This window comes from Streptomyces sp. NPDC005706 (assembly GCF_040631045.1).
Classification (GTDB): Bacteria; Actinomycetota; Actinomycetes; order Streptomycetales; family Streptomycetaceae; genus Streptomyces.
The window spans coordinates 1-44,038 of record NZ_JBEXYS010000045.1; the positions used below are offsets into that span (position 1 = coordinate 1).

41 protein-coding genes and 6 pseudogenes are annotated in these 44,038 nt (G+C 69.4%); 27 read left to right on the forward strand and 20 right to left on the reverse strand.

Annotated elements, in window-relative coordinates; all coding sequences use genetic code 11:
- The first annotated feature begins 115 nt into the window (after window positions 1–115).
- Window positions 116–973, forward strand: a complete 858-nt coding sequence (locus ABZ478_RS36760) for an IS5 family transposase (protein WP_359556727.1) — start codon at window positions 116–118, stop codon at window positions 971–973.
- Between the two features lie 27 nt (window positions 974–1,000).
- Here ABZ478_RS36760 and ABZ478_RS36765 read toward each other — a convergent pair whose 3' ends face one another.
- Window positions 1,001–2,695 carry a serine/threonine-protein kinase gene (locus tag ABZ478_RS36765; protein WP_359556729.1) on the reverse strand — a complete coding sequence of 565 codons (1,695 nt, stop codon included), beginning with the start codon at window positions 2,693–2,695 and terminating at the stop codon, window positions 1,001–1,003.
- 444 nt (window positions 2,696–3,139) lie between these two features.
- Between ABZ478_RS36765 and ABZ478_RS36770 the strand changes: the two are divergent.
- Window positions 3,140–3,904 (forward strand): annotated as a pseudogene (locus ABZ478_RS36770) (SDR family NAD(P)-dependent oxidoreductase).
- A 232-nt stretch (window positions 3,905–4,136) separates the two neighbouring features.
- On the opposite strand, the gene ABZ478_RS36775 reads toward ABZ478_RS36770, so the two are convergent.
- The 4 genes and pseudogenes from ABZ478_RS36775 to ABZ478_RS36790 all read right to left on the reverse strand — a co-directional run bounded on the left by ABZ478_RS36775 (window position 4,137) and on the right by ABZ478_RS36790 (window position 5,992).
- Window positions 4,137–4,259: a hypothetical protein gene (locus tag ABZ478_RS36775; RefSeq protein ID WP_359556817.1), complete on the reverse strand. Its 123-nt coding sequence runs from the start codon at window positions 4,257–4,259 to the stop codon at window positions 4,137–4,139.
- A gap of 96 nt (window positions 4,260–4,355) precedes the next feature.
- Window positions 4,356–5,092 (reverse strand): annotated as a pseudogene (locus tag ABZ478_RS36780) (MOSC domain-containing protein); the annotation flags it as partial.
- 56 nt (window positions 5,093–5,148) lie between these two features.
- Window positions 5,149–5,397: an NIPSNAP family containing protein gene (locus ABZ478_RS36785; RefSeq protein ID WP_359556732.1), complete on the reverse strand. Its 249-nt coding sequence runs from the start codon at window positions 5,395–5,397 to the stop codon at window positions 5,149–5,151.
- A 226-nt stretch (window positions 5,398–5,623) separates the two neighbouring features.
- Window positions 5,624–5,992 carry a DoxX family protein gene (locus ABZ478_RS36790; RefSeq protein WP_359556735.1) on the reverse strand — a complete coding sequence of 123 codons (369 nt, stop codon included), beginning with the start codon at window positions 5,990–5,992 and terminating at the stop codon, window positions 5,624–5,626.
- A 77-nt stretch (window positions 5,993–6,069) separates the two neighbouring features.
- Between ABZ478_RS36790 and ABZ478_RS36795 the strand changes: the two genes are divergently transcribed.
- The 5 genes from ABZ478_RS36795 to ABZ478_RS36815 all read left to right on the forward strand — a co-directional run bounded on the left by ABZ478_RS36795 (window position 6,070) and on the right by ABZ478_RS36815 (window position 8,782).
- On the forward strand, window positions 6,070–6,507 hold the full coding sequence (locus ABZ478_RS36795) for a helix-turn-helix domain-containing protein (protein WP_359556736.1): 438 nt from the start codon (window positions 6,070–6,072) through the stop codon (window positions 6,505–6,507).
- Window positions 6,508–6,933: 426 nt separating this feature from the next.
- Entirely contained in the window at window positions 6,934–7,125 is a 192-nt protein-coding gene (locus ABZ478_RS36800) for a hypothetical protein (protein ID WP_359556739.1), read from the forward strand.
- Between the two features lie 272 nt (window positions 7,126–7,397).
- Window positions 7,398–7,760: a DUF1304 domain-containing protein gene (locus tag ABZ478_RS36805; RefSeq protein ID WP_055496002.1), complete on the forward strand. Its 363-nt coding sequence runs from the start codon at window positions 7,398–7,400 to the stop codon at window positions 7,758–7,760.
- Window positions 7,757–8,320, forward strand: coding sequence for a TetR/AcrR family transcriptional regulator (locus tag ABZ478_RS36810; protein WP_359556742.1), 564 nt, complete (start codon window positions 7,757–7,759; stop codon window positions 8,318–8,320). The genes ABZ478_RS36805 and ABZ478_RS36810 overlap by 4 nt, the downstream gene beginning before the upstream one ends.
- An 84-nt stretch (window positions 8,321–8,404) precedes the next feature.
- A complete protein-coding gene (locus ABZ478_RS36815) occupies window positions 8,405–8,782 on the forward strand; it encodes a hypothetical protein (protein WP_359556744.1) in 378 nt (125 codons plus the stop codon).
- Between the two features lie 61 nt (window positions 8,783–8,843).
- On the opposite strand, the gene ABZ478_RS36820 is transcribed toward ABZ478_RS36815, so the two are convergent.
- From ABZ478_RS36820 to ABZ478_RS36830, 3 genes are all read right to left on the reverse strand, one after another.
- The gene (locus tag ABZ478_RS36820) at window positions 8,844–9,077 is read right to left on the reverse strand and encodes a hypothetical protein (protein WP_359556746.1); all 234 of its coding nucleotides are present in this window, start codon (window positions 9,075–9,077) and stop codon (window positions 8,844–8,846) included.
- A gap of 133 nt (window positions 9,078–9,210) precedes the next feature.
- Window positions 9,211–9,600 carry a toxin Doc gene (locus tag ABZ478_RS36825; RefSeq protein WP_359556749.1) on the reverse strand — a complete coding sequence of 130 codons (390 nt, stop codon included), beginning with the start codon at window positions 9,598–9,600 and terminating at the stop codon, window positions 9,211–9,213.
- A 3-nt stretch (window positions 9,601–9,603) separates the two neighbouring features.
- Window positions 9,604–9,852, reverse strand: coding sequence for an antitoxin MazE7 (locus tag ABZ478_RS36830; RefSeq protein ID WP_311701466.1), 249 nt, complete (start codon window positions 9,850–9,852; stop codon window positions 9,604–9,606).
- Window positions 9,853–10,180: 328 nt separating this feature from the next.
- On the opposite strand from ABZ478_RS36830, the gene ABZ478_RS36835 reads away from it, so the two are divergent.
- Together ABZ478_RS36835 and ligA are read left to right on the forward strand one after the other, a co-directional pair.
- On the forward strand, window positions 10,181–11,098 hold the full coding sequence (locus ABZ478_RS36835) for an NADP-dependent oxidoreductase (protein ID WP_359556751.1): 918 nt from the start codon (window positions 10,181–10,183) through the stop codon (window positions 11,096–11,098).
- 346 nt (window positions 11,099–11,444) lie between these two features.
- Window positions 11,445–13,532, forward strand: a complete 2,088-nt coding sequence (gene ligA, locus ABZ478_RS36840; protein WP_359556753.1) for an NAD-dependent DNA ligase LigA — start codon at window positions 11,445–11,447, stop codon at window positions 13,530–13,532.
- A 375-nt stretch (window positions 13,533–13,907) separates the two neighbouring features.
- Here the strand turns inward: ligA and ABZ478_RS36845 are convergent, their stop codons facing one another.
- The 3 genes from ABZ478_RS36845 to ABZ478_RS36855 form a co-directional block, all read right to left on the reverse strand.
- A complete protein-coding gene (locus tag ABZ478_RS36845; RefSeq protein WP_359556756.1) occupies window positions 13,908–14,393 on the reverse strand; it encodes a MarR family transcriptional regulator in 486 nt (161 codons plus the stop codon).
- Window positions 14,394–14,945: 552 nt separating this feature from the next.
- Window positions 14,946–15,893, reverse strand: coding sequence for an alpha/beta hydrolase (locus ABZ478_RS36850; protein ID WP_359556758.1), 948 nt, complete (start codon window positions 15,891–15,893; stop codon window positions 14,946–14,948).
- 1,033 nt (window positions 15,894–16,926) lie between these two features.
- Window positions 16,927–17,532 (reverse strand): TetR/AcrR family transcriptional regulator, encoded by a 606-nt coding sequence (locus ABZ478_RS36855; protein ID WP_359556760.1) that lies wholly within the window; start codon window positions 17,530–17,532, stop codon window positions 16,927–16,929.
- Window positions 17,533–17,678: 146 nt separating this feature from the next.
- Between ABZ478_RS36855 and ABZ478_RS36860 the strand changes: the two genes are divergently transcribed.
- Both ABZ478_RS36860 and ABZ478_RS36865 read left to right on the forward strand, forming a co-directional pair.
- The gene (locus ABZ478_RS36860; protein ID WP_359556762.1) at window positions 17,679–18,869 is read left to right on the forward strand and encodes an ABC transporter permease; all 1,191 of its coding nucleotides are present in this window, start codon (window positions 17,679–17,681) and stop codon (window positions 18,867–18,869) included.
- A 170-nt stretch (window positions 18,870–19,039) separates the two neighbouring features.
- On the forward strand, window positions 19,040–19,441 hold the full coding sequence (locus tag ABZ478_RS36865; protein ID WP_359556765.1) for a helix-turn-helix domain-containing protein: 402 nt from the start codon (window positions 19,040–19,042) through the stop codon (window positions 19,439–19,441).
- Window positions 19,442–19,668: 227 nt separating this feature from the next.
- On the opposite strand, the gene ABZ478_RS36870 is transcribed toward ABZ478_RS36865, so the two are convergent.
- Entirely contained in the window at window positions 19,669–20,106 is a 438-nt protein-coding gene (locus ABZ478_RS36870) for a cupin domain-containing protein (protein ID WP_359556767.1), read from the reverse strand.
- Between the two features lie 466 nt (window positions 20,107–20,572).
- On the opposite strand from ABZ478_RS36870, the gene ABZ478_RS36875 reads away from it, so the two are divergent.
- Together ABZ478_RS36875 and ABZ478_RS36880 are read left to right on the forward strand one after the other, a co-directional pair.
- Window positions 20,573–21,241, forward strand: coding sequence for a nitroreductase (locus ABZ478_RS36875; RefSeq protein ID WP_359556769.1), 669 nt, complete (start codon window positions 20,573–20,575; stop codon window positions 21,239–21,241).
- 101 nt (window positions 21,242–21,342) lie between these two features.
- Window positions 21,343–22,071 carry an NAD(P)H-binding protein gene (locus ABZ478_RS36880; protein ID WP_359556771.1) on the forward strand — a complete coding sequence of 243 codons (729 nt, stop codon included), beginning with the start codon at window positions 21,343–21,345 and terminating at the stop codon, window positions 22,069–22,071.
- Window positions 22,072–22,170: 99 nt separating this feature from the next.
- Here ABZ478_RS36880 and ABZ478_RS36885 read toward each other — a convergent pair whose 3' ends face one another.
- The 3 genes and pseudogenes from ABZ478_RS36885 to ABZ478_RS36895 all read right to left on the reverse strand — a co-directional run.
- Window positions 22,171–22,455, reverse strand: a complete 285-nt coding sequence (locus ABZ478_RS36885) for an RHS domain-containing protein (RefSeq protein WP_359556773.1) — start codon at window positions 22,453–22,455, stop codon at window positions 22,171–22,173.
- A pseudogene (locus ABZ478_RS36890) lies at window positions 22,367–22,918 on the reverse strand (DUF6531 domain-containing protein); the annotation flags it as partial. The pseudogene ABZ478_RS36890 and the gene ABZ478_RS36885, both read right to left, overlap by 89 nt.
- Window positions 22,919–22,988: 70 nt before the next feature.
- Window positions 22,989–23,242: pseudogene (locus ABZ478_RS36895) on the reverse strand (site-specific integrase); the annotation flags it as partial.
- A 254-nt stretch (window positions 23,243–23,496) separates the two neighbouring features.
- Here ABZ478_RS36895 and ABZ478_RS36900 point away from each other — a divergent pair.
- Window positions 23,497–23,700: a cold-shock protein gene (locus tag ABZ478_RS36900; protein ID WP_359556776.1), complete on the forward strand. Its 204-nt coding sequence runs from the start codon at window positions 23,497–23,499 to the stop codon at window positions 23,698–23,700.
- A 48-nt stretch (window positions 23,701–23,748) separates the two neighbouring features.
- On the opposite strand, the gene ABZ478_RS36905 is transcribed toward ABZ478_RS36900, so the two are convergent.
- Both ABZ478_RS36905 and ABZ478_RS36910 read right to left on the reverse strand, forming a co-directional pair.
- Window positions 23,749–24,342, reverse strand: a complete 594-nt coding sequence (locus ABZ478_RS36905; RefSeq protein ID WP_359556778.1) for a TerD family protein — start codon at window positions 24,340–24,342, stop codon at window positions 23,749–23,751.
- Between the two features lie 267 nt (window positions 24,343–24,609).
- Complete coding sequence (locus ABZ478_RS36910; RefSeq protein ID WP_359556780.1) at window positions 24,610–26,061, reverse strand: PucR family transcriptional regulator ligand-binding domain-containing protein; 1,452 nt, start codon at window positions 26,059–26,061, stop codon at window positions 24,610–24,612.
- A gap of 103 nt (window positions 26,062–26,164) precedes the next feature.
- Between ABZ478_RS36910 and ABZ478_RS36915 the strand changes: the two genes are divergently transcribed.
- From ABZ478_RS36915 to ABZ478_RS36960, 10 genes and pseudogenes are all read left to right on the forward strand, one after another.
- Window positions 26,165–27,700, forward strand: a complete 1,536-nt coding sequence (locus ABZ478_RS36915; RefSeq protein WP_359556783.1) for a cytosine permease — start codon at window positions 26,165–26,167, stop codon at window positions 27,698–27,700.
- A gap of 80 nt (window positions 27,701–27,780) precedes the next feature.
- A complete protein-coding gene (locus ABZ478_RS36920; RefSeq protein ID WP_359556786.1) occupies window positions 27,781–28,182 on the forward strand; it encodes a nuclear transport factor 2 family protein in 402 nt (133 codons plus the stop codon).
- A gap of 16 nt (window positions 28,183–28,198) precedes the next feature.
- The gene (locus ABZ478_RS36925; protein WP_359556788.1) at window positions 28,199–29,638 is read left to right on the forward strand and encodes a gamma-aminobutyraldehyde dehydrogenase; all 1,440 of its coding nucleotides are present in this window, start codon (window positions 28,199–28,201) and stop codon (window positions 29,636–29,638) included.
- Window positions 29,639–30,800: 1,162 nt separating this feature from the next.
- Window positions 30,801–31,283, forward strand: coding sequence for an ATP-binding protein (locus ABZ478_RS36930; protein ID WP_359556791.1), 483 nt, complete (start codon window positions 30,801–30,803; stop codon window positions 31,281–31,283).
- A gap of 218 nt (window positions 31,284–31,501) precedes the next feature.
- Entirely contained in the window at window positions 31,502–32,668 is a 1,167-nt protein-coding gene (locus tag ABZ478_RS36935) for a helix-turn-helix transcriptional regulator (protein WP_359556794.1), read from the forward strand.
- Window positions 32,652–32,822, forward strand: a pseudogene (locus ABZ478_RS36940) (DUF397 domain-containing protein); the annotation flags it as partial. The gene ABZ478_RS36935 and the pseudogene ABZ478_RS36940, both read left to right, overlap by 17 nt.
- A gap of 494 nt (window positions 32,823–33,316) precedes the next feature.
- A complete protein-coding gene (locus ABZ478_RS36945; RefSeq protein ID WP_359556796.1) occupies window positions 33,317–34,660 on the forward strand; it encodes an NAD(P)-binding protein in 1,344 nt (447 codons plus the stop codon).
- Window positions 34,661–34,946: 286 nt separating this feature from the next.
- The gene (locus ABZ478_RS36950) at window positions 34,947–37,727 is read left to right on the forward strand and encodes a BTAD domain-containing putative transcriptional regulator (RefSeq protein ID WP_359556799.1); all 2,781 of its coding nucleotides are present in this window, start codon (window positions 34,947–34,949) and stop codon (window positions 37,725–37,727) included.
- A gap of 142 nt (window positions 37,728–37,869) precedes the next feature.
- Window positions 37,870–38,214: an STAS domain-containing protein gene (locus ABZ478_RS36955; RefSeq protein WP_359556801.1), complete on the forward strand. Its 345-nt coding sequence runs from the start codon at window positions 37,870–37,872 to the stop codon at window positions 38,212–38,214.
- Window positions 38,211–39,164, forward strand: a complete 954-nt coding sequence (locus ABZ478_RS36960) for a sensor histidine kinase (RefSeq protein WP_359556803.1) — start codon at window positions 38,211–38,213, stop codon at window positions 39,162–39,164. The genes ABZ478_RS36955 and ABZ478_RS36960 overlap by 4 nt, the downstream gene beginning before the upstream one ends.
- Before the next feature lie 328 nt (window positions 39,165–39,492).
- On the opposite strand, the pseudogene ABZ478_RS36965 reads toward ABZ478_RS36960, so the two are convergent.
- Together ABZ478_RS36965 and ABZ478_RS36970 are read right to left on the reverse strand one after the other, a co-directional pair.
- Window positions 39,493–40,389 (reverse strand): annotated as a pseudogene (locus ABZ478_RS36965) (NADP-dependent oxidoreductase); the annotation flags it as partial.
- Between the two features lie 232 nt (window positions 40,390–40,621).
- The gene (locus tag ABZ478_RS36970) at window positions 40,622–41,527 is read right to left on the reverse strand and encodes a LysR family transcriptional regulator (protein ID WP_359556805.1); all 906 of its coding nucleotides are present in this window, start codon (window positions 41,525–41,527) and stop codon (window positions 40,622–40,624) included.
- A 137-nt stretch (window positions 41,528–41,664) separates the two neighbouring features.
- Here ABZ478_RS36970 and ABZ478_RS36975 point away from each other — a divergent pair, with 137 nt between their 5' ends.
- The 3 genes from ABZ478_RS36975 to ABZ478_RS36985 all read left to right on the forward strand — a co-directional run bounded on the left by ABZ478_RS36975 (window position 41,665) and on the right by ABZ478_RS36985 (window position 43,741).
- Complete coding sequence (locus ABZ478_RS36975; protein WP_359556808.1) at window positions 41,665–42,498, forward strand: 3'(2'),5'-bisphosphate nucleotidase CysQ; 834 nt, start codon at window positions 41,665–41,667, stop codon at window positions 42,496–42,498.
- 41 nt (window positions 42,499–42,539) lie between these two features.
- Window positions 42,540–43,136: an NAD(P)-binding domain-containing protein gene (locus ABZ478_RS36980; protein ID WP_359556811.1), complete on the forward strand. Its 597-nt coding sequence runs from the start codon at window positions 42,540–42,542 to the stop codon at window positions 43,134–43,136.
- A 155-nt stretch (window positions 43,137–43,291) separates the two neighbouring features.
- The gene (locus ABZ478_RS36985) at window positions 43,292–43,741 is read left to right on the forward strand and encodes a Tn3 family transposase (protein ID WP_359556814.1); all 450 of its coding nucleotides are present in this window, start codon (window positions 43,292–43,294) and stop codon (window positions 43,739–43,741) included.
- Here the strand turns inward: ABZ478_RS36985 and ABZ478_RS36990 are convergent.
- Window positions 43,638–44,038, reverse strand: a 401-nt coding sequence (locus ABZ478_RS36990; protein ID WP_359556815.1) for an arginase family protein, incomplete at its 5' end; no start/stop codon positions are given. The genes ABZ478_RS36985 and ABZ478_RS36990 overlap by 104 nt on opposite strands.

The window sequence follows — 44,038 nt, forward strand, 5'->3', positions numbered from 1 at the left end:
CAGCCCACCACGGCCAGACACCCCGACGGTCCGGCTGGTCGGGCCCACCAGAGCCACCTCGACCAGCCGGAAAACGACCTAAATCACCGGTATTGCACCTAGGCAGTGTCTTCAAATGATCTTGAGTGGTGGTCATGGTCGGGTGATACGTCGTCATGAACTGTCCGATGCAGAATGGGAGTTCGTCCGGCCGTTGCTGCCCGTGACGTTGCATGGGCGCAAGCGGCTGGATGACCGTAGAGTCCTCAACGGGATCGTGTGGAAGTTCCGTACGGGCACGGCCTGGCGGGATGTGCCCGAGCGGTACGGGCCGTGGGCCACGCTGCACACCCGTTTTCGCCGGTGGGCGGCGGACGGCACGTTCGAGCATGCTCCGCGCCGCCCAGGCGAAGGCGGACGCCGCCGGCGACATCGACTGGTTGGTGTCGGTCGACTCAACCATCGTCCGCGCTCACCAGCATGCCGCCGGGGCCCAAAAAAGGGGCTCCGCAGCCCGGCCCTCGGACGCTACCGAGGCGGCCTGACCAGCAAGACTCACCTGGCCTGCGACGGTGTGGGCCGCCCGCTCGCCTTCATCGTCACGGGCGGCAACACCAACGACTGCACCCAGTTCACCGCCGTGATGGAGGCGATCCGGGTGCCCCGCACCGGCCCGGGACGACCCCGGGTGCGGCCCTCGCATGTCCTGGGTGACAAGGGCTACAGCTCCAGAGCGATCCGCACCTGGCTGCGGCGACGCGGGATCAGCCACACCATCCCCGAGCGAGCCGACCAGGTCCGCAACCGGCTGAACCGCGGCAGCCGCGGCGGACGACCCCCGGCCTTCGACCGCGACACCTACAAGCGGCGCAACGTGGTGGAACAGTGCTTCAACAAACTGAAGCAATGGCGCGGCATCGCCACCCGGTACGACAAGACCACCGAGTCCTACCAAGCAGCCGTCACCCTCGCAGCCCTGCTGATGTGGGCGTGACATTTGACGACAGAACCTAGCAGGGGACTACTGGTAGACCATGCTGATCGGAGTGGAGACGCTGGCGCCGCTGTTGGGGGTGGAGTAGGAGATGGTCCACACCGCTCCTGTCTTGTTCGGGGAGCCGTACAGGTAGCCGCCGTTGTCGCAGCCGTAGTTCTGGCGTTGCCCCGCCAGCACGGACGTCCCGCCGCCCATGAACGAGCAACGGGCGCCGTTGGCCAGGACGATGATGATCGGTTCGATGTCGGGTCCGCCGGGCATGTGATCGTTGTTGCCGGGAAAGCCCTGCGGGACCGACAGCTCGACCATGCGGTTGGGGGCTCCGTCCAGGCACAGGGCACTGGTGTCCTCGGGATTTGAGTCCGGGGAGAAGCAGGGGTCGAGGATCCGGTCGCCGGCGGTGCAGCGCCAGGCGTCCGTGCGCATGGTGGATTCGGCGGTCCCGAAGCACGAGCCGCTGGCCCGGTGGGTGATGGTGATGCCGCTCGCAGGGGTGCCGTCCAGGGACCAGGGGCTGAGGGTGACCACCTGGGTCTGCGTCGTCTGCATAGATGAGGTCGCGGCGGCAGGGGTTTGTGGCGCGGCGGAGGTGGCGGGGCGGGCGATGGGTGAGCGGGAGGCCACCGGTTCGGCGGCAGGGGTGGTGCGGGCTGCGGTCGCGTGCGGGGGGTGGTTGCCGCGCGCTTGGGCATGGCCAGGCGCCAGCGCGAACCAGGTGCCCGTTGCTGTCGCGGCGAACACTGCGGCCGCGAGAACGGTGAGCCAGACGCGCCTGCCCGAACGGTATGTCGCGGGAGTGGGCCAGGCGGGGTCTTCGGCGGTTGGGGGGTGCCACTGCTCGGCGATGAGACTCGGGATCTCAGTGGGCTGGTTGCGGAATGTGCCGAGGGCCTGGGTCGCCTGTTCGCCGAGCAGTTCGACGGTCTTCTCCGCGATGACGACGGAGGAGGGCCGGTGGGCCGGGTCCTTGGCCAGGCATGACTTCACCATGCCGGCCAACTCGTCGGGGATGCCCGCGAGGTCCGGCTCGCCGTTGAGTACGCGGAAAGCGACCGCCTCAGCGTTGCCGGTGCCGAAGGGGTGGCGCCCGGTGGCCGCGAAGGCGAGCAGCGCTCCCCATGCGAAAACGTCCCCGGGTGGCCCGGCGGTCCCGTCCCGGTAGTGCTCGGGACTGAGCCAGCCCGGGGTCCCGGTCAGCATGCCGGTACGGGTGACCGCGGTGCCGTCGGCGACGTGCGCGATGCCGAAGTCCAGTACCCGCGGCCCATCCGGGGCGATGATCACGTTCGCGGGTTTCAGGTCGCGATGGACGACCCCGGCGGCGTGTACGGCCGCCAGCGCGCCGGCGGTGCCAGTGGCGAACAAGTGCAGCTGGATCCCGGCCAGCGGCCCCTGCGTCGCAACATGCTGGGAGAGAGTCGGCCCGGGCACGTAGGCGGTGGCAAGCCACGGAGTCTCCGCCTCGGGATCGGCCTCCAGCAGCGGCACGAGGCACGGGCCCGAAACCCGCCGCAACACCTGCACCTCTCGGCGGAACCGGGCCCGGAACTGTTCATCCGTCGCCTGCCCGGCGTGCACAACCTTCACCGCTACCCGCTTGCCCCGCTCCCCCACCGCGGCGTACACCGTGCCCATCCCACCCACACCGATTACCCCGACCACCCGGTAACGCCCGATCCGCAACGGATCCGAGGCACGACGAGCAGCAATCAGCGACACGAACAACAACCCCCGCCGAGCGTGAATGTCTGCAGGATGTGAACCTTAGCGGCCATCACAGGCGTGGGAGGCCAGTTGGTGCCGGCTGCGCCAGCTCACTCAGAGATGTCAGCCTCCTCGGGAATCGGCGCTCGAGACCCGGACGACTTCCGCGCCTTCTCTCGCGCAGACCGGACTACCGGCGACCGGATCGAGATGGTCGAGCTGGCTATCCTGAGGGGGTGTTGAGCCTGTCGGGCGCCCTGGCCCGGTAGCTGCTCGCCTCACGTCGCTACCCCTCTATCCGCCGTTCTGACGACCGTGCGCGGCGGGACTGATGGTCAGGGGGGTGAGGTCGAGAACGCGGACCGGCTGGCCGTGCCACCGCTCTGAGGCTGTGGTGGCGATGATCGCCCCGTCGGGGCGGTCTGGGGTGGGCTGAGCGGCGTGCTGGGCGAAGATCTCATGAATCTCTCCAACCGCACCGTTCTGATCGTCGGCGGGACCTCGGGTATCGGGCGAGAGCTGGCCCGGCGCTTCGCTGCGGCGGGCAGCACCGTGGCCGTGGGCGGCCGCAGCCCGGAGGCGCTCGCGGAACACCGGGGAAGGCTTCGGCACGTTCGGCATCGACGTCACCGACGGCGCCTCCGTCGCATCCGCCCGGGACGCCGTGCTCGCCCGCTACCCCGAGCTGGACACGGTGGTGACGATGTCGGGCGTCATGCTCCTGGAGGACCTGCGCGACCCCGCGCACTTCGAGGCGGCCGAGGCGACCATCGACACCAACCTGCTCGGCACCATCCGGGTCATCGACGTCTTCACTCCGCACCTGGTCCGGCGGGGGGCCGGCACCTTCGTCACCGTCACTCCGGCATCGCCTTCCTGCCCTTCCCGCCCATGCCCAGCTACGCCGCCTCCAAGGCCGCGGTGCACGCCTACTCCGAGGCGCTGCGCGCGCAGCTCGACGACGCCGGTGTCGACGTCGTCGAGCTCGTCCCCCCGGCCGTCGCCACCGCGGGTCAGGAGAAGGTGAACCCGCACGCGTTGCCGCTCGACGACTTCGCCACCGAGGTGATGGACCTGCTGGGGACCGAGCCCACTCCGCGCGAGATCCTCGTCAATCGCGTCCTGGTGCACCGGTGGGCCGAGCGCGACGGCACCTACGACGAACTGGTGGCTCAGCGCTCGCAGGCCCTCGCGATGCTCCCGAGCCGGCAGGAACAGCGATGAACAGCAGAATCGCGTTGATGATCTGCACGTCCTAACCTCCCCGTTCCAGCGGAGGCCCGGCGCCACTCATGTGATGCCGGGCCTCCGGCGTTCCCGCCGTGCGGCCGCCGTGACGCCCTGTCGGCCGCACGGCCGAAGGGGGCCCGGCCGCAGCGGACGGAGCGGGTGAGCGGTCAGCGGTCAGCGGTCAGCGGTCAGCGGTCAGCGGTCAGCGGTCCGACGACGGAGCGGATCAGGCCCCGACCGGTAGGCCCAGCCGCTTGCGGGGCGACTCGCTCTGCGACGGGGACAGCGCGTCGGCCTCCAGTAGGCGCGGCAGCAGCTCGCGTTCACCGGTCAGTGCGCGTGGCACCATCGCCGACGTCACCCCGTGGTCCGGCCGCGACAGCAGCGTCACAGGGTCCCCGGCCGCGACGTGCCCAGGTACGACCACCCGGAAGTACACCCCGGGCAGGGTGCGCCGGCTGAACCGCTTGATCCAGGACTCCTGCCCCAGCCAGCCGGCGAAAGTGCGGCAGGGGATCCGGGTCGCCGCGCCTCCAGCACCACCACGTCGCCCACCCGCCAGCGCCCGCCGATGACGGTGCCGGAGACGTCCAGCCCGCGTGTGGTGAGGTTCTCGCCGAATACCCCGGCGGGGAGCTCCCGTCCGAGCTCCTGCTCCCACAGGTCAAGCTCCTCGTGGGCATAGGCGTAGACGGCCTGGTGGTCGCCGCCGTGGAAGCGTGCGTCGCAGACGGAGTCACCGGACATCCCGCTGACCCCTTGAGGGCCGGGTGCCGACACGGCGACCGGGTGGGAGACGGGCCGCTTGTCGATGCCGGTGCGCCCGGCGCCCGAGTGCTCGGTGACCCGGCTGCTGCCGATGTTGGCGGATTCCACGACGCCCATGGCAGCCGACCTTAGCCTTTCCGTTTCGGTTCGCGTCGGCTGCTCCGGGGTGATCCCTGTTTCCAAGCCCGTGGAGCCGCCGTCGGATGTCGGGCATGCCGAGGGCCCGGCGCGGTGGCCGGGTGCTCCCGGCGCCTCGGGTTGTGGGTGGTCGAATGCCTCCAGATGCACGCCCTGATCGGTGACAGCGATGGCCGTCGCGAAGCCGATCCGGGCAGCAGCTGTGTGTACCGCCGCGATGAGTGCGCCGGCGACCGACGAGGCGGGCACCGACGCCTGCAATGTGTCGGTGCTCATGAAGGTTCCTTTGTCTCGGTGCTGTGAGGTGGCGGATGAAGCGGCCGTGAGCCGGGTCACCGCAGGGGTGAGGCCGGGGTGGGGACCACGCGGGCGACGACGGTCTTCTCAGGGATCAGTAGGCCGTGGACGACCGGCCCGATCTCGTTCTTCCTGCGGTCGTGCTGGTAGACGGCCGCGTACGGGGCGTCGCTGTGGGCCTCGTCCTCGAACCGGCGGATCCACAGGTAGCCGTCCTCGTCCTGGGCGTCGACGAAGGAGGCGATCACGTCCATGCCCAGCGAGGCCTGGAACGGGATGACCACACGTCCTCCATGTAACGCACCCACTCCTCGCGACGTCCGGGCTGGGCCTGGTAGCGGCGGATCTCGTAGTACACGGTGCTGCTCCAAAGTGCTGGCGGGGGTGGTCAGCCAGCGACGATGAGGACGACCTTGCCGCGGGTGCGGCCGGCCTCAACGCGGCGACCTCGCCAGCGTCGATCAGGCATGCGATCGTGGTCAGCGCCACGCCGTCCGGCTCGACCAGATATCACAGGGTGGCTGCGCGCAGCACGATCAGGGCGACGGAGGCCACGGTGAGGACTGCCGCCGGAGGTGCGCCCTTGTGGTCGCCGACGCGCAGGTGGGAGACGACCGCCCCGGCGAAATAGAGCGTCAGGCCGATTGCGGCGGCGATTCCGATGGGCCCCCACCAGAGCCCGGCGATCGCACCGGCCGCGCCCGCGATCTGGGCGCCGATCAGGAAGGCCATCATGCTCTGCGGTACTCCGAGGGTGGACATCTGCTCGGTGATGTGCCGCGTCCGCAGAGACTTGGCCCCGGCCGATACCAGGAGGACCGCCGACATGAACACGGTGACGACGGCAAGGGAGACGAACACGGCTGAAACCTCAATCATGCGAGATGCGAGTAAGGGGCGTGCGCACCTCGACGACGTTAGTCGGCCGTTAGGTACCTCCAGGTAACCTTCGGGGCATGAGTCTGCGACCCGGAATTGCCTTCCTCGCCGATTGCCCCGCTCTCCTGGCCATGGAGATCATTGCCAGCAAGTGGTCCATGGTCACGCTCTTCGCCCTGACCGACGGCCCGTTGCGTCATGGCGAGTTGGTCGAGCTGAGCGGTGGCATCTCGCGCAAGGTACTGACCCAGACGCTGCGCCGGCTCCAAGCCAACGGACTCGTCGAGCGGCAGGCGTACGCCGAGGCCCCGCCGCGCGTGGAGTACAGCCTGACCGATCTCGGGCGAACCCTGGAGGAGCCCATCAGGATGCTCACCGCATGGGCGCGGGAGAACGGCGAGGCGGTCGTCACCTTCCGGGAAGCAGCCGAGGCGGCCGGGACCGTCGAGGCGGACCAGGCGACCCTGGTGAAGACACCTCCTGGTGATGAGAACCTGCACCATTCTGATCAATAGGTCAGCGCAAGCCGAAGGGGACGGCCACCGTCAATAGGCCCTGTCACGGGACACCACCCGCTGCGTACCGCCGCGTACGCCGCGCGACTAGTCTCAAGGGCACCGGCGACAACGTCGACGGGCCCCCTGTTTCCAGGGGGCCCGTCGACAGCGTGCCCGGTGAGGCACTGGCGGAGGATACGAGATTCGAACTCGTGAGGGTTGCCCCCGACACGCTTTCCAACTGTGGTGGTGGGGTCGCGGGGTGCGTTCGGGGGCGTTCACCTGCGTTCATGGGCGGCCGGATGCCGATACCGGTGGGGCTTCGACTCCCACCTGGACCGTCGTGAACGAGGCTGACTGAAACGGAAACTGAGACGCGGCCACACCACGCGCGTGGCCATTCCGTCTCGGGGCGGCTGCTCATCAGCGCAGGCAACGGCCCCGATGACAGCAAGCACCAGCCACCCGGCGCTCGAAGCCGGCGGCGACGTGCCGGCCGAGACCGAGGGGCCGGACTTCAGGAGCATGGTGCACGTGGCAGCCGCGATCGGCCTGGGGGCGCAGGAGGTCGGGGCGGACGCGCTGGCCGAAGCGTTCGCCGCGTTCGGCATGTTCGGGCTGACGGCCGAGGACTGAGCGAGGCCGAGCGCGGCGAGGGGCCCGAAGTGGACTGGGGACTGCTCCAGCAACACGCGGACGCGGTGGCTCTCCGCAGACGGTCCGCTACCGGATGCGGCAGCTGGACGAGCTGTTCGGCGAGCTACTGCACGCCCCGGCGGCCCGCTGCGCGATCCAGCTGGCCTTACGGGCACGGGAGCTGCGCCGGGGGGTGGCGGGACCCGGTGATTTCATGGACAGGTGTCCAGCTATCCTGGACACCTGTCCAAGAAGGGGAGGGCTCGCTGCTCATGGAAATCGTGGCGAACGTGCTGGTCGGCCTGGTGGCCGTGTTGCACATGTACATCCTGGTGCTGGAGATGTTCCTGTGGCAGCGGAAGCCGGGGCGGGGGCTGCACGGGTTCGACCCGGAGACGGCCCGGGCGACCGCTCCGCTGGCCGCCAACCAGGGCCTCTACAACGGCTTCCTCGCGGCCGGACTGGTGTGGGGGCTCCTCGCCGCCGACCCGACCGGCTTCCGGGTCCAGGTGTTCTTCCTGTCCTGTGTGGTGGTGGCGGGCGTGTTCGGCGCCACCACGGCCAACCGCCGCATCCTGTTCGCCCAGGCGCTGCCCGGCGCGCTCGCGCTGGCCGCCGTCCTCGCCGCACGATGAGCCGGGCGCCGCACGAGGACCCGAGGGCGGCGCGCACCCGCGCCAGGCTGCGCGCCGCCCTGCTCGCCGAGTGCGCCGAGCGACCGCCGGCGGAGGTCGCCGTGGCCGCGCTGGTGCGCCGGGCCGGGGTGGGCCGGGCCACGTTCTATGTGCACTACGACGGCATCGAGGCGCTGGCGGTCGACGCGTGCGCGGACGTCGTACGGCAGGCGGTGGACGCGCTGCACGCCTGGCGGGGGCGGCCCGATCCGGTCCACGCCCCGCCCGCGCTCCGGGAGTTCTTCACCGGTCTGTCCCCGCACGCGGCCCTGTACCGGTCGCTGCTCGCGCCGGGCGGCGGCGGGCCGCTCGGCCGGGTGCTGCACCGGGACCTGCGGGCCCGCAGCCTCGAGGAGCGCGAACTGGCCGGCGCGGCTGACGCCCCGCTGGTCGCGTCGGCGGTGGCGGCGACCTTCGCGGGTGTCCTCGCGGACTGGCTGCACGGGCTGCTGCGGGCCGCGCCGGAGGAAGTCGCGGACCAGGTCTGGCAGTTGCTGGTCGCACTGCACCGGAGCCGGTGACCGGTCACTTGCAGGCGACCTCCCGCGCCGCCCGGGGCCAGGCCTCCACTCCGGAGGACGTGCGGACGTAGGCGGTGTCCCGACGTGCCGAAGGCCATTGCCGCGGTCGCTGGAGAAGCTCACAGCTCACTGCTGGTCGGCAACGTGCAGGCTGCCATCCTCATGGCGAGGACGACCGTGGAGGCGACGGCTGACACCTTTCACTTCCAGGCCGGAATCGGCCAGCGCAGCAGTACCGCCTACTTCGGCACGGCCGTGCTCACCGGGTTGGTCAACGGGATGGACGAGTTCCTCACCGATCCGACGGCCGCTGGAGGCAGTACCGGTCCCTCGGCCTCGCAGTCCTTGGCTGTGTGCCCTGGCTGGATGACCCGGCTCTCCTCGGGCGGCACGGATAACCGGTACGCGGGACGGGATATGACCCGCGCCGCAGCCCCACAAGGCGGCAGCCGTGGAGCTTAGGGTCTTGCCGGTGCCGGGCCAGGACGGCACCACCAAGAGATCCACTACGTTGTTGCCCGCCCTACGCCGCGGACGCGGCCGCGCCGGGCTGCGGGCCGAACCGGCTGGCGAACTCCTCGCGGACACCGGGCGTGCTGAGGAAGGGAGCGCTGCCTTCGAGGAAGCGAGTCCTGTCGAGCTCCTGGGCCAGGACGCGTCCGGCGTACACCGTCGGATCCTCGTTCCGCTCGCGCGCCTGGAGCACAAGCTGCTCGTAGTGTTCCTCAGCGACGTCAATGCGAAGTTCCCTGACCATGTCCGCCACGGTAGCCGGGCAACGTCGGCAGAGTTGGGCTCGGCTACCTCGGCGTGCTGCGCTGCCGCGCAGCACGTGGCCCAGTCCGCCGAGCGATCAACCGTCGATTCTCCCGTGGAATACGCAGCGCCGGTCAGGGTCGGGCCTGGCGCCAGGAACGCAGCCTCTCGGCGATGCCGTACGAGTCCAGCCGCAGGCCCCGGATGTCGTAGATCAGTTCCCGCCAGAGCTCGAACTTCGTGTCCACGCGTTCTCCGGAGGCCTCGAGGTAGGCGATGGCGACGCCATATCCGTACACCTCGTTGCGGGCCGGGAGTGGGCGCAGGAGCACGCATTCCTCCAGCATGACCGCAGCCCGCCAGAAGGCATCGGGATGGTGCTGATCGTGCCGGGGCGGGTCGACGCGGTGGCGCTGGGCCATGCCGACAAGCACAGAGAAGTCGTTGACGGTCAGGTCGTCCCGGAGGATCTCCTCCTGGCGCTCGAGGAACCACCGGTAGTCGACGTACACGATGGGAGGCACAGGTCAGGCCGCCCGCGAGGTGTCGTGCGCGACGGACGGCAGCCCGCCGAACTCGGCATCGAAGGCGTCCATGACGCCGGGCTCGCTGATCACGCGGCGGAAAGCGGCGGTCGCTGTCTGCAGCGCCCGCTCCTGCTCCTTCTCCCCAGCCACCTTGGCCAAATAGGCCTTCACAGACAGACCTTCGGCAGCGGCGAGGCCCTGCAGGGTGTCCCTGGTGCTCGTGTCGACCTTGACAGTGGTTTCAGCCATAACCGTAGTATCCCGCACGGTATACGCGCCGCGCTACCTGATGGTTGTGGACGTTCCTCGGCTGTTGGGTCTTACGGCTGATGTCGCAATCGCACGAGCCGTGTCGTACCGATGTCGTATACGACATCGCCGTGAGACTAGCGCGCGAGTGGGTGTTGCTGCCCTGGGTGTGTGGTGCTCGTCGAGCTCCGGTTGGACTCGACGCGTTTCAGTGGTCCATCCGTCTGTGGTGACGGATCTTGTTGCCGTTCCTCTGTGGGCTAATCAGCCCACTCCATGGCTTCGGCGGCGCACAGAGCCCGCGAGCACGAGATATACGGAGGTACCAGTGAAGGCAATCGTCGCGACGGATCCGGCCGCGGAAGCAGCCGGGATCACACTCGCGGAGCGGCCTGAGCCGACGCCGGCGATCAACGACGTCGTCGTTGAAGTCCATGCGTCGGGCTTCGTCCCCGCGGAGTGGGAGTGGCCCTCGACGTGGGTCGATCGCGCCGGTCGCGATCGAGCCCAGGCGATCATCGGCCACGAGTTCGCCGGAGTGGTCACCTCCCTCGGCTACGGCACGACGGGGCTCTCGCTCGGACAGCGGGTGTTCGGGATCACGGACTGGCACCGCGATGGAACCCTGGCCGAGTACGCGGCCGTGGAGGCACGCAACCTGGCGCCGCTGCCGGGGAACGTCGACTTCACGGTGGGTGCGAGCCTGCCGATCTCCGGCCTGACCGCGTGGCAAGGTCTGTTCCAGCACGGTCGTCTTCAGGCCGGGCAGAGCGTCCTCGCACACGGCGCCGCCGGCGCGGTCGGGTCTGTAGTTACGCAGCTCGCCCGGGAGTTCGGCGCCTACGTCATCGGTACCGGGCGGGCGGCGGACCGCCAGGCGGCGCTCGACTTCGGCGCGAACGAGTTCCTCGACCTCGCCACCGAGGATCTCGACGACATCGGCGGGGTCGACGTGGTCTTCGATGTCATCGGCGCTGACATCCAAAGGCGCTCGGCGAGAATCATCCGGCCTGGCGGGACGCTGGTGTCGGTGGTGGGGCCTGTTGAGGCTCGCCCTGTCGACGGCTTGGCGGTCGACTTCGTCGTCGAGTCCGTTCCGAGTCAGCTGGTGGAGATCGTCGACCGGGTGCGGGACGGGCGCCTTCGCACGCACATCGGAACCGTCGCGACCCTCGACGACGCCGTCCCTGCGCTCAACCCGACCGAGCGGCGCAAGGGCAAGACCGTCATTCGCGTGCGCCCCTGAGCGCCCTCGAATGGGCCAACAGAGGTGGTGGGCCGGACGACCGCTGACCTGCCCGGTGTCGAACGAGGAATTGCCACGGACTTGAGACTGATCATGGTTACACGGCCGTGAGACACCACGAAAGCCCAGGTCGCAAAAGATCGACATGTCGGACGCGGCGAGACCCTACAGCCGCTGCGCCCGCTCGCGGGCATCACCGAAAGATCACGTCCAGGGTGCTACGCGTGCTTGCTCGCGCTGAGAGGTGCGGCTTGGCGCTGCGCGGACTCCGCCCCGTCTTCTTCGCGGTCGTTCTTCCGTCCCGCGGCATCGGGCGATGTCAGTGGTGGCAGGCAGGATGACGGGCATGACAACACCTGCAGCTGTGATCATGGATGCCGCCGCTTACGCGCAGGCGGTCGAGGAAGCGGTGAAGGCGTCGGCCGCCTACTACGCGGGTGGGGTGTCGGCCTTGGACGATGACGCCTACGACAGGCTGGTGCGAGGCATCGCCGCGTGGGAGGCCGAACATCCTGATCAGGTGCTGCCCGACTCTCCGACGGGGAAGGTCGCCGGCGGGGCCGTGGAGGGCGATGTCCCGCACACGGTGGCGATGCTGAGTCTGGACAACGTGTTCTCGCCGGAGGAGTTCACCGCTTGGACGGCGTCCCTGGCCCGGCGCATCGGCCACGACGTCGAGCGGTTCAGTGTCGAGCCGAAGCTGGACGGGCTCGCGGTCGCCGCCCGTTACGCCGACGGTCGCCTGAGACAGCTGATCACACGTGGGGACGGGACGGCCGGGGAGGATGTCTCGCACGCGATCGGCACCATAGAGGGCCTGCCGGACCAGCTCGCCGAGCCGGTCACCGTGGAAGTCCGCGGCGAAGTCCTGATGACGACTGCTCAGTTCGAGCACGCCAACGAGGTGCGCACCGCGCACGGCGGGCAGCCGTTCGCCAACCCGCGCGGCGCCGCGGCGGGCACCCTGCGCGCCAAGGAGCGCGCTTACACGGTGCCGATGACGTTCTTCGGTTACGGCCTACTGCCCCGGCCCAGCACCGAGACGTCGCTCGCCGTGCGGCTGGGCGAACTCGCGCACAGCGACCTCATGGTTCAGGCCGCCGCGTACGGGGTGAACACCACGGCCACCACCGCGGTGCCCGGCATCACCGCCGACACGGTCGAGCAGGTGCTGGCCCGGGTGCAGGAGATCGCTGCCCTGCGGGCGGAGCTGCCGTTCGGGATCGACGGGATCGTCATCAAGGCCGATCTGGCCGCCGATCAGCGGACGGCAGGATTGGGTTCGCGCGCTCCGCGTTGGGCGATCGCGTACAAGCTGCCGGCCGTCGAGAAGATCACCCGGTTGCTTGAGGTGGAGTGGAACGTGGGCCGTACCGGCATCATCGCCCCGCGTGCTGTCCTGGATCCGGTCGAGATCGACGGCGCCACCATCACGTATGCCACCCTCCACAATCCGGCCGACATCACCCGCCGCGACCTGCGCCTGGGCGACCACGTCATGGTCCACCGGGCCGGCGACGTCATCCCCCGCATCGAAGCCCCCGTCGCCCACCTGCGCACCGGCGACGAACAGCCCATCGCCTTCCCCGAGACGTGCCCGCGCTGCGGGGCCGGCATCGACACCAGCGAGCAGCGCTGGCGCTGCGAGAACGGACGCAACTGCCACCTGGTGGCCGCCCTGTCCTACGCAGCCGGCCGCGACCAGCTCGACATCGAAGGCCTCGGCCACACCCGCGTCGTCCAACTCGTCGACGCTGGTCTCGTCGCCGATCTCGCCAACCTGTTCACCCTGACCCGCGAGCAGCTGATGGGCCTGGAACGGATGGGCGCCACCAGCACCGACAACCTCCTCGCCGCCATCACCACGGCCAAGGGCCAGCCGCTGTCGCGGGTGCTGTGCGCGCTTGGGGTCCGCGGCACCGGCCGCTCCATGTCCCGCCGTATCGCCCGGCACTTCGCCACCATGGACAACATCCGCGCCGCGGACGCGGAAGCGATGCAGCAGGTCGAGGGCATCGGCACCGAGAAGGCCCCCTCGATCGTCGCCGAGCTCGCCGAACTCGCCCCGCTGATCGACAAACTCGCCGCCGCCGGGGTGAACATGACGGAACCCGGCGCCACCCCACCCACCTCGTCCGACGGCGACACCGGCGACCACGACGAGGACGCCGAGCGTGCGGGTCGACCGCTGGCCGGGATGACCGTGGTCGTCACGGGCGCGATGACCGGCCCCCTGGAGAAGCTCAGCCGCAACCAGATGAACGAACTCATCGAACAAGCCGGCGGCCGCTCGTCCTCCAGCGTCTCCAAGAAGACCACTCTCGTCGTCGCCGGAGACGGCGCGGGGTCCAAGCGAGCCAAGGCCGAAGATCTCGGTATCCGCCTGGCCACCCCCGACGAATTCGCCACCATGGTCGCCGACTACCTCAACTAGGATTTCCCTACGGAGGGTTGCCCAGCTCGCGCCGGCCGTCCGGGATGTGCGGGAACAACCCAAGACGGTTGACCGTTCACCTACACGTGGCTCGCGGAGGGGACAGTGTCCCCGGGCCTCACCGGCTGTGCATGACGGCGCTCTCGCTCGCTCCGGGGCGCTGGGATCCACCGCGCAGGCGCCGTTTCGGCCTGGGTCCTCCAGCGGCGGCGGCAGCGACAGGACCAGGGCCTGGAGCGGGCCGGAGTGCTGGGGGCGGCCTGCGCCTGCTCGGGGATCACGTGCACTCGGGGATCCCCCAGGGCGTCCAGGACTCTTCAGACGGAGCTTTCCGCCGTCGGCGGAGCGCAGTTCGCCGCAACCTGGCGCGCCCGCTTACGCCTCGTCGTCCGCCGGGTAAGCAAGCCGGGTCAGCAGATCCGTCAGCCTCTGGGGCTCCCCGGGACCCAATTCCGCGACCAGCCGCTCAGCCAGAGGCTCCGCGGCGAGATGGACGGCATCGAACAATTCCAGTCCCTGAGGAGTGATCTCCACTGCCCGCACCCGCCGGTCCCCCGGAACGGCCTTGCGTGCGGCCAGGCCCTTCCGCTCCAGGTCGTCCACGACCCTCATGATTCCAGCCTTGTCCGACCCGGTCGCCACCACCAGGTCCCGCTGCACCGTGGGCCCCCGACTGACCAGCTCGATCAGCACCGCGAAATGCCGCAACTCGATGCCGAGCGGCCGAAGCGCCTCCCCCATCACCGCGGCCGCACGCCAGTGCGCCCGGCGCAGCAACAGGCCGAGAGCGAAAGGCGACGTGTCCCCGGGGCGGTCGGTCGCATGCGTGGCGGGGGTTCGGCGAGGAACGTCAGCGGCCATGAGGCCACATTACTTCATTCAATACGGTATCGACTGAAACTACATAGCTGCCCCCCGTCCGCTGCGACAGCGACCGGAGATCGGAGCCCATGGGCGTGACAGTGGCCTGGGACGCTGCTGGCGCCCGGCCCGCGGAGCGACGGGGAGTGGGAGTGGCATCAAGGAAGCAGGAACGAGCCAGACGGCGTTGCCGTGGACTTCACGGTGTAGAGAGACCACGCTTCCGTCAACGGCGGATGGACTGCGTAGCCTCGCGTGCTGCTCGCTGCGCGGCGGCAATCGACTGGAGTGAACCGACGCAGGCCGGCCTGTTCCAGGTATCGGCGGCGGGCTGTCGGGCTGGCAGTCGCCAGCGCGACCTTGCCTGGGCGTAGGCGTGGGTGCGCGGATCAATCCCGACGCCGCTCCTTGCCCCGGGCTGTGATTGTCCTGACATCCGCGATCACCGGGCCGTCAACGGCACATCCCCGCGCGGTATCCCTGCTGCACGAGGAAGGGCGGGACCGAGTCGGCCACCGTTTACGGTTGGCCGACCCGGATCCTGCGGGGCTGTCAGTGTCCGAAGGCCGTGCGCAGAGTGCGGATGGCCTGCTCGATCGCGGCATTCGCGCCGTTCGTGGGACGGACGGGATTGAGCATCATGAAGTCGTGGATGACACCGTTGTAGCGGATGCTGGTGGTGTCCACCCCCGCTTCGGTCAGGCGGCGTGCGTAGGCCTCACCCTCGTCGCGCAGCACGTCGTTCTCGTCGACAACGACCAGGGCCGGCGGCAGCCCGACGAGCTCCTCCCGGCTGGCCCGTAGCGGCGAGGCCGTGCTCTGCGCGCGCTCATCGGGATCGGTGGTGTAGGCGTCCCAGAACCAGGCCATGCCCTGGGCTGTGAGGAACGGCCCGTCGGCGAATTCGCGGTAGCTGTCGGTGTCCTGAGCAGCGTCGGTGACCGGGTAGTACATCGACTGCTGGATGAAGGTGACGTCGCCGCGCTGCTTGGCCAGGATGGCCAGGGCCGCGGCCATATTGCCGCCGACGGAATCGCCGGCCACGGCCAGCCGGGAGACATCCAGCCCATGCTCGTCGGCGTTGCGGATCAGCCACTGAGCCGTGGCGTAAGCCTGCTCGAGGGCGACCGGGTAGCGGGCCTCGGGTGAACGGTCGTACTCGACGAATGCGACGACGGCGTCAGCGCCGACCGCGAGCTCGCGCACCAGGCGGTCGTGCGTACCCGCGTTGCCAAGGATCCACCCGCCACCGTGAACGTAAAGGACGACGGGTGCTCCCTGCCCTACGTCGACGGGCTTGACGATGCGTACCCGCACTTCCCCCACGTCGGCTGGCACCGTCACCCACTGCTCGGTCACGTCCAGCTTGTCGACCGGTGCGGCCTGAATGTCGTCGAGGACCTTGCGGGCTCCCTCTGGGCCCAGCTCGTAGAGGAAGGGAGGCTTCGACGTGGCGTCGGCGATCTCCTGCGCGGCAGGCTCAAGAATCGGCTTGGCCATGATGTTCATCCTTCGATGTCGAGTGCAGGAGCGGAGAACCGCGGTGTGATCAACGCTGTCGCCGGTGGGCAGCCGGTCAGAAAGGCGGGCTCTCACCATGCCTGCTTGCGTCGGGATGATCGGATGGTGCGGGAAGAGGCCCGGCCCTGTGCAGCGTAGGAAGACGTCCCGGCACCCGGATGACAATGCGCGCACCCGTTTGATGCACCTGCGTGCACATCTGCCACACTACGCCGCAAACGCCGGTGTCGCGGGGCGTCAGCCCTCTGGCCGGTGGCGATGGCCTGTTCCATACCGCGCCCTCGTATCCGCCGCTACCACCCTCGCACCGGCCGAACGAACACCAGGCCGAACGCGACGGACGCGCGGGGGCGGAGTCCCTCACCCGGCCGCGCCGCGCGGCTGCAGACACGCCACAGCCCCTCTCTCCTTGCCAGACGTGCCGGAACGACGCAGACCTGCGCTTGATCAGGCACGTCTGGCCCTGCACGCACGGGACCCTTGGAGCGTCAGATGATCCAGCCGCCACTGCGGCGACTGTGATCTCGAAGGGGCTCGCCCAGCACGCCTCCGCACGCGCGGTTCCCGGGTCAGCTGCCCAGCGGCGGGCATGGTCCATAACGTCGACGTGGCGTACGCAAGATGGTCGTTTCAGGTGGGCCAGTCCGCAGGCGCCAATACCCGTGCGTTTGACGTACCTCAGCGTCGATCACGATCGTCTGCGGCAGGCCGCCGCCGAGGAGATTCGCGGACAGCCGGTACGCCCCGGCCAGCGGCGCGTACTTAGCAGCCGTTGCCGGTCGGTGTGCACTTCATGCGGGCGTGCTTGTCTGTCTCCCACAGCAGAGCATCATCGACGGTGTCCGCCCGCCCGCGAGAGCGTTGCCCCCGCGGGGGCAGGTTTAGCGATCCGGTGGCCTGAGGCCGCCGCCGGTCTTCCGACCCCAGGGAACGGATCGGACACCGGGCACGAGCTCAATATGTCGTCCCCGGGCGCTCGTTGAGCGGCTGGGGCGGTAAGCCGTGAGACCGCTCAGCGCTCACCTGCCGGCTCCGGCCACAACGCTCGCACTGCGTCAGGCACCTCGGCCACAGCAGCCGGATCGAGCAGGGCCACTTGGAGGATGTAGCCGGGGAGGACGGAGAGCATCGTTGAAGCGATCGCCTCGGCCGTGACGTTCGTAGGCAAAGCATCCCGTTTCTGCTCGTCACGTACCAAGGTCACCAGATTGGCGCGTATGCGGCCGACGAGATGGTCGAGCTTGGCCGCCAGCGATCGGTCGCGCATGGCCTCCCCCCAGACCAGAACCGCGAGGGCGGCCACGTCCTCCTCGGCCGACTTGACTCGGATCACGTCGAGCAGTTCCGCCAAGACCGCCCCCACGGACTGACCCTGCCGGTTTGTGGCGACGGCGAGCGTGATGTCGAGGACATCGCGCATGTTCTCCTCGGCGATCGCGAGGATCATCTCGTCCTTACTGGTGAAGTACCGATACACCGCGCCCGCGGACAGCCCCGCCTCCGCGAACAGGTCCTGCATGGAGGTGGAGTGGAAACCGTCACGGAGGAAACAACGGCGCGCCGCGCCCAGAATCTGCTCGCGGCGGGCATCCATGTGCTGCTGAGTGACCTTGGGCATGAGACCAGCTTACAAAGAAAACGAACATTCGTGTTGACGGCCGGCGAGGTGGCAGGTCAGACTGAAGTTAAAAGAAAACGATCATTCTTTTTATGAGAGGACGGGTTGTGAGTAGCCCCTTGTCAGGACGCCCAGCATGGCGGGAAGTGGTCATTGCCGCCGTGGCACTGCCCCTGGTGATCACTGCGGCGGTCTTGGCATTCGCCTGGCCGGCGGGGCGGATCAAGCCGCGCGAGGTCCCTGTCGGCATCGTGGGGACAGGGCCAGCCAGCCAGCACGCGGTGGAGGCACTGACCCGTGCGAAGCCGGGCGCGTTCGACTTCCACCTCTTTGCGAACCGGCAGGCCGCGCGGTCGGCGATCAAGAACCGGGATGTCTACGGCGCCTTTGCCATCTCCGGCCGCAGCATCACCGTGCTGGAGGCCACCGCCGCCAGCCCTTCCGTGGCCCAGCTTCTGACCGATGTCGGACAACAGCTGGCCGACAAGGCCACCCAGCAGATCGCCCGGCAGGAGGCCGTGGATGCGCACTCGCGGGCGAGGGCCCACAAGCAGGCAGCCGCCAAGCCGGGCGCCGTCCAGCAGAAGGCCGCACGGCAGGAATCCACAGGTGCTGATTCCTCTGCACAAATCCTTGTGAAGGCGATCGACGTGGTGCCCGTCGCCGCAGAGGACCCCCGGGGTGTGGTGTTCAGCTCATCGATCTTCCCGCTCACGATCTGCGGCATCCTGATCGGAGCGTTTGTCACGATGGCTCTTGGCCTTGCACGCCCGGGGCACCGAGTGCTGACGCTCCTCGTCGCGTGCGCTGTCGCAGCCCTGGGTGTCTACCTCGTGGCCCAGGGCCTCCTCGGAGCGCTGCCCCATCATCACGTGGCCACCTGGGCGATCCTGTCGCTCGACCTTCTCTCCATCAGCGCCACCACTGCCGGCGTGGTCCGACTCCTCGGTCCCGGGGGCCTTGGGCTCAGCGCCGCGGTCATGGTCTTCGTCGGGAACGCCTTCTCCGGCGCCACCTCCGCCCCGGAGATGCTCCCCAAGGGCGTGGATCACGTCGGCCAGTGGCTGCCCCCCGGCGCCGGAGCCAGTCTGCTTCGTGACACCACTTACTTCGACGGCAACTCCGGCGCCGGCCATCTTGCCGTCCTGGCTCTGTGGAGTGTCTGCGGGCTCACAGCAGTCATGTTCAGCCACTGGGTTACCGGGAAACCCCGTGGCACGCAGCCCGGTGCGACGGCTTCCGGGGAGTTGCTCCCGGCTTTGCCGGGATCCGGCGAGGCTTTGTCGGTTCGGCGTCACGTGCACGCCCATGCCCGTCGCCATGACGGTGACGGCTGATGCCCGAGCACTTCATGCGCGCGATCAGGCTCTCGCCGCCCAGGCCGCACAGCCACAGGGGTGCGACCCGGCAGACACACGGGCGACCTCCGACACGAACACGACCACGGAGCACTGCGCGAGGTGCTGAAACCGCGATGCCTCGTGCCGTACCGGAACGGACACACACCATGACCACCCCACAACACCCTCAACCGGTACGCCGGTGCGAGCATCCGCAGTCAGCCGATGGCTCTCCGGCCATCACTCGGGCCTTCGCCCTGCTCAGCAGGCGCTGGAACGGCTTGATCCTCATGGCGCTGGCCAAAGGCCCGGCCGACTTCGCACAGATTCGCGAACGCGTCCCCGGCATCAGCGACCGCATGCTCGCCCAGCGCCTCCGGGAACTGACCGCGATCGACCTGATCACCCAGGACATGCGGCACGGGCTGTCATCGCGAACCCGCTACGCACTTTCTGCGCACGGCAAGGCCTTCCTCGTCCCCCTGGCCGTTTTGTTCTTGTGGGCAGAGGATCACCTTCTACCGAGCGGCTTGCCGGCATCGGATCAACCGACTACGCCAGGTTGCTGACCTCTCTTCACGCACAGGCAGGAGGTTGGAGTTGGACGCATGCCTCCGGCGAGCGATCGACCGGCACAGGATTGATGGGGGCACTGTTCTCGACGGCCACGCGGTGATGTTCTCCACCTGGCGTCGGAACGGCACCACCCGATAGGAGATGCTGCCCGGCGAGGGGGCTTGTAAAGCCCGGCGCCGGGACCGGTGTTGCTGGATCCGCACTCTGGCCGTATCGCGACTCAGCCTTCGGAGGGACGGGGAGCGCGCTTGTGCGCACGTTCCTTCAGCTCCTCCTCGTCGACCAATGTGAGCATAGGCTGGCCCGGCGCGCACAACATGGTCACCACGAACTTGGTCGATGCGTCCGACAGTGCGTTGCCGTCCTGGTAGTGGATCACGTCACCGCCTGGCTCCCAGAACGTTCCACCGGCCTCGACCACACGCTCTGGCTCGCCTTCAAGTTCGAACCGGAGTGCGCCCTCCATCACGTAGCCGAACGACGGGCCCGAATGGCGATGCGGAGGGAGCCCGGGGTGACCGGGAGGCCAGTTGACGAGGATGGTCATTCCCGAACCGCCTTCGGGAAAGAAGGGCGGGGTGACTTCCTGCAGCAACTTGACTTCGGGCGGCAAGGAGACCTGAGCGGCGGTCCCGAGCCCTGGGTTCTTCTCCGACATGTACCACACCTCCGTAAGCCCTCCCGAATGGGCGGTCTCGCTTCAGCCACTACGGCCCGGACGATGTACCGACCCACTCGTTCGGCGGTGGCCGAGGTCGCCGGGTTTCCGGCTGACAGGCCGTGTGCCGTATACCTCGCCCAAACGGTCTCGACACCACCCTGCATCCCGTCGGCGGCCACCACAATCCGGGATCCGGCGGGCGTCGAGACCGCCTCGCACCGTGTCATCGGCGGGCATCTCGTGCTGTAGCAAGCCAAGTCGTGATGTGCCGCGCCGCGGCGCGAGGAGCTCCGCGAGCTCGCTGTCCAGGTCCTGCAACGGCGTGGTCAGGACCTTCCCGCAGATGCAGTGCCCGAGGCAGGAAACAATCACGACCCGAGATGTTGCGATCGAGATGGTATTGAGTGATACCATCTTGAGTGTAACGAAGACATACCCGTTGAACAGATGGAGGCGGGTGGTCATGGACGTCTACGAGGCTGTTTCGAGCCGACGGGCGGTGCGCGCGTTCACCGACGAGCCCGCGCCGAGGGAAACACTGGAGCGAGTGCTGTCCGCTGCGGCTTGGGCGCCGTCCGGATCGAACCTGCAACCGTGGCACACCTACATGGTGACCGGCGCGCCGCTGGCCGAGATCAAGAAGCGCGCCGGCGAGCGCCTGGCCCTGGGGGACCCCTGGGACGCGCCGGAGTACGAGATGTATCCGCCGCAACTGAAGTCTCCGTACCGCGAGCGCCGCTCCGCCTTCGGCAAGCAGCGCTACGGTGCGCTCGGCATCGCGCGTGAGGACCTGGAGGCGCGCCACAGGGCGGCCGCCGCGAACTGGGACTGCTTCGGTGCGCCCGCCGCCCTGTTCTGCTGCATCGATCAGGACATGCGATCACCTCAATGGGCTGATGTCGGCATGTACCTGCAGACCGTCATGCTGCTGCTCCGTGCCGAAGGGCTGCACAGTTGCGCGCAGATGGCCTGGGCGAAGTACCACAGGACCGTCGCGGAAGTCCTGTCACCCCCGGACGGACTCGTCCTCTTCTGTGCTATGTCGATCGGGTTTGAAGACGTCACAGCGGGTGACGCCCGTACAGGCCGGGCGCCGCTGGAGGAGACGGTCACGTTCGTCGACGGCCTCTGACGACTGGCCCTCCTGGTCCATCAGAGCGAACCGTTTCATGCTGCATCCACATAACGGTTCATATGCCATATTGCGCATGTAATCACCACGAAAGGCATGTCATGAAGATCGCAGTAATAGGCGGCACCGGGCTGATCGGCTCGCAGGTCGTGAGGAATCTGACCGCGGCCGGGCACGAAGCAGTACCGCACTCGAAGTCCACCGGAGTCGACATCATCAGCGGTCAGGGACTGGAGGAGGCGACGGCGGGAGCCGACGTCATCGTCAACCTGACGAACTCCCCGACCTTCGACGAAGCCTCCCTGGGCTTCTTCCAGACCTCGATGGACAACCTCCTGGCCGCGGCCCACAAGGGCGGCGTCGGCCACTTCGTCATCCTCTCGATCGTCGGCGTGGACCAGGTGCCGGAGCTGGACTACTACCAGGCCAAGGCGCTTCAGGAGAAGATCCTCACGGACGGGCCGATCCCCTACTCGATCGTCCGGGCGACGCAGTTCATGGACTTCATGGACGCGGTCCTGTCCTGGACCGCTGACGCCGACACCGTCCGACTGCCCGCCACGCCGATCCAGCCGATCGCATCCAAGGACGTGGCCACCGCAGTGGCGGAGGTCGCCACCGGCACCCCGCTGAACGGCATCCGCAACATCGCCGGCCCCGAGGTCTTCACCCTGGACGAGGTGGGCCGGATCACCCTGGCCCACAAGGGCGACCACCGCACCGTCGTGACCGACCCCACCGCCGGCATGTTCGCCGTCGTCAAGGGCGACGTCCTCACCGACACGGACGCCCACCTCGCCCCCACCCGCTACACCGACTGGCTCTCCTGACTGCTCGCGCCCTCCGAGACGTGCAGACCGCAAAGAGCAGCTGAAGGAGGTAGATGATCCTGCTTCTTGAGCCTTCACTGGTGATCGGTAGGGAGGCCGTCAGCCTGTACCGGCGATTGGTTCATGCCAATCCTGGCGCCTATAGCCCTGCCCTCGCCCTGCACGGCGGGAGCGGCGACATGCCCGGTTGCTCGGCGCGGGCCAGGCGATGTCGCCCTGTTCGTCGATCAGTTCGCTCGGGGTGCCGACGAGGTCGGTGACGATGGCGAAGAAGCGGGAGTCGATCTCCTGCTGGGGTGTACGCGAAGCGGGAGACGCCACCGAGCGGATCGGTGTGGCTCGTGCAGTTGCCCTCGCCGTCGTACGTCCACGTCTCCGGCGCACCGTCCGGCCTGGTGCGACGGATCAGATGGCCCCCGACGGACCAGTCAAGCAGCGTTGTGGCGCCCGTCGGATCCGTGATCGTGGTCGGGCGGCCGAAGGCGTCCCGTTCATAGCGGGTGACCGCGCCCAGCGGGTCCGTCACTCGCACCGGCAGGCCCGCGCGGTCGCAGACGACAGTCGTCGTGTTGCCCAGCGGGTCCGTGACCGACGTCAGATGACCGGCGCCGGTGTAGGTGAAGTGGGTCGTCCGGCCCGAGGTGTCGTCCACCCTGTCCAGCGGCCAGCGCGGACCATGGCTGGGCAGCGTCGGGACGCCCGGTGCCGGGTGCGGGTAGGCGAGTGTCAGGCCGTCCTCTCCGACGAGGACCACGCCCTCGGCGTCGATCTCCAGTCGCTGGTCGAGCGTGGAGGACCAGGCCGGTCCGAACCAGCCGCCCAAGCGGTACGAGGACTCGAACTGCCGAGCCTTCTTCCTCTCCGCGTTCGCCGCCCTGGGCGACCCGGCATCCCGGGCCTACTACGACAAGAAGATCGCTCGCGTTGCGCGGGATCTCTTCCTCGCGCACCGAGTGCTCCAGGGCGGACTTCAGCACGGAGCAGATGTACGTCAGGGTCAGCCGCGAGAGCCGCTTGGAGCAGCACTTTCCCGTGGCGCAGCAGCGGGGTTGGTCTCGGGCGGTGTCGAGGCCGCGGGTGCAGCACTGGCAGGTGGTGCGGAACTGGTGAGCCAGGTGCGGACTTCCTCGGCGGTGAGCTTGGCGAGCTTCTTCCGTCCGAGGCCGGGAATGCGGCTCTGGCCTGCGTTGCCCAGACGGACACGCAAGTACGGGCTATGCGCCACGCTGACCCGGAACCGTGTGGTCGAGGCGGCACCAGCCGGTGTAGCGTCGTGATCAGCAGTCGTGGTTCCGAAGTCCCGTTCGCCCGTGATCGCAATCGCGGGCGTTTTTGATGTTCAACGCCTCTCCGGACCAGGGCGATCACCTCCGGATCCCGCACGGTGCGGGACCCGATACGAGTCCCTTCGAAGGAGACAGGCACATGGCCACGGGCACTGTGAAGTGGTTCAACGCGGAAAAGGGCTTCGGCTTCATCGAGCAGGACGGCGGCGGCCCGGACGTGTTCGCCCACTACTCGAACATTCAGAGCCAGGGCTTCCGTGAGCTGCAGGAGGGTCAGAAGGTCGAGTTCGACGTCACGCAGGGCCAGAAGGGCCCGCAGGCGGAGAACATCCGCCCCCTGTAACACCTCACGCAAATGAGCCCCGGCCGGGATGCACCCACCGGCCGGGGCTCATTTTGTCCCGGGAGGCCACCAGGGCTCGGTCCGTTCCGGGTCTCCGGCACCCGCCCGCCCTTCGCCTGGAGGGCTTGCCGGGGCGGCGGGCGACGTCGTCCCGGCGCCCCGGGCGCGAAGAAAATGGCGAAAGGCCCAGCCTTGGCCGATGGCGCGGAGGTTGCAGACGGTCTGGCCGTTGGTGGTGTGCCGGTACAGCTCGGCGACGGCCATGGCACGGATGTCGGGGCTGGCATGCGGCTGGAAGGTCCACGCGGCCCTGGTGACGCAATCCATGTACGGGGCTGTGTGGGTGGGGGCGCTGCAGGTCAGGCCGGTGTCGACGTCCGTGTTGATGGCTATCGTGCGCTGGATGTGGGCTGGCACGGCGGCAAGGTGGCGGGCTGCGCGTTCGACGGTGCGCGGGCCCTCGGTCTGCTTGCCCAGCAGGCGGGCCGCGCCGTGGGCGGCGGAGGGCTGGTTGGAGAAGACGAAGTCCTCGGCGCAGGTGACCTGGCCGCCTGTGTCGGTCAGGAAGAGGGTGAGGTCGGCGTCGGCGCCCGGGAAGCTGAAGGCGATGCGCAGCTCTTGCCAGGCCTCCTCGGGCAGCACCTGATTCTGTCCCGGCGTGAGTGCGATCGCAGGGGCGTGGCTCGGCGGCGCAGGAATGGGGGTCGGTGCCGCGGGAGCGGGCGGCGGTGACCGGGGGGTGGTCTGGCTGTTCCACTCGGCGAAGGGGCGGATCCGGTAGGGATCCGGCAGGGGTGCGGAGGATGCGCCAGGGATGTTGGCGCGCAGGTCTCCGTCGAGGCCGGCCAGGGTCGCGTCCTTCCCTCATCAGTCTCCCAGCTCTGCCCTCCTGGTCTGTCCCGAACGTGCTCAGTCGGTGAGGCCCAGCGCCCCCGCTGCCTGAATCGCCAGCCAGACCTCGGTCAGGGCCTGCGTCGATGTCAGATCACGGTCGGCGAGAGCACCGAAACGACGCAGCCGGTAGGCAAGGGTGTTGGGATGGATGTGGAGCGCCGCCGCGGCCGTCTCGGTACGGCGGTCGCGTTCCATCCACGTGCGGGCGGAGACAAGCAACCGCGATTCATGGGCCGCGTCATAGCGCAGCACCTCGCCGAGCACATGTTCGACCAGCGCGGTCAGGACAGCGGGGTCGTCCGGCAACCACCGACCCGTCGAGTCATCGCCGTAATGGACGACGGGGCGGCCCGACTCCACGGCCTTGGCCACCGCCCACAGCGCCTCGCGCTGGGCGACCTTCAGCGCGGCGCCCGGCAGGAAGGGGCGGCTGACCCCGGCTGCCACGGCGGGCAGCCCACCGATGGCCGTTGCCAGTTCCGGTGCTCCCAGGACGTAGCGGTCCTCACCTCGGGTGAGCAGCAGATGGGGTTGGTTCTGCAGACATGACAGCAGCGCCTCGTCGGTGGTGTGGCGCACCACGAGGAGTACGGTGGCGCCCTCGATGGCGTGCCGGGCGAGCCGGCGGCGCGCCACCTCCGGGTCGAGTACCTCCTGCAGTAGTTCGGCCAGTGTCTCCGCGCCCTCGCGGCGCAGCGTCTCGCGCTCGTTGCGTACCATCGCCAGCCGCAGCGCCGCCACCGTGGCGATGTGCTGGACGACGGCGAGTCCTGCGGGCTGGGCGCCCTGACGCTCGTATGCGACCAGAAAGCCCGCCGGGCCGCCGGGCGCGGGCACCGGGAGGACGAATCCGCCGGGGACCGTCGGCGGGGCGTCGATGGAAGCGGGCAGGACAGCTGGATCCGGCACGGGAACGCCGGGCAGCAGCGGGTGACCCTGCGGTGTGCAGAGATAGACGTCGTAACCCGACAGGCCTTCGAGACGGCGCAGAAGTGTCGGCATGTCGAGATCCTCGGCGACCAGCCAGCGCAGCGCGCCGAAGACCTGGAGTTGCGCGCCCAGCCGGTGCCGGGCGTCCTCCTGGGCCGCGGCCGCGACTTCCTGGGCGACAGCGATGAACGGGACGGCGAGCGGCACTTCGAGGACCGGGAAGCCCCGCTCCTCCGCCGCCTGGAAGAACGCATCGTGCAGCGGGGGCATGTGCAGCTGCGCGGAAAGGGCGAGAGCGGATACCCCGGCGTCGTCCAGCCGCTCCAGGTAGGCGCGCTGTCCGGCCGCGGTACGGGGCACCGCCAGGCCCGTCGTCATGATCACCTCGGCGCCCAAGAGCCAGGGCGTCGGATCGGCGAGCTCGCTGGCGTGCGCCCAGGAGACGGACCGGTCCAGGCCGGCGCTGCCGGCCTTCACAGAGAGCTGGAGCGCCGGGAAGGAGAGCAGATCACCGACGGTGAGTTTGTTGTTCGCCACATAAAACAGCGTACGGCTCTGTGGCAAGCACAATTGTCGCTACCCGTCCGCGGGCCCCACACTGTGCACCATCCCCCCTGCATGACCGGAATCTGGAGCACCCATGACGACCTCGATAACCGAGATAGAGACCTATGGTGTCGAGCGGATCCCGGACAAGGACCGTTCAGCCCGCCCCCTTGATCTGTTCCGGCTCGCCTTCGGCGGTGCCAACACTTTCGCGACCTGTGTTCTGGGCGCCTTCCCGATCCTTTTCGGCCTCTCCTTCTGGCAGGGTCTCGCGGCGACCGTCCTCGGTCTCGTGGCGGGTGCGCTCCTCCTGGCCCCGATGGCGCTGTTCGGCCCCGCCAACGGCACGAACAACGCTGTCTCCTCCTCCGCGCACCTGGGCGTGCACGGCCGGGTCGTCGGCTCGTTCCTCTCCCTGCTCACCGCCATCGCGTTCTTCTCGATCTCGGTGTGGTCCTCGGGGGACGCGCTCGTCGGCGGCGCCCACCGGCTCGTCCACGTCCCCGAGTCGGACGTGACCTATGGCATCGCGTACGCGATCTTCGCCGGGCTCGTCCTGGTCGTCTGCATCTACGGATTCCGGTTCATGCTGCTGGTGAACAAGATCGCGGTGCTGGCGGCGTCGGCCCTCTTCGTGCTCGGCGCCTTCGCCTTCGCGGGCGACTTCGACCCCGGTTACGCAGGAGCCTTCGCCTCCACGGCCGACCCGCTGTTCTGGCCTTCGTTCATCGGCTCCGCGCTGATCGTGCTCTCCAACCCGGTCTCCTTCGGCGCGTTCCTCGGTGACTGGTCCCGCTACATCCCGGCCGGGGCTCCGCGCCGCCGGGTGATGGGGGCCGCGTTCTTCGCCCAGATCGCCACCCTGCTGCCGTTCTTTTTCGGCCTGGCCACCGCGTCGATCATCGCATCGAAGGCCGAGAAGTACGTCGACCCTGCCGCCCCCAACTACGTGGGCGGACTGCTCGCGATCTCACCGGGCTGGTACTTCCTGCCGCTCTGCCTGATCGCCCTGATCGGCGGCCTCTCCACGGGCACGACATCCCTGTACGGCACTGGGCTCGACTTCTCCAGCGTCTTTACGCGCTTCAGCCGCGTCCAGGCCACCTTCTTCATCGGTGCCCTGTCCATCGCGTTCATCTTCGCCGGCCGCTTCGCACTCAACCTCGCGCAGTCCATCTCCACCTTCGCCACGCTGATCATCACCTGCACCGCACCGTGGATGATCGTCATGACGCTCGGCTATGTCACCCGGCGCGGCTGGTACGACGCGGAGGCTCTGCAGGTCTTCAACCGCCGCCAACGCGGCGGCCGCTACTGGTTCACGCACGGCTGGAACTGGCGCGGCATGTCCACCTGGCTCGTCTCCGCCGTCGTGGCGCTCCTCTTCACCAACCTGCCCGGCCAGTTCGTCGGCCCGCTCGGCGATCTCGCGGGCGGCACGGACATCTCGCTGCTGGTCGGCCTCGCCCTCGCGATCGTGCTCTACCTCGCCCTGCTCGCTGTGTTCCCCGAACCGCGCGCCGTGTACGGACCGGCCGGACCCCGATTCGTGCGGGCGTCGGATGCCCCCGTGCCACCGATCACCGGCGACACCGGGGAGACCGTCACCGAGCCCGCCGTGGCCCACTGAGGCCTCGCCGTCACCTACCGTAACCGAACGCCTGGCGTTTCGGCCCCCGACCGCCGAACGCCCGTGACCAGGAGCCGTACATGAGCACCACCACTGTCCGGGAGGTCCGGACCGCCGCAGACGCGCTTGTCGCCGCCTTCGCCGAGGGCCGTCTCGACGACTACTTCGGCGCCTTCGCCCCCGACGCGACCTTCGTCTTCCACACCACCCCGCAGCGGCTTGGCTCCACGGCCGAGTACCGGGCGCTGTGGCAGCAGTGGGTGGAACAGGACGGCTTCCGGATCCTGGGCTGCACTTCGTCCGCACAGCTGATCCAGCACTTCGGCGACACCGCCGTCTTCAGTCACGACGTCGAAACCCGGATCGCCACCCATACCAGCCAGGAGACGGTCCACGAAAGGGAGACCATCGTCTTCACTCGCGCCGACGACGGCCGCTGGGTCGCCGTCCACGAGCACCTTTCCGCCCGTACCGCCGCCTGACCAGAGGATACGTTCCATGAGCACCACCTTCCGCAACTACATCGACGGTGCGTTCGCGGAGGCCTCGGACGACCGCACGCTCGACGTGGTGGACCCCACCACTGGTGACGTCTACGCGACTTCCCCGCTCTCGGGGGCCGCGGACGTGGACGCCGCGATGGCGGCCGCGGCCTCGGCGTTCCCCGTCTGGCGCGACACCACACCGTCCGTACGGCAGCGCGCACTGTTGAAGATCGCCGACGCGATGGAGGCACGGGCCGACGAACTGGTCGCCGCGGAGAGCCGGGACACCGGCAAGCCGCTCCACCTCACCCGCAGTGAGGAACTCGCCCCCGCAATCGACCAGATCCGCTTCTTCGCGGGCGCCGCGCGCATGCTGGAGGGCCGCTCGGCCGGCGAGTACATGGAGGGAACGACCTCCATCATCCGCCGCGAGCCGGTCGGTGTGTGCGCCCAGGTCGCGCCATGGAACTACCCCCTGCTGATGGCGGTGTGGAAGTTCGCCCCGGCTCTCGCGGCGGGCAACGCCGTGGTCCTCAAGCCCTCGGACACCACCCCGGCCTCCACGGTTCTGATCGCCGAGATCATCGGCGGTGTCCTGGAGGAGCTGTCGCTGCCCCGCGGAATCTTCAACGTGGTCTGCGGTGACCGTGAGACCGGCCGTCTGATGGTGGAGCACCCGACCCCCGCGATGGCGTCCATCACCGGTTCTGTACGCGCCGGCATCCAGGTCGCCCAGAGCGCGGCCAAGGACGTCAAGCGGGTCCACCTGGAGCTCGGAGGCAAGGCCCCGGCGGTGATCTTCGAAGACGCCGATCTGGCGAAGGCGGTCGAGGACCTGGTGATCGGCGGCTTCTTCAACGCCGGGCAGGACTGCACGGCCGCGACCCGCGTCCTGGTCCACGAGTCGGTCCACGACGAGTTCGTCGCCGCCCTCGCCAAAGCGGCGGCCGACACCAGGACCGGATTGCCGGACGACGAGGACGTGCTGTACGGACCGCTGAACAACGCGGGCCAGCTCGCCCAGGTCAGCGGCTTCATCGAGCGCCTCCCCGAGCATGCCAGGATCGAGGCGGGCGGCCACCGGGTCGGCGAGCAGGGCTACTTCTACGCCCCGACCGTGGTCTCCGGCCTCCGGCAGGACGACGAGATCATCCAGAACGAGGTCTTCGGCCCGGTCATCACCGTCCAGTCCTTCACGGACGAGGCGCAGGCCGTGCGGTACGCCAACGGCGTCGACTACGCGCTGGCCTCCTCGGTGTGGACCAAGGACCACGCGCGGGCGATGCGGATGTCGAAGAACCTCGACTTCGGCTGTGTGTGGATCAACACCCACATGGCCCTCGTCGCCGAGATGCCGCACGGCGGGTTCAAGAAGTCCGGCTATGGCAAGGACCTCTCCGCATACGGCTTCGAGGACTACACCCGGATCAAGCACGTCATGACGTCGCTCTGAGGTCCGGCAACTCGTCGGCCGCGCCCGGCCTGTCCCGGGGCGGCCGAGGGGTCCACACCACCGACCCCGACACCCGGTAACTCCTCGCCCGCCTGATGCCCGGCAACGGATCGGGCGGTTGTCCCGGACACCGGGCGGCCCATGTCCCGTTCCGTTCGTGTCCGCCGATCGTGGGCGCCGGCACCGGCCCGTGCCGCCCAAGGACGGGAAAAGGCAGCCCTCCGCCGCAATCCGCTGACGAAACCTGCCCCAACGTGGCGGTAAGGACGCCATAGAACTCGGCCGCGGTTGCCCCGTTCGACATCCACGAGTGACATCAACGTCGCCGGACGTCAGCACTCCAAGGCGGTCTGGCATGTCCAGGAACGTACTCAGCTGTGCGGGGTGTACCAGGGCACCAGACGCAGCAGGAAGTCGAGCGTGGGGTCAAGCCCCTGGGACCGGTCGGCAGGCTTGTGGCTGCGCCGTCGTGCAGCTGCCGCCGCCGGATGGCTGTCGCGGGACCGGCCTGAGAAGCACCGCGGATCGGTGTGGGGGCACCAGGAATAGAGGAATCCGTCTCCGATTCCGTGTCGGTTTCGTCGTTTCGTGCTCGCGGACCGGAGGAACCGGTCTGCGCCTCCCTTCATGCCGATAGATCTTCGTGCGCGGTGCATTTATCGTCCTGGAGCTCGTCTCCTCGGGCCGCCGCGATTGACGGCGCGCCACTCGGTTCGGACGACGGAGGCGCTGCCCGCGACTGGACGGATACCGCCGATATACCGCCGCTCTCCCCCGGTCGTGCAGGGTGAAGCTCGGACAAGCCGCGGTGGAGCCGCTGCCTCGGGAACGGCTGTCGGGAGGGCATCGATGTCTGGAAACGCAGGGAGCGAACGTCCCGTGCCCGGGATACCGGGTGTCGACGACGGCGGGCCCCCGGTCAGCGCGCTCCGCGTCGACGCCGTGCCGGGGCGCCGAAGCGCCGATCGCACCATTGCCCGCAGGTCCCGAGCGGCAGCGGCCCCCACGCCCGCCCACTGCGGCAGAGGGGCGTGTCATGACCTATCTTCATGATCCGCATCACCGTGCGGTACCTCATGAACAGTCGCACGGCGGGCAGGTGCCTCGGCAACGGTCGGCCACGCCGTACCCCCGTGACGCCCGCGAGGCGGCGGACTTCCGGATGCCGATCGACACCGGCGCCGAGGCAGGGACGACCGGCTTCCACAGCTTCGTGTGCTCCGACTGCAACCTCGGCTTCGGCCGGCATGTGCACCTCCACCTCCCGTCGGCGGCGTCCGAGGTCGGCAAGGCGCGCGCGGCGGTGGGCGAGGCCCTCCTCTCCTGGGGGTGCCCGTCCGGAGTCGTCGACGACAGCCGGTTACTCGTCAGCGAGTTGCTCGCGAACGCGATCAAGTACGCACCCGGCACTTGGATCACCCTGGACCTGATGCAGATCGGTGACCGCCTGTTGGTGGAGGTCACCGACGGGTCCGCGGCACAGCCCGTCGTCCACCAGGCGGGACCGCAGGAGGAGCAGGGCCGAGGAATGTTCCTCGTGCAGGCGATCGCGTCCGCCTGGGGTGCGCGCCGGGACCGCCGTGGCCGTAAGACCACCTGGTGCACCGTCGCCATCGACGGGAGCGGCGGGACGCCGCCTCGATGACCTGCGTGGGCCGGCCGGGGGCCGCGTCGCGGCTCCGTACCGATCGCCGTACCCCGGGCGGCGACCTGCGACGCACACGTCGGAAGACGCGAACGACAAGACGCGAACAGCAGAAGACGCATACACCTCCGAACACCCTGCATCGGCCTGAGCCGGCACCGGTGGTCGGGTAGGCCGCAGTTCCTGAGGGAGGACCAGTGAACGGCGTGAGCGGAAGCATGGGCCGGAGTTCATCCGCGCTGGAACACAGCCACCTGTACGCGTGGGAGGTGCACCAGGTCTGCGACAGCAGACACCAGCAGGGTCCGTGCGGTACGTGTGCGACGGAGCAGAGCGCACGGGCCTGTATCGAGGCGGCCCTGTCCGCCGCGGCCCGCCCGGGCGTGCATTCCTGGGGGCTGCTCAGCCGCGTTCCGGCGGCGCCGCGGCAGCCGAAGTCGTCCTGGCTGCCTACGCCGATCGCTCGGGCCGCGCTCGGGCCGGACGGGACGGTGGCCTGGCAACCGCCGGCCGGCCGGGGACTGGTACCGGTGAGGGCGCCGGAGGCCGGCCCGACGCAATCTCGCGGTGAGAACCTGCCCTGCGCACTGGCCCGCTTCGGGGGCACGGTGCAGCGGTATCGGTTGGCGGCCGGACTCGCCCGCCGGGAGGTCGCCGAGCGGTTGCGGTGCGCCGAGGCGGAGGTCGAGCGGGTGGAGAACGCCGAGGGGATGCCCTCCCGCAGCTTCGCCGTCGATGTCGACCGGCTGCTCGGCGCGGACGGCGCCTTGGCAGCTCTGTGGCCCTCCCTCGTCAAGTCCGCCTATCCGGACTGGTTCTGGCAGGTCATCGAGTTGGAGCAGCAGGCGAGTTTCGTCCAGGAATTCGAGACTGTCGCCATTCCCGGTCTGCTGCAGACCGAGGCCTACGCCCGGGCCGTCTTCACCACCGCCCATCCGGTGGCCCCGGCACTGCAGATCGAGCAGTACGTGGCCGCCCGCTTGGACCGGCAGCGCATTCTGGAGAGACGCGACCCACCGCAGATCATGATCACCCTCGACGAGGCGGTGCTCCGTCGGTGCGTCGGCGGGAGCCGGACCATGAGCGAGCAGCTCGGACACCTGGTGACCCTGGCCGAGCTGCCCAAGGTGCACCTTCAGGTCATCCCGTTCAGCGTGCGCGAGCACCCCGGGGGCATGACCCCGTTCCGCATCATGGGCTTCCGGGAGGGCCCGGACGTCCTCTACGGGGAGTCGTTCATCGGCGGCCAGGTGACCAACGACGCCCATCAACTCCGGCAGCATCAGCTCGCCTTCAACCTGATCCAGGCCAACGCGCTGTCCCCCCAGGACTCGCGCACCCTCATAAGTCGGCTGCGAAAGGAAATCGCTGGTGGACCCGACTGAACTGCACTGGCGCAAGAGCAGCTACAGCATGGGAAACGGAGGGAACTGTGTGGAGGTCGCCGATGCCGGACACGCCGTCTACGTCCGGGACAGCAAGGACCCCGATGGCCCGGCATTCGGGTTCGGTCGGGAACAGTGGCAGGCATTTCTTACGGCCTTGGCAGAGGGCGGGGGTTGGGCACTTACCCGCCCGGTGGCACCGTCCACCGCCGGACGCACCCGAACGGCCGCGCCGCGGCTCCTCCTGAAGCGGCAGGACGTTTCGTCAGGGGCCGCCACCCCACGTCCGTGCCCCCGCCATGCGCCTGACGGGCACTGGGAAGTCGTTCCCCTGGGCCGCTCGTACTGGCTGGCGGCACAGGTCGGCGTCCGTGAAGTGGCCCATGCCACACCACACTTCTAGACTGCCCCGGTGCCGTGAACTGTCGCGGCACCACTTTCACCGGGTTGTGGAGGCTCCGTGAGGCGACCCACGCACGCACGTGGATGTACGGCGCGCCCTCGAGCCGCCGACGCCGGATCCCGGCGCGGGACCCGGCCGCCCTCCGCGCCGCGGCCCGCTGCGTCTTCGTCGCGGCGCCGGGCACGCCAAGGATTCGATTCTCCCACTGGCTGAGGCCGGTGGTTCCCTCGAAGGGAGGTCCGACCATGGGTTCGGTCGGTGCACAGGCGGTGGTCATCGGCGGGTCGATGGCAGGACTTGTCGCGGCGCGTGCGCTGGCCGACCGGTTCACCCGGGTGACCGTCGTGGACCGGGACGCTCTGCCCGGGGACGCGCGAGACCGGCGAGGCGTGCCGCAGAGTGGCCATGCGCACGCGTTGCTGGTCAGCGGGCAGAGCACACTCGAAGAGCTGTTTCCGGGTCTCACCGACGAGCTCGTCGCGGGCGGGGCGGTGCCCTTCGATCCCGGCTCGGACGTGCTCTTCCACCAGATGGGGGGCCATCGGATCCGCTGTGCCACCGGACTGCAGGGGATCAGCCTCAGCCGCGCCTTCCTGGAGCACGCGGTACGGGCCCGCGTGGCCGCGTTGCCCACCATGGAGGTCCGCGACCTCCGCGCGGTGTGCGGGCTGACCGGGTCCGCCGGCAGGGTGACCGGGGTCGAACTGGACGGGGGCGAGGTCCTCGCCGCGGATCTGGTGGTGGACGCGACGGGACAGAGCGGTACGCGGTCCGACCGGTGGCTGCACGCCCTGGGCTGTTCGACTCCCGAGGTGGCCACCGTCAAGGTGGACGTCGGATACGCCACCCGCCTGCTGCGGCGCGGTGCCGACGACCGGTTGCTCGACGACGTACTGCTCTACCTGATAGCCGGCGTTCCCCCGCACGACAAGCGGGCGGCCGCCGTCTTCCCTGTCGAGGGCGACCGATGGGTGGTCACCCTGGCCGGCTGGCACGGGACCCACGCGGCCGTCGATCCGCAGGGATTCGCGAAGTTCGCCGCCGAGCTGTCGACCCCCCACGTCGGAGAACTGGTCGCCCGCGCCGAGCCGGTGGGTGAGGAGGACGCGCGACGGTTCACCTATCCGCAGGCCCGGCGGCGTCTCTTCGAGCGGCTGCGGCAGCCTCCCTCCGGCTATGTGGCGATCGGTGACGCCCTGTGCAGTTTCAATCCGGTGTACGGGCAGGGCATGAGCGTCGCCGCCCTGGAAGCGGTGGAACTCGGCCGCTGCCTGGACCGGTTCGGCACCACGTCCTCAAGGATGGCCCGCGCCTACTACCGTGCGGCGGCCAAGGTGATCGCCGGCCCCTGGCAGATGGCGACGGGCGGCGATTTCATGTACCCGCAGACAGTGGGCCGCCGGCCGCCGGGCACCGACCTGGTGAACCGCTATGTCCGCCAGGTGCTGCTGGCCAGCCACGTCTCGGTGGACGCGCACCGCGTCGTCCTCGACATGCAGCACCTGCTGGCACCGCCGAGCGCGGCCCTGCGGCCCGCCACGGTCGTCCGCAGCCTGCTGGCCGCCCGCCGGTCGCCGGCCCGCCGGTGACGTACGCCATCCGGCCCTGAAGCGCGGTGCACCGGCTCCGCGCTCGGAGCGCGGAGGGAACAAAAGGGAATGGATCCCGCCGGTCGCACGCGAGTCGGCAAGTTCCCTGCCGCCCGCGGAGATTGCACCCAGGATGTTCGAACCCCGCGCTCGGCGCTTTCGAGGTACCGCTGGAGGTCATATGGTGGCTGTCCGTGGCCGGTTCCCCGGCTTCCGCACGTGTCCGGCTCCGGAACCGGCCTGCGTCAGGCCTGCCTTGCACGGGTGACGACTGACGGAGCGTGGCATGCGGTATCAGGTCCTCGGCCCTCTCGGGCTGTGGCGCGGCAGCGACGAGATCCCCCTCGCCCCGGCGAAGTGGCGGATGCTGCTGGCGGTGCTGCTGTGTGACGCCAACCAAGTGGTCTCCACCGACCGGCTGGTCGCGGAACTCTGGGGCGCCGACCCTCCGCAGAGCGTGGGCAAGCTCCTGCAGGGCTATGTGTCGCGGGTGCGGCGGGCGCTCGGGGATGAGTCGGGCCGACTGCTGGTGACCCATGCGCAGGGGTACCGGGCCCACGGCTACCGGCTCGTCGTGGCACCGGGCGAGGTCGACGCCCACCGGTTCGTGGAGCTGATCGAGCAGGGCGGGCGGGAGCTCGACGGCGGTGCTCCCGAGACCGCCGCGGAGCGGCTCGAAGAGGCCCTGGGACTGTGGCGCGACGCCCCCTTCGCCGACGTACCGCCGACGCCCGCCCTGGAGGCCGAGGCGATGCGCCTTGCGGGGTACCGCACGCAGGCGCGGGAGTCGCGCATCGAGGCCCGGCTGAGGCTGGGCCGCCACGAGGCCGTCCTCGACGAACTCGACGCACTGGTGGCCGAGCACCCGCTGCGCGAGGGGCTGCGGGGCCAGCTCCTGTTGGCCCTGTACCGGGCGGGCCGGCAGGCTGACGCCCTGGCCGCCTACCAGGACCTGCGACACCAGCTGGCCGAGGAACTGGGAATCGAGCCGGGCCCGCCCCTGCAACAGCTGCACCAGCAGATCCTGCGGGCCGACGCGTCGTTGCTGCTCGAGGCCCGGCCGCCCGCCGAACCCGCGAGGGCCGCCGAGCGCAGGCCCGTTGTGATGCCCAGGGAGCTTCCCCACCTCAGCACCACCTTCGTCGGCCGCGCAGGCGAGAGCTCAGTGCTGCACCAGCTGCTGCAGGACGGCGACGAGGGCCGGGTGGCGATGGCCGTGATCGACGGTGCCGGCGGGGTGGGCAAGTCGGCTCTGGCCATCCACACCGCCCACCAGCTCGCCGAACGCTTCCCGGACGGCCAGTTCTACGTCGACCTGCACGGGGCCACCGCCGGGCTGACGCCCCTCGAACCCAGTGAGGTGCTCGGCCGGTTCCTCGCGACGCTCGGCGTTCCGGAGGTGGCCATTCCCTCCAACACGGAGGAGGCCGCTGCCACGTTCCGCTCGCTGGTGGCCGACCGGCGGCTGCTGGTGGTGCTCGACAACGCGGCCGGCGTCGAGCAGGTCCGGCCGCTACTCCCCGCCGGTCCCGGCTGCGCGGTGCTGATCACCAGCCGCGAGATCCTGACCTCCCTGGAAGGCGCCACCCATCTCCATCTCGGCGTCATGTTCCACGACCAGGCCACCGCTCTGCTGGAGCGGCTCGTCGGCAAGGAGCGGGTGGCCGCGGAACCCGAGGCGACCGACGCGATCGTGCAGATGTGCGGCCGTCTCCCGCTCGCCCTGCGCATCGTCGGCGCCCGCATGGCAGCCCGCCCCAGCTGGCCCCTGAGCGCCTTCGTCGAACGGCTGACCGCCGCTCAGAACCGCCTCGACGAGATCCGGGTGGGCGATCTGTCGGTGCGCGCCAGCTTCCACGCCAGCTACGACGGCATCTGCCACAGCGAGAACCCCACGGACCGGGCCGCCGCACGCGCCTTCCGCTTCTTCGGGGTGCTGCCCGGCTCGAACATGGGCCTGCAGGCTGCGGCCGCGCTGCTCGGCGTCGACAGCTGGGGAGCCGAGGACGCGCTGGAGCGGCTGGTCGACGCGCATCTGCTGCACAGCCTCGCCCCGGGCCGCTACCAGATGCACGACCTGATCCGCCTCTTCGCACGTGAGCAGGTGTACGCGGAGGAGTCGGCCTCCGAGCGCGGACGAGCCCTCGAACGCGTGCTGCGCTTCTACCTCGCCACGGCCGAGCGGGCGGTGGCCTTCCTCAACGTGCCGCCGCAGCCTCCGCACCACCCCACCAAGAACCCGTCCGCCCACGGCGCGCTGCCGACGACGCCGATCAGGAACCGCCGCGAGGCCGAGGCGTGGCTGGACGTCGAGCGCGCGAACCTGATGGCCGCCGTCACGCACGCCGCCGCTCAGACCGACCCCACGGCCCGGCTCGCGATGCGGCTGGCGCGGCCGCTGCACTGGTACCTCTACCCGCATGCCCGCGCCCGGGAGCTGCACATCCTGGCCGAAGTCGTCGTGTCCACCGCCCGCCGCCTCGGCGACCGCGAGAGCGAGGCATGGGGACTGGATCACCTGTCCGCGGTGTACTGGCTGCACCGGCGGTACGACGAGATGCGGCAGTGCCTGGAGTCGGCGCTCACGCTCTGGCGCGAGATCGGCGACCGGGACGGCGAGCTGCGGGCCCTGAGCAACCTCGCGGACGCGCTGGCCGAACGCGAGCTCTACGAGGAGGCCGTCACCGTGCAGCACCGGCACCTCGCCCTGGCACGGGAAGCCGGCGACCTCATGGCCCAGATGACCGGCCTGGGCAATCTCGGGCGGGCGTACCTTGGGCTGGGCCGGACCGAGGACGCCCTGTGCTGCCTGCGGGAGAGCCTGCGGCACGCGCGAGAGACCGGCGAGCGGGCCCTGGAGAGCCTCGCCCTCAACGAGATCAGCTTCATCCTCTTCGACGAAGGCAGGATCCAGGAGGCGCAGGAGCACATGAGACGCGCCACCATCCTCGCGGACGGAAACGTCGGCGCGTACGTGCACTGGCGCGGATACACCTGGAGCGCGTTCTTCCCTGCCTGCCTGACACTGCGGGTCGGGCCCCAAGCCGCGGGAGGAGTCACAAGGTGACAGCCCATCAATTGCCTTATGACTCAGCGAAATACCCCGCCGGGTACTTTGGTCCGGGGCCTTCCGGGAAGCCTCCGCTTCCTCTACGGTCGGGCCCTCGATCCACTCCAAGAGTTCCCCCACCCAGAACCTGGTAGGCCTCATGGAAGTCATTGCCCACCCCGACGAGCGAATGCTCCGGATCACGCCGACCGCCGATCCTCCCGGCCTGCGCCTGAAGGGGGAGCTCGACGCGACGCGGCACCGGGAGGTCATCGAGGCGCTGTCCCCGATGGCGGCCGAAGGCGGCGACGTACGGCTCGACCTCGGCGGGCTGCGCTTCATCGACCTCGGCGCCCTGCGGCTGCTGACGTGCCTGGTGGAGCGCTGCGGCAACGGGGTCCGGCTCGTCCTGGACAACCTGTCACCACAGATGGAAAACCTGATCCAGACAGTCAGTTGGGAGCGTCTGCCCGGACTCGTCCAGGGGCGGAAGGAGACATCATGACCGCCGAGGCACCCGCGGATCAGCCTGTGGAGGCCGGTCAGGGAGTCCAGCACTACGCTCTTCTGTACGGCGACGAGGAGGAGTTCCTCGCGGGCACCATTCCCCACCTGCGCGAGGGCATCGAGGCCGGCGACCCGACGTTCGCGGTCACCCCCCGGCAGGAGGCCGAGGTGCTGCGCGACTCGCTCGGCCGGGACGCCGTGGCGGTGCAGTTCATCGATCCGTCGGACTTCTACAGCACTCCCGTGCGGGCCATGGCCGGCATGATGGCCGTCGCCAGGACGCTCGGCTCGCGCCCGGCGTGGGTCGTCGCGTCGGCCGACTGGTTGCAGTACCCGGATGCGATGGAGTGGGTCCGGTACGACTCGATCTTCAACATGGGCTTCGCCGACGCGGATTTCCGGAGCTACTGCTGCTACAACACCTCGGTTCTGGCTCCCGAGGTCATCTCCCTGGTGCGCCAGACCCATCCCAACATCCACGAGGGCGCCCGGCTGCGGCAGAACCCGGACTACCGGGACCCCCGGGACTTCGTCGCCGATGTCGACAACCGGCCGCTGCCGCCCTCCCCGCACTCCGCCGCCTCGATGGAGGTCCGTCCGGAAGACCTGCACGCGGTACGGGCCTTCGTCGCTGAACAGGCGAAGAACTGCGGTGTGGCGGGAGACGGGCTGTACAACGTCCTCGTCGCCGTCACCGAGGTGGCGACCAACGCCCTCCGTCACGGCCGGGCGCCGGTGTCCCTGCGCGTATGGCCCGACAACGGGCTCGTATGCGAGATCACCGACTCCGGCCACTGGCATCCCGAGGAGTTCCTCAGCTGGGTGCCACCGGAGTCCGCCTTGAAGTCGGGGTTCGGTATCTGGGGGGTCGGCATGCTCTGCGACACCGTTCAGGTGCGGACCGGGCCCAAGGGCACCGCCGTACGCCTGCGGATCTGCAGGAAGTAGAGGCGCCTCCGGTGGCTCTGTGCGGGCAAAGCGCTCCCACTCATCGGCGCCCGATCTGCTCCAGGCGGCGGAATCGGGCGCCGGACCACCGGGCGTCCAGGGACACCAGGGACACGCCGTGCCAGCCCAGGCCGGTGAAGGCCGGCATCAGGGCGTCGCGGTCAGATCGCTGACACCGCCCTTGCGGTAGGCGATCCAGACCTTGGTGTCCTCCCCCGCCGCATCGAATACCGCCGGAGCGTTCGTCTGAAGAGCGGCGCTGTCGGCGGCGAAGAACACGGGGTAGTGGTGTCGACGCTGAGGGCGCATCGTGAAGGCCGGGGTCAGCCACGAGCAGCACCAGTTTGCCGCGCACACGGCCCGCTTCGCCGACGCGATGCGCGTGGGAGACCTCGGTCAGAGGGAAGGTCTGGCCGACCTGGATGGAGAATCGTCCGGCCTCGGCCATGCGGGCGACCTGGGCGAGCGCGTAGGTGGCGCGGCCGGTGTCGCCGCGGCTGAAGCGGACACCCGTTCGCCGCGCGCCGCGGAAGTCGGCGACCGTGATCACATGCTCGGGGGCGTCCGCGAGTTCCACGAGTTCGGGAAGGACACCGCTGCCGGCGACGTCCAGTGCGAAATCCACCCCCGACGGCGCGATCGCGCGGACTCGTTCCGGCATCCCCTCGCCGTATGCCACCGGCGCGGCTCCGAGCGAGCGCAGGGCATCGTGCGTGCCTGGACTGCCCGTGCCGATGACGCGCGCGCCGCGTTCCACGGCGAGTTGGACGGCGGCACTCCCGACGCTGCCGGATGCCCCGTTGATGAGTACGGAACTGCCCGCTGTGACGCCGAGCTGGTCGAGCGAGCGCGCCGCGGTCTCGGCTGCGGCGGGGATCGCCGAGGCCCTCGCGTAGTCCAGCGAGTCCGGGATCGGGGCCCAGTGCGACAGCACGGCCAGCTCCGCCTGGGCGGCTCCGTAGGGCGAGGCTCCGAAGACCCGGTCGCCGACCGTGACACCCGAGACACCGGCACCGATCTCGTCGACGAGCCCTGCGGCCTCGTAGCCCAGGGTCTGTGGCAGTTCCTGGTCCATCAGACCCTGGCGCTTCTTCCAGTCGCTGGCGTTGACGCCCGCGGCGCGCACCCTGATCCGTATCTCTCCGGCACCGGGACGGGGATCGGGGAGATCGACGATCTCAAGGACCTCCGGGCTGCCGAACCGGCTGAACTGCACTGCCTTCATGCCGCACTCCTTCCGTGGAAGGAGTGGCGGATCGTCCGATCCGCGTGTGCGCGTACTCCCCGTCCGGCTGTCCGCCCGGCCAGAGCACGTTTCTACTCCGATACGGCGACCCTACTTCACGCCCGCCCGCACGCGTCCGAGACGACCACCCTCCTCGGAGGGACCGCGGCCGGCCCTGCGCCATCGAGGCGGGCCGCGTCGACGTAGGGGTGAAGCGGCCGGACGGCGCCGACTACGACGCCCCGCGCAGGGTCAGCGCGGTTCGCGCCAGTCCGCGCAACCAGGTGTGGGCGTGGTCGGTGTCGTAGCGCTGATGCCACGACAGGTAGACCGGTGCGAGCGGTAGCTCGAGCGGCAGGGGGAGCACGACCAGACCGAGGTCGGCGACCGCGGACCGCGTGGTGGCTTCGGGGACGCTGATCAGGAGATCGGAACCGCGCGCGAACTCCAGCGCGGCCGCTTCCGTGGGAGCGGCCGCCACCACGCGGCGGGTCAGGCCGAGCCGCGCGAGGGCGTCGTCGAGGGCGTTGCCCAGGTTTCCCCGCCGCGAGACGGTGACGTGCTCGGCGCCGGCGTATTGCTCTGCCGTGACGGTCCCGCCACGGGTGAGGGGATGCCCCTGCCTGACGACGATGACGAGGCGGGACTCACCCACCTTCTCGGCGCGGACGTCCGGTGCGCTCGGGTGGTTGGCGTTCGCCTCCAGGTCCACCTCGCCGCGCCGCAACTCCGGTGTGTCGATGCTCGATTCCGCGACGAAACGCAAGCGCACGCCCGGCGCCTCTTCCCGCACGGCCGCGAGCAGTGCGGGGCCGCTCAAGGCGACCAGGGAATCGTGCCAGCGGAGGGTGAAGGTGCGCTCCAGGGTCGTCAGATCGAGTTCACGGCTCGGCGCCAACACCCCTTGGACCTGGTGAAGCAGCTCATGCACCTGTTCCCGGACGGCGATCGCGTACGGCGTCGGGGTCATGGTGCGGCCGGTGCGCACCAGGATCTGGTCCCCGGTCGTGCGCCGGATCCGGCCCAGACTCCGGCTCATCGCGGGGGCGGTGACATGCAGGCGTGCGGCCGCCCCGGCCACACTGCCCTCCTCCAGCAGCGCGTCGAGCGCGGCCAGCAGGTTCAAATCCAATTGCATGCGAGTAATCCTAGCCGTGCTTTACATGCATTTGAGGTTAATCAAAGGGCTGTATACCGTCGATACCAGAACGCCGCACAGAGCACACAGCTCGACCCGAACGGCCTCACCACCCCCCGCTCACAAGGGAGTTGACCATGCCCGAAACCCTGCCGACCACGGACGCCGCCACCTCGCACGCCCCCGCCTCGGACGCCGACCTGCTAGACCAGACGGCGACCGCCGTACGCGCGGCCGGCTCAGCGCTGCGCGAGCGCTTCGGCCAGGTGGTCCGCTACCAGACCCGCGAAGAACTGATGGGCGCCCTCGCCGTCAACGACGACACGGCCCTGGACATCCTTCGCCCTCGCCTGACCCACCTGCGTCCGGAGGCGGGGTGGGTGGAGGACGAACTGGACGGCGGGGCGCTGCCGCCCGGCGAGTGGTGGGTCGTGGATCCGGCCGAAGGCAACGTCAACCACCTGCACGCCCTGCCGGAATGGGCGGTGACCGCCACCCTCGTACGCGAGAACCAGCCGGTGCTCACCGTGGTCCACCTGCCGTTGACCGGCGAGACCTACACCGCGCTCGCCGGCGCGGGCGCCCACCTGGACGGCCGGCCGCTGCGCGTCTCCCCGACCACGGACCTCGGCCTGAGCATCGTGGCCACCAGCCAGGCCCGGCCGGACGAGGACGACGACGTCGTGCGGCGCGTCGGCTCCTCCATCACCGCGATGCTCTTCGACGCACTCGTCGTACGTACCGCCGTACCCGCGACGCTGCACCTGCTGCACGTGGCCGCCGGCCGGATCGACGCCTTCTGGCAGTTCGCCGGCGCCCGCGCGGACCTGCTGCCCGGGGCGCTGCTCGTCACCGAGGCCGGCGGACGCATCTCCGACGTCGAGGGCCGCCCCTGGACCCCGCGGAGCGAGAGCTTCCTGGCCGCCGCGCCCGGCGTCCACGCCGAGGCCGTCGCCACCCTCTCCCGCTGACCGCGCACCACACCCCGCACGCACGGAGGAACCAGATCACCATGCCTGAGATCGCAGTTCTCGGAAACGGCCGCGTCGGCGGCAACCTGGCCGCGGCCCTCACCCGGGCCGGACATGCGGTGAGAGTGGCCGGCCGCGCGCCGGGCGCCGCCGCCGACGCGGCCCGCACGGCCCGGATCGTCATCAACGCCACGCCGGGCGCCGGCTCGCTGGACCGGCTCGTCGCCCTGCGCGAGGAACTGCGCGGCAAGACCCTCGTCGACGTCTCCAACGCCACCCTCGACGGACCGGACGGACTGCCCGCCGACCTGATCTACCCCGGCTCGAGCCTCGCCGAGCAACTCCAGGACGCGCTCCCCGACACACGCGTCGTCAAGACCCTCAACACCATGCTCTTCCCGGTGATGACCGCGCCGGACACGCTCACCCAGGCGCCCGACGCCTTCCTCTCCGGCGAGGACCCCCAGGCCAAGCAGATCGTCCGCGAACTGCTCGTCAGCCTCGGCTGGCACACGGAGTGGATCACCGATCTCGGCGGGATCCGGACCGCCCGCGCCACGGAGGCCGCGATCCTGTTCGTACCGCACGTGATCCGGGCCGGCGGATTCGCGCCTTTCGCCATCTCGATCGCCCGCTGATCCGCACACAGGGGATCATCGGCACGGTTGCTCGCCGTGCCGATGCGCCGAGCGCGCGATGAGAGCTAATCCTGCGGAAGATCCTGGTAATCGAGAGCGTCGGCATCGCTTGCCGCTGGGCCGGCGAAGAAGCCCTGCTTGACTTCCTCCCCTCCGTGATCGCCTACGGCAAAGGCGGAGAAATCGCCTCGAACCGGCGCGACGAACAGGAGATGTTCGTCCTGTGCCTGAGGATCCTCCAGTCCGTCCTGGTCTACGTGAACACCCTGATGCTCCAGGACATCCTCGGCGAACCCGAGTGGGCCGACCTCCTCACCGACGCCGACCGGCGCGGCCTGACCCCGCTGTTCTGGCCACGTACGCCCGTACGGCGAGGTGAATCTCGACATGGAGGCCCGTCTGAACCTCACCGCAACTACGGTGCCGGGCGCCCGGGCACCGATCAACCGTGTTGGCTCGGCTGCGGCGAGAAGACGGTGACTGACCCAGTACAGGCTGTCGCTATTGGAAAGCCACGCCGTCGAGGATTCTTTGGAGGACGTGGTCGCTGTTGGCTGAGCGGGCGGCGGGGGCATGCTCCGTTATCCCCATGCCGGCGAAGTTGAAGCGCTTGGTCAGCGCGTGCAGGGCGGCGCGCAGCTGGTCGGGGTGCAGACCCCCGGGTTCCGGGCAGGACAAGCTGGTGAAGTGCTCGGGGTCCAGCACGTCGAGGTCCAGGTGGATGTAGACGTGCGTGGCCCCTGTACCTGCCACCGCGGAAATCAGTTGGTCCGGTTCCCGAAGAGCCTGAACGGACAGGGCTCGGACTCGTTCGGACTCGATGAAGTCCAGCTCGGCGGGATCGAGGGCACGAGCGCCCGCGAGCACGATCTGCCGGGTGGAAAGGCGCTCCTCCGGCCTGG

Coding starts and splice junctions, on each gene's coding strand:
- ABZ478_RS36760 (WP_359556727.1), top strand. CDS start 116: ATGATCTTGAGTGGTGGTCATGGTCGGGTGATACGTCGTCATGAACTG.
- ABZ478_RS36775 (WP_359556817.1), bottom strand. CDS start 4,259: ATGGTGCCACGCGCACTGACCGGTGAACGCGAGCTGCTGCCGCGCCTA.
- ABZ478_RS36790 (WP_359556735.1), bottom strand. CDS start 5,992: ATGATTGAGGTTTCAGCCGTGTTCGTCTCCCTTGCCGTCGTCACCGTG.
- ABZ478_RS36795 (WP_359556736.1), top strand. CDS start 6,070: ATGAGTCTGCGACCCGGAATTGCCTTCCTCGCCGATTGCCCCGCTCTC.
- ABZ478_RS36800 (WP_359556739.1), top strand. CDS start 6,934: ATGACAGCAAGCACCAGCCACCCGGCGCTCGAAGCCGGCGGCGACGTG.
- ABZ478_RS36805 (WP_055496002.1), top strand. CDS start 7,398: ATGGAAATCGTGGCGAACGTGCTGGTCGGCCTGGTGGCCGTGTTGCAC.
- ABZ478_RS36810 (WP_359556742.1), top strand. CDS start 7,757: ATGAGCCGGGCGCCGCACGAGGACCCGAGGGCGGCGCGCACCCGCGCC.
- ABZ478_RS36820 (WP_359556746.1), bottom strand. CDS start 9,077: ATGGTCAGGGAACTTCGCATTGACGTCGCTGAGGAACACTACGAGCAG.
- ABZ478_RS36830 (WP_311701466.1), bottom strand. CDS start 9,852: ATGGCTGAAACCACTGTCAAGGTCGACACGAGCACCAGGGACACCCTG.
- ligA (WP_359556753.1), top strand. CDS start 11,445: ATGACAACACCTGCAGCTGTGATCATGGATGCCGCCGCTTACGCGCAG.
- ABZ478_RS36845 (WP_359556756.1), bottom strand. CDS start 14,393: ATGGCCGCTGACGTTCCTCGCCGAACCCCCGCCACGCATGCGACCGAC.
- ABZ478_RS36850 (WP_359556758.1), bottom strand. CDS start 15,893: ATGGCCAAGCCGATTCTTGAGCCTGCCGCGCAGGAGATCGCCGACGCC.
- ABZ478_RS36855 (WP_359556760.1), bottom strand. CDS start 17,532: ATGCCCAAGGTCACTCAGCAGCACATGGATGCCCGCCGCGAGCAGATT.
- ABZ478_RS36865 (WP_359556765.1), top strand. CDS start 19,040: ATGACCACCCCACAACACCCTCAACCGGTACGCCGGTGCGAGCATCCG.
- ABZ478_RS36870 (WP_359556767.1), bottom strand. CDS start 20,106: ATGTCGGAGAAGAACCCAGGGCTCGGGACCGCCGCTCAGGTCTCCTTG.
- ABZ478_RS36875 (WP_359556769.1), top strand. CDS start 20,573: ATGGACGTCTACGAGGCTGTTTCGAGCCGACGGGCGGTGCGCGCGTTC.
- ABZ478_RS36880 (WP_359556771.1), top strand. CDS start 21,343: ATGAAGATCGCAGTAATAGGCGGCACCGGGCTGATCGGCTCGCAGGTC.
- ABZ478_RS36900 (WP_359556776.1), top strand. CDS start 23,497: ATGGCCACGGGCACTGTGAAGTGGTTCAACGCGGAAAAGGGCTTCGGC.
- ABZ478_RS36915 (WP_359556783.1), top strand. CDS start 26,165: ATGACGACCTCGATAACCGAGATAGAGACCTATGGTGTCGAGCGGATC.
- ABZ478_RS36920 (WP_359556786.1), top strand. CDS start 27,781: ATGAGCACCACCACTGTCCGGGAGGTCCGGACCGCCGCAGACGCGCTT.
- ABZ478_RS36925 (WP_359556788.1), top strand. CDS start 28,199: ATGAGCACCACCTTCCGCAACTACATCGACGGTGCGTTCGCGGAGGCC.
- ABZ478_RS36930 (WP_359556791.1), top strand. CDS start 30,801: ATGCCGATCGACACCGGCGCCGAGGCAGGGACGACCGGCTTCCACAGC.
- ABZ478_RS36935 (WP_359556794.1), top strand. CDS start 31,502: ATGGGCCGGAGTTCATCCGCGCTGGAACACAGCCACCTGTACGCGTGG.
- ABZ478_RS36945 (WP_359556796.1), top strand. CDS start 33,317: ATGGGTTCGGTCGGTGCACAGGCGGTGGTCATCGGCGGGTCGATGGCA.
- ABZ478_RS36950 (WP_359556799.1), top strand. CDS start 34,947: ATGCGGTATCAGGTCCTCGGCCCTCTCGGGCTGTGGCGCGGCAGCGAC.
- ABZ478_RS36955 (WP_359556801.1), top strand. CDS start 37,870: ATGGAAGTCATTGCCCACCCCGACGAGCGAATGCTCCGGATCACGCCG.
- ABZ478_RS36960 (WP_359556803.1), top strand. CDS start 38,211: ATGACCGCCGAGGCACCCGCGGATCAGCCTGTGGAGGCCGGTCAGGGA.
- ABZ478_RS36970 (WP_359556805.1), bottom strand. CDS start 41,527: ATGCAATTGGATTTGAACCTGCTGGCCGCGCTCGACGCGCTGCTGGAG.
- ABZ478_RS36975 (WP_359556808.1), top strand. CDS start 41,665: ATGCCCGAAACCCTGCCGACCACGGACGCCGCCACCTCGCACGCCCCC.
- ABZ478_RS36980 (WP_359556811.1), top strand. CDS start 42,540: ATGCCTGAGATCGCAGTTCTCGGAAACGGCCGCGTCGGCGGCAACCTG.